We start from the raw sequence: 57,671 nt of genomic DNA on the forward strand, positions 1-57,671 counted from the left end.
CGTGAAAAAGTGCGGGCCCTGTCACAGGTCAGCAACTACTTTCCTCCCGATCTGCTTCGCACGATCGAGGAAAACCACGAGTACAACCGGATTGTCGACCTGATCTGCAGTTCGATCAAGATCAAAAAGGAAAATGCGTATAAACTCTTTATCGAGCGTGATCCGGAGAAGCGCTTTTTGATGCTGATCGACGAATTGATCGAAGAGACCGAAGCCAACAAGCTTCAAAAAGAGATCCGTTCCAAAGTTCATACCCGTATCGAAAAGGTGAACAAAGAGTATTTTCTCAAAGAACAGCTCAAGCAGATCCAAAAAGAACTCGGCACCGACAGTCACCGGGATGAAGAGATCGAAGAGTTCCGTAAAAAACTCGAAGCGAAAAAAGAAAAAATGCACGCGGACGCTTACAAAGAGATCAACAAACAGCTCGAACGTTTTGCCCGCATGCACCCGGACAGCGCGGATGCGGGAATTTTGCAGACCTATTTGGAATGGGTGCTGGAAATTCCGTTCGGGGAAGCGGCGAAAAAGTCTCTCAATATCCACGATGTCGAAAACCAGCTCAACAAAGACCACTTTTCGCTCAAAAAGCCGAAAGAACGTATTCTGGAGTATTTTTCGGTCAAAGAACTTCTTGAACTGCGCGGTATGAGCGAGAAAGAGGGGCGAGGAGCTATATTGTGTTTTGCAGGTCCTCCGGGTGTCGGTAAAACATCGTTGGCCAACTCTATCGCTGAAGCGCTAAAACGTCCATTGGTCCGTATCGCGCTGGGAGGGCTGGAAGACGTCAACGAGCTGCGGGGACACCGCCGTACGTACATCGGGGCAATGCCGGGCCGGATTGTACAGGGGGTTATCGAAGCCAAGAAGATGAATCCCGTCATCGTCCTCGATGAGATCGACAAGGTCGCCAAATCGCATCGGGGAGATCCGACGGCGGTGTTGCTGGAGATTCTCGATCCCGAACAGAATACCCATTTTCGGGATTATTACCTGAATTTCAATCTCGATCTTTCCAAAGCGATCTTTATCGCAACGGCGAATGACGTAGGACAGATTCCGGGACCTTTGCGTGATCGGATGGAATTTATCTCGGTCAGCTCGTATACTCCGCAGGAAAAATTTCAGATCGCCAAGCAGTACCTGATTCCTCAGGAGCTCAAAAAACACGGCCTCAAGCCTGCCGAGCTGTCGATTTCGAAAACCGCCTTGCAAGAAGTGATCGAAAAATATACCCGTGAGGCAGGGGTTCGTAATTTACGCCGCCGCGTCGCCGATATCGTTCGTAAAGCGGCCAAAAAGATCCTTGAGGAACCCTCGACGCTGAAAGTCAATGTCAGCCTCAAAAACATCAAGGATTTTCTCGATAAAACGGTGTTTGAGATCGACCGAACCGACCACGTAGACCGCGTCGGCGTAGTTAACGGTTTGGCATGGACGGCGGTCGGAGGGGATGTACTGAAAATCGAAGCGATCCGTATCAACGGCAAAGGTAATCTTCAGCTCACCGGAAGTCTGGGAGATGTCATGAAAGAATCGGCCCGTATCGCCCTTTCGGTTGTGAAAACGCTGATCGACGACGGAAAGCTGAGCGTCGACCACTCGATCATACCTTTGAATACGACCGAGCGCGAAAGCGACACCGCACCCGAAGCGAGCGAAAGTTATAAGCGCTTCGATCTGCACATCCACGTTCCCGACGGGGCAACCCCAAAAGACGGGCCGAGCGCGGGGATCGCGATGAGTACTGTTATCGCATCGATTCTGACCAATAAGAAAGTCCGCGCCGACATCGCGATGACGGGGGAAGTGTCTTTGACCGGCAACGTCTTGCCGATCGGAGGACTCAAAGAGAAGCTGATCGCCGCACACCGCGCGGGGATGAAGTTGGCCCTGATTCCTCAAAAAAATTACGAGCGTGATTTGGTTGACATTCCCGATGAGGTTAAAAATGCTTTGGAGATTGTCGGCGTCAACCGCATTGAAGAGGTGCTGGAGCGCCTTTTAATCGACGTATAGTCTCCCACGCCTCTTGTTCGCCGTAGAGGTAGCCGCGCAGCTTGGGCTCGATCTCAAGACGCCGGCACTCTTCCCGAAACCCTTTATCCATGACCACATTCGGACAATACGGAGCGATGAAGGTATGGTCTCTGTCCGTGCACACTACGTATTTTCTCCCCATCACGGCAATGTCCAGATTTTTCAGTTTTTCTTTTTCGGCACTTTTCATCACGTAACCCAGTGATTTAAGACAGAAATCGACGCCCGAAAAGAGGGAACGGGTATTCGCCGGAGCCGGAGCGTAGTAAAGTTCTGCCGAGCGTTCAAACACCATCGGTTCGATCAGGTCGTTCGTGTCCTCTTCGAGGTAGCGGAAACTGCGGCGGATCGCGTCGCGGTATTCGCGCATCAAAGGGGCGCTGAAGCGGTGACGGAAAACGTTGCGGGTGTAGCGCTCGTCCGTATTGCTTTGGTCGATATGGTAGGCAATGGCATTGTCGTGCAGATAGTGCTCAATGCTTTCTCTGTCCCATTCGAGTATCGGACGGATGATGCTGATCCCCTCGCGCCGATCATGCGATCGGATCCCCAGCAATTCCGGCAACCCTGCTCCGCGGCACAGCTGCATCATGAGCCACTCCAGCCGGTCGTTCAGCTGATGGGCGGTGAGAAGAGCGTTATAGTCGTGTTTGTCGATCAGATAGCTGAAAAAACGGTAGCGTTCCTCACGTGCGCGGTGCTCGAAATTATTTCCTCCAAGGCGGCAGGAATGGGTATAACAGTGTTTGTTATGGCGTTTGGCCAAAGCGATCGCATCGCGTTCTTCCTCATCGCTCTCGGGGCGGGTATGGTAGTTGACGTGGGCGATGTCGAAATCGATCCCCTGCTCAAGCAGGAGATGAAAGAGGGCTGTCGAGTCGGCGCCGCCTGAAAAGGCGAGGAGGGACTTTCCCTGTTTTAGAAGATCAACGTGGAGAAGTTCACGCATGACCCGTCACGGTGGCCAAAGGGCGTTTGCCGGCAATCTCGGTGACGCGGGCACGGTAGATGACACCGTATTCGAGTTCCCCCTCTATTTCACGGTCGTTGACGTAGATTTCGCCGTCCACATCCGGTGCCCACAGCAGCGCGCGGGCACTCAGCAGATATTCGTGTTCGTCGCTCATTCCGTCGATGACAAGGGAAATGTCGTTTCCAACCAATGCGGCAAGGCTTTTATCTTCGACGTCGGAAGCGATTTTGCCCAGTTTTTTGGCGCGGGCGTTGATCGTTTTGGACGGGATTTTCTCGTTCATCGTGTGGGCACTTGTCCCCTCTTCGTCGGAGTAGCTGAAGACGTTGATCCGGTCAAATCCGAATGACGCGGCAAATGCCGCCATCTCATCAAACATAGCATCCGTCTCGCCGGGATGACCGACGATAAAACTGGTGCGGACGAACGAATTCGGTAACGCTTTCATCGCATTGAGTAGTTCAAGCGTTTTTTCTTTTCCGAATCCACGCTTCATGATGCGAAGCATCTCATCGTTAATGTGCTGGATCGGCATGTCGAAATAGTTGTGGAATACTTTGGAATCGCCGATCGTTTTGATGAGTTTTAGCGTCGTCGTGGAAGGGTAAAGGTAGAGTATCCGTGCGCTTTTGACTCCGTCGATCAGCTCGATTCGTTTGATAAGGTGGATCAATCCGTCGCTGATGTTCTGGTCGCGCAGATAGGAACTCGAATCCTGGGATACGAAGCTGAAGTCGTAGTACCCTTTCGCAACGAGCCTCTCGACTTCTCTTGCGATACTCTCCAGATCGCGCGAGTGGAGTTTTCCTTTGAACGAGGGGATGGCGCAGAAACTGCACTGCTGGTTGCACCCCTCGGAGAGTTTTATGTAAGCATGATAGGTCGAACCCGTCACGACCCGTTCGGCCCCGTCGATTAGGTAGACTTCGGGAGTAAAGCGGCTTTGTTTTGCCGCGAGCAGTTCGTCGATTTTGTCGTAGTCGCCGACCCCGGTGAAAATGTCCACTTCGCTGAGTTCTTTGGAAAGTTCCTCTTTGTAGCGCTCGCTCAAACACCCCGCCATAACGAGAACCGAATCTTTTTTGCGTCCCGCATCGAGGTTGAAGATCGTGTTGAGCGATTCTTGTTTCGCCGCATCGATGAATCCGCAGGTATTAACGATAATGACATCGGCATTCGTGCTTTCATCGGTCATTTCGTAGTTTTTGAGACGTCCCAGCATCACCTCGGTATCGACGAGATTTTTGGTACACCCGAGTGAGACGATGTGAAGTTTTTTGGACATTTACCTACCCTTGGATATTATTAGTGTAATTATAGCCAAGGAGAGATTGTTCATGCTTATACGTCAAGATTATGCTTATCTTCCTTCCTCGGAAATAACGTCCGAATCGGTGTATCAAGAGCGCCGTGCGTTGATGAAGCTCGCCGCTTCGGCGGCCGTTTTGGCCGGATCGCCTTTGCTGGCGGCATTGGGCCCTTATCAAAAAAAGTCTTCTTCATTGGAACTGACGCCATATGAGCAGATTACGACGTACAACAACTTCTATGAGTTTTCGACCGACAAAGAGTCCCCCGCACGGCTGGCAAAAAAGTTTAAAACCCGCCCATGGACGCTCACTGTGGGCGGAGAAGTGCAAAAGCCGCAGACGCTGGACATCGATACGCTGATCAAACAGATTCCGCTGGAAGAGAGGATATACCGCTTTCGCTGTGTCGAGGGGTGGTCGATGGTGGTGCCATGGGTCGGGTTCAGCCTCGCATCCTTGCTGAAACTCTCCGGTTTAACGTCCAAATCCAAATACGTCGAATTTGAAACGCTGTTCGATCCGGCCCAATTTCCGCAACAAAACCGAACTTTTGGTACGATACCGTTTCCGTATCGCGAAGGTCTTAGGATCGACGAGGCGATGCATCCGCTGACCATACTGGCCGTCGGGCTGTACGGCAACGAACTGTTGCCCCAAAACGGTGCGCCGATCCGGTTGGTAGTACCGTGGAAATACGGGTTTAAAAGTATCAAAAGTATCGTGAAAATCACCCTCAAAGAGACGCAGGCCCGTTCGACCTGGCATGAAGCGGGACCGCGTGAATACGGTTTTTACGCCAACGTCAATCCCGCTGTCGATCATCCCCGGTGGTCGCAGGCACGAGAACGCGTACTGGGGAAATTTTTCAAACAGGATACTTTGGCGTTCAACGGTTACGCTAAAGAGGTCGCCCATCTGTACAAAGGGATGAACCTGCTCACATTTTTTTGAAAGAGGAATTATGAGAATTTTAATTTGGATCGGCGCGCTGTTGCCGATGGTATATGCCGCCATCCGTTTCAGCACCCCGTATCATCCGGTGTGGCTAAGGGAAATACTGCGTTTTATAGAGCACTACGGTTCGATCGTTCTGACCAAAGCCCCCGTTGATCCGCTCAAATTCATGAGCGATCTCTCCGGCAACAGTGCGTTGTGGTTGTTGGCGTTCACACTTTTCATCTCTCCTTTGCGGACATATCTGAAATTGAATTTACTCAAATACCGTCGTTTGATGGGATTGTTTTCGTTTTTCTATCTCTTCGTCCATGCATTGTTGTTTGTCGGTATCGATCAGCAGTTCAGCATGGCCGGAGTACTGCATGAAGTGTCAAGCAAGCCGTTTATCGCATTCGGGATGGGGGCCTTTGTCATCATGGCATTGATGGCGATCACGTCGACGAACGGACTGTATCCCAAATTCAAAGGGTGGCACAAGCTCGTCTATGTTGCCGTCGTTTTGATCGCGATCCACTATCTGATGAGCCATAAGACCGTCACGTTCACCCATGTGGCGGTGGTGGGGACCCTTTTTAGCCTGTTGGCGCTGCGGCTGCTGAAGCGATGAAGCATTACGACGTCATTATCCTAGGTGCTGGGGCGGGAGGTCTTATGTGCGCGGCGCAGCTAAGGGAAAATACGGGCCTCTCCGTCGCGATTATCGAGGGAAATATGCGCCCGGCCTTGAAGCTCAAAGCCAGCGGCGGCGGCAAGTGCAACCTGACCAATGTCGACGTCGATGAAAGCCATTTTTTGGGAGACGAAACCCTTGTGCGTCATGCCCTCGGTGTCTTCCCGCAAAAAAGATTGCTGGAGTATTTCAAGGAGAGGGGGCTTCGTCCCGTTATCCGCAAGGATCGGTACTATTTCTGCCCTAAAAGTTCGGATGAGGTGATATCGATCCTTACGGGATGTTCGCGCGGATGTGAATTGCTTTTGGGACACAAAATACTCTCGGTGGAGGGGGAAAATCCGTTTGTCGTCACCACCGATCGCGGGAGGTTTCATGCCCGCAGTGTTGTCGTCTCTACCGGAGGAGCCAGTTACAAAGAGATCGGAGCCAGCGACATCGGATTGAGAATCGCCCAAAGCTATCGCCTTGACACCGTTGCGTTTGCACCCGCGCTGGTAGGGTTGACGTTGCAGCCCAAAGAGTTCTGGATGAAAGAGCTCAGCGGCATCAGTTTCCCCGCCCGGATTCACGTCGCGGGTAAAACGCTGGACGAAGACCTCCTTTTCGCTCACAAAGGGATCAGCGGCCCGGTCGTCCTCTCCGCGTCGCTCTACTGGCATCGCAGCGAGATCGTGATCGATTTTCTCCCCGATTTCGATCTGGAAGGGATACGAAAAGAGAAAAAACTCCTCAGCACCGCGCTGCCGCTTCCCAAACGGTTTATCAAAGGATTTTTGGACGCGGTCGGTATCGAGGACAAGCCGTGCAGCCGCTTGAATCCGGAGGAGTGGAAAACGCTTTCGCGTATCCGATCGTACGCGATGGCTCCTTCGGGGACGTTCGGATTGAGCAAAGCCGAAGCGTGCCGGGGCGGGGTGGCGTGCAACGAGCTGAATCCCGAAACAATGGAGAGCCTGAAAGTCAAGGGACTCTATTTTATCGGAGAGACGGTCGACGTGACGGGAGAGCTGGGGGGATACAACTTCCAGTGGGCGTTCAGCAGCGCCGTCGTCTGCGCTAACGCCATCGGCTCAATGGGTTCTAAGGCAAAAACAGTACAATATGACCATTAACTTACAGGAGCGTTTATGATCCTTCTTGCCGGACCGTGCGTTATCGAGAGCGAAGAGTCGATTTTTAAAATCGCCCAATCGCTCGAACGCTACCACAACGACCCGCGTTTTGATTTTTATTTCAAATCGAGCTTCGACAAAGCCAACCGCACCTCGCTGGAGAGCTACCGCGGTCCGGGGCTTGAAGAGGGGCTTCGGATTTTGCAAAAAGTCAAAGACGATTTCGGGTACAAAATCGTCACCGATGTTCACGAGAGCTATCAGGTTCCCATCGCGGCCGAAGTGATCGACATGATTCAGATTCCGGCCTTTTTGTGTCGCCAGACCGATCTGCTCGTCGCGGCGGGGAAAACCGACAAGATCGTCAACATCAAAAAAGGGCAGTTTATGACCCCGGGTGATATGCAGTTTTCGGTCAAAAAAGTCCTCAAAACGCGCGGGTGCGATGAAGTAAGCTTTGAAGCGTCCCAAAAACACGGCGTGTTGCTCTGCGAGCGGGGATCGAGCTTCGGGTACGGCAATCTTGTTGTCGACATGCGCTCCCTTGTCATCATGCGCCAGTTCGCTCCCGTCATTTTCGATGCGACCCATTCGGTGCAGATGCCCGGAACGGGAACAGGGAAAACGGGAGGAGACAGTTCGATGGTTCCTCACCTCGCACGCGCGGCAGCGGCCGTCGGCGTGGACGGATTTTTCTTCGAGACCCATTTCGATCCGATTTGCGCTTTGAGCGACGGGCCGAATATGCTAAAATTAGAACAACTTGAAGCGTTAAGCGAAACGCTGTTAAAAATTGACTCAGTTAAAGGAAACTAAAAATGAAACTTATCGAAGGAAAATTGCACGTAATTCCGGGCAAAAAAGTGGCTATCGTAAGTACACGCTGGAACCACTTTATCGTTGATCGTCTTGTGGAAGGGGCGAAAGATGCCTATTCGCGCCACGGCGGGAACAGTGAGGATTTGACTCATGTTTTGGCGCCGGGTGCGTTTGAACTTCCGATGGTGATCGAGCAGCTTTTGAGCAGCGGTAAATTTGATGCAGTCTGTGCGTTGGGTGCGGTTATTCGCGGTTCGACCCCTCATTTTGACTACGTGTCTGCCGAAGCGACCAAAGGGATCGCTACGGTGAGCCTGAAACACAAAAAACCGGTCTCTTTCGGACTGTTGACCACCGATACCATTGAGCAGGCGATTGAACGTGCGGGAACCAAAGCGGGTAACAAAGGATTCGAGGCGATGACGGTGGTCATCGAAATGCTGGATCTGTACCAAGCGATCGGCGAATAATGGCAACACGACATCAAGCCCGCATGGCGGTAGTCAGCCTATTGTACGCATACGATCTGGGGAACCAGAGCATTGCCGATTTCAGCGACGAGATTCTTGAAGAGAAAAAAATTCGGAACAAGCAGCGCGATTTCGCTCTTGATCTGTTCAAAGGGGTGACCGAGCATTTGGGTGCAGTTGACGAAGCGATCGTCAAACACCTCAAAGACTGGGATTTCGAACGCCTCGGTTCGATTGAACGGGCGACGCTTCGGTTGGGCGCGTACGAGATCATGTTCGGAGAACTCGATTCGGCTGTCGTTATCAACGAAGCGATCGAAATCACCAAAGCATTCGGCACCGAGCAGTCTCCGAAATTCATCAACGGCGTCCTTGACGCGATTGCCAAAGACAAGTAACCTTTCATGCGCCTATCCAAAGAACAAGCCCTTGAACTGATCCGGCACGGCGATCTCAAAGAATTGGGGAAAATGGCCACAGCCCGGAAAAAAGAACTTCATCCGGACGGGATTACGACGTTTGTCGTCGACCGCAACATCAACTACACGAATGTTTGCTGGGTCGATTGCAAATTCTGCGCCTTTTACCGCCACGGAAAAGACGAGGACGCCTACGTTCTCAGCTTCGAAGAGATCGATCAGAAGATCGAGGAGCTGCTCGAAATCGGCGGAACGCAGATTCTGTTTCAAGGCGGTGTCCATCCCAAGCTGAAAATCGAGTGGTACGAAGACCTGGTTGAGCACATCCATACCAAATACCCTCAGATCACTATTCACGGCTTTTCGGCAATCGAGCTGGACTTCATCGCGAAAGTATCGCATGTCTCGATTCAGGAGTGTCTGGCGCGTTTGCACGCCAAAGGGCTCTCCTCGATCCCCGGAGCGGGTGCCGAGATTCTTAGCGATCGCGTCCGTGACATTATCGCCCCGAAAAAAATCGACAGCGAAGTATGGATAAGCGTCCACCGCGAAGCGCATAAACTGGGAATCAAATCGACGGCTACGATGATGTACGGAACCGTCGAGACCGATGAAGAGATTATCGAGCATTGGGATATGATCCGTCGGTTGCAGGATGAGACGGGAGGATTTCGCGCGTTCATCATGTGGTCGTTTCAGGGGCAGAACACCCAGCTGATGGAAGAACACCCTGAAATCGAGAAGCAATCCTCCAACCGGTATCTGCGTCTTCTGGCCGTTTCACGGCTCTACCTGGACAATTTCCCCAACATCCAGAGTTCTTGGGTGACGCAGGGGCCGTACATCGGACAGATGGCTTTGCTGTTCGGGGCCAACGATCTGGGATCGACAATGATGGAAGAAAATGTCGTCCGTAGCGCGGGAGCGGGATTTCGGATGGCCAAAGACGAAATGATCCGGCTGATTCGTGATATCGGCGAAACGCCGGCTATCCGAAATACCGCCTATGACGTTTTGGAAACGTTTGAGTGAAACGATTTTTCGTAGCGATTTTATTTTTAGGGCAAGCACTCATGGCAAGTACATTGGATTTTATTGAAGTCAAAGGGATCAAAATCCCGTTTATATACGAAGAAGATAAACGTTTGCCGATTGTTTCGATGCAGCTCGTGTTCACCGGTAGCGGGAGCGTCGATGAGGGAAAACATGCCGGACTGGCACGCCTCAGCGCCAAAATGATGAATGAAGGCAGCCTGAAACGCGGTTCCGTCGGATTTGCAGATGCTCTGGACGCTCGCGCCATCGGACTCAGTGCTACTGCCGGAAACGAGACGTTTGTAATCGAAACGGGAAGCCTGAAAGAGGAATTCGATACCGGTTTGTCGCTGCTGAGTGAACTTTTGAGCGAGCCGAATCTCACTTCCAAAACACTGGAAAAAGTCAAAACGATCACTCTTAGCGAGATCGCCCGGAAAGAAGCCGATTTTGACACGGTTGCCTCGAACGAGCTTAAAGCCGTTCTTTTCGAGGGGACGCCTATGGCAACCCCGAATATCGGTACCAAAGAAAGTATCGGATCGATCGGGCTTGACGACGTCAAAAAATTTACCGCAACCCATCTGGTTCTTTCCAATGCGCTGATCGTTATCGGCGGAGATATTGGGAAGGAAACGGCCAAAGAGAAAGTCATAGGGCTTTTGGGGTCGCTTCAGGCAGGAAAAGCGGGGTCGCAGCGCCATTACGAACCGCGCAAGAAACCGAAAGAATCAATTCTGAAACGTCCCCAGACGGAGCAGGCGTATTTGTATTTCGGCTCCCCTTTTGCGATGAAGGAAGGCGATCCCGAGTTTTTCAAAGCCCGCGTTGCGATGTTCATCCTCGGTTCCAGCGGATTCGGAAGCCGTCTTATGGAAGAGGTTCGGGTCAAGCGGGGATTAGCCTACTCGGCGTATTCACGTCTTTCCGTTGCCAAGACCAACACCTACTTCAGCGGCTATCTTCAGACGAAAATCGAATCTCAAAACGAGGCCAAAGCAACCGTCGAGAGCGTGATCGACACGTTCGTCCGTGAAGGAGCGAGCCAAAGCGAGCTGGATCAGGCACGCAAATTTCTGCTCGGCTCCGAGCCGCTTCGGGTCGAGACTTTGTCGCAGCGGTTGGGACGGACGTTTGGCGAATACTACGCCGGAAAACCGCTTGGCTCAAGTCTTCAGGAACTCGAATCGATCCGAACCCTGACGCTTGCGGAATTGAACGATTTTATCAAACGCCACGGTGAAATTCGCGATTTAAGCTATGCGATTGTTACCAAATAATGAGGATGCCGATAAATTCCGCCGTATAAGTGCCGGAAGCGTTATCGAACTCTCCCTCATTATCCCCGCATCGTTCGAAGACCGCCGCCTGAGTGCTGCATTGGTTCATAATGCCCCCTGCGTCATCGATGCGACGGTGGAACGTTTCGTCCGTACACCGAAAACATTTAAAATCACTTTTTTCGCTCATAACCTCGACGAGGTAATCGAAGGGATTGTTTTTCACCCTAAGCCCTACATGATGCACGCGTTCATCCAAGGTTCGCGCGCCTTTTTCAGCGGCAAGGCGATGTGGGAACAGGGAAGATGGGAGATCGTTCATCCGGTCAAAGTGTCTCAAATCGGTGCGCTCATTCCTGTCTACAAAACGCAGCTTCGCGCAGATGTGATGCGCCGTCTGATCGAAAAATACGTCACAATCGCGAATCTTGTTGATGAGGGCCTTCCCGAAACGGTTGCACAGGAAATATACGCGCTTCATTTCCCGGACACGCCTAAACCTATGGACGAGAAGCAGCTGTACGCCCTTAAATTTGCCGAATTGTACGACTACATGCGCCGACTGAGGCTTAAACGCCGCTTTCATCCGACCCGCTATCGGGGGAGAGGGGATGTTGACAAGTGGATAAAAACGCTCCCTTTCGAGCTGACCGACGATCAACAAAAGACGATCCGCGAGATTCGACACGATCTCGGAGGCCCCAATGCGGCGCGCAGAATGATCGTCGGTGATGTCGGCTGCGGTAAAACGATGGTGATTCTCGCTTCTGCGGTACTGATGCGTCCGCATAGAACGATCCTGATGGCTCCGACGACGATTCTTGCCGCGCAGCTCTATGAGGAAGCATGCAAGTTCCTTCCTGACCTGAAAATTGCGCTGGTGACGAATGCAACCAAAAAAGGGCCGCTGGAGGGATACGATTTCATCATAGGAACCCACGCGCTGCTGCATCGCGACCTTCCCGAATCGGGCTTGGTGATGGTGGACGAACAGCACCGTTTCGGAACGGCACAGCGCCATGCCCTGACAAAGCTCACCGACAACGAAACATCGCCGCATACACTGCAGTTTTCAGCCACTCCGATTCCGCGGACACAGGCAATGATCGATTCGGCGCACATTGACGTCAGCCTCATACAGCAGACCCCGTTTACGAAAAACATTGCGACCTCCCTTATCGGCAAAAGCGATTTCCCCGCATTGCTTGAGCACATCCGTTCCGAAATCGCATCGGACCATCAAGTACTGATCGTCTATCCCCTTGTCGAGCAGAGCGAAACGATCGACTACCAAAGCATTGATGAAGCGCGCGGATATTGGGAAAAAAATTTTAAAAACGTTTACGTCACGCACGGGAAAGACAGGGAAAAAGAGGCGGTACTGCTTGAATTCAGGGAAAAAGGATCGATACTGCTGGCAACGACCGTTGTGGAGGTCGGCATCTCTTTGCCGCGTTTATCGACGGTAGTCATCGTCGGTGCCGAACGGCTTGGGCTTTCGACGCTCCATCAGCTGCGCGGAAGGGTGAGTCGGACGGGATTGGAGGGCTATTGCTATCTATATTCAAATCGAACGGACAAAAATGAACGCCTAGAAGCCTTCCGCGCCTGTACAAGCGGATTTGACATTGCGGCACTTGATCTTAAATTTCGCTCATCGGGCGATTTGCTGGAAGGGAGCATCCAGAGCGGGAAAAAGTTTCGATGGGCAGATATGGGGAACGATGAAAAAATCGTGCGGGACGTAAAAAAGCGGCTGGCGTAGAGGAGAGGGCGGGAAGGGTGCCCTCTTTTGACATCAATATAATCCGTACCGCCCGTCGTTGCGTTTGAAGAGGACGCGCATTTTTCCTTCGATATCGTAAAAAACATCGAATTGTTTTCCGCTGTCTTTGAGTTTTTCCAATACTTCCCCAACTTCTTGAGGTTTGTATAGATCAAGTTCCATCGGAATGATCTCATCTTCCATCGCTTCGCCGACGGCGTGAAGATCGACACTGTGGGCAGCGGCATTTTTAGCTTCGTTCATCCCTTCGTTACGATGATCACTGAGGCGGTCATGGAGCCGACGGAGCGCTTTTTGGGCACGGTCGATAGCGATATCGATAGCGGCGTAAAGATCGTCGTCGCGCTGGGTAATAACGATCGTATTCTTCCCGGCGACGTTGATGGTAAATTCAATCGTCACCCCTTTTTTACGTTCATTAGAACTTGCGACCGCATTAACGCTGATAAGGTCTAGATGATATTTGCTGAGAGTGTCGATAGAGTGCATCAGATGATCTTTGATCGAGTCGCTAAGATCGATGTGGCGTCCGACGAGAGAGATGTTCATTGTGTCCACCTTGTATTGGGTTGAAAATTGATTATAACACTAAAAAGTAACGGGTTTGAAAAAAAATCCAAGTTTCTGACAGGAACGCAATAACCAATAAATATTAACATATATTAATTGGTTTTTAATATGCTTGTGACTAGAATGAATGGCAGCATCTTCTTTTCATTCAAGGAGAAGAGAAATCAGCCGATACTATCGGATTGCGGGCAATAAAAACCGATAGATTTTGAATCAATTTATGTATATTTGAGGGTGGGATGATGAAAGCCGAGAGTGTTATGCGTTTGATGATCCGATTGATTTTTATGACGATGATAGCCGGACTTGGGTCTTTGCAAGCGGCTATTGTTCTGGAAACCGACAACTTTAACAGCAATACCGAAGGATGGGCGGGCGGAACGCGCGTCAGCGACATGTACAAGATCGAAAACGGCACTTCGGCGTCGAAACTGTACAATTTTAACGGAACTGATTATGCCCTGAAAAACGTCATTATCAGTTTTGACGTCTCTATCGCAAACGGATGGGAACTTACCGACAGTCTGAGAGTAACTGCCAACGGCGCCACTACTACGTTTACGCAAACCGACGGAGTATATCATTACACCCTCAATGCCGTACTTGATACGGGCGGTGACCTGGACCTGAGAATTCATGCGAATTCCAGTTACAGCAGCGAAGATGCGTGGATCGATAACGTCGTGATAACGTTTGTGACGGCGGATGCCGCAAACGATACGTTTACGATGGTCAAAAATACGACGCTCAGCGGCAATCTCCTCTCCAACGATATCGGCCCCTCGTTAAGCGTAACTGCCAATACTTCCCCTTCCCACGGGACGGTAAGCGTTGCCGCAAACGGGACGTTTACCTATACTCCGTATGCCGAATACATGGGAGCGGATACCTTCAGCTATACGGTGACGGATACCAACGGCTATACCGATACGGCAACGGTCAGCATTACCGTTACCGACGTTATTACGAGCGGCTATCGGGATTTTTCCCTGCGTAAACAGCTGTACACCAAAGGGGACATGAAAACGATCGGCAACACCGTACTGGTTCCGCCGACAACCCAGAACTCGTCCATCTGCAGTACCTATACCAACGGGGCGTATATCACCGATGCTTCACAGGCCAACAACAATTACTATTTGTGCGGTTATCATGCCGATACGACGACGCCGGGGCTGACCAACTCGACGACATCCGAACTGCGATTGCCTAACGGCGCGGAAGTCATATGGGCCGGATTGTACTGGCAGGCCATCGTTCCAAACGGCAGTCTCAATACGAATATGACCATCAAACTGCGTCAGGACGAGGGATCGAACGTTTTTACCGATGTTACGCCGGACCGGATCGATTACGGCATTAATGAAGGATATGCGGGATACACAAGCTATTCTGCGTTTGCGGATGTGAGTGAGCATTTTGGTGCAGGAAAATGGAACGAGGGGAACTATACGGTCGCCGATATCCCCGTTTATGAAGGGAAAATCGATTCGCTCGGGTCCTACGGTGCATGGACATTGGTGGTCGTGTACACCAATCTGAACGATCAAAACGAGAAATTTCGAAGTTTCAGTATTTTTGACGGATGGAAAGTCGTCAGTCAAAATGACCCGAGTGTCAATGTTGACGTGACGGGCTTTTACACGCCGGATAAAACGGGTATCACCGCCGAAGTGTCGGTATTCGCTGCCGAAGGGGATAAGCACATCAGCGGCGACGTATTGCGGACGACCAATTACAATACGGGTACCGCGGTGACATTGGCCACAACGTTTAATAATACGTTTAACTCAAGTATCAGCGGCGGGGATGACAGAGTGCCGGAACTTGTCAACAACAACGGTATCGATATCCAGACGTTCGACATCGGCGATTATCTCAAGCCGAAACAATCGACGATGAGGTTTACCTTTACCTCGAGTCAGGACAAATACTGGCCGTCGATGATCGCGTTTGCGACCGAACTGTACGTTCCGCAGTTTTGTTACGACTACGGGTATGAACAAAACGGGCTGCCTTTTACCGAAGAGAATAACGGGACGGCCATGCCGTATATCACCGGCTACCTGCCCAATACGGAAGACATCAATGTCAGCCTCTATATCCGCAATCAGGAAACGTCCGATGTCAGCGCCAATAACGTCCAGCTGAACATTTTGGACATCGACGATACGGAGGCAACGTACAAACGCGATTCCGTGTCCGTAACGTATCCCGGCGAATATACGCCGACGTATAAGAGCGATGCGGCATGGCCGCTCAGCGTGAGCGACACGTATATCAAAAATATTCCCTTGGGGAATATGGGGGGCAAAGAGTACGCATATGCCTATTACGAACTGACCCCTAAAAATATCGGGGACATCCATATACCGATCGTGGGTACGTTCACGTACGATCTTGCGATTCCGTTACCGGACGGAACGACGCTGACATTGCCGTATTCATCGACAGTCGGGGGCGAGAGATTGCCGATGTGCAGCGCGGACAATTTCAGCTATACGCCGGAGTGGGGGATTTTCAGCGTCGTGGATGCGGGATTGTACGACGCGACGACGGCAACGCGTTATTATGATTTGACGACCCAGGTGACAAAACGGCCCGGAAATTTGAGAGTGGCTTCTTTTCATCCGGCCGCGCTGGATACGCCCCAGCCGGTCAGCACGATCGTCGCGGTGGAACTGATCGATGCAAGTCAGTTTCATGACGTCGACGCCGCGTGCCGCGAACCTTCCAGCGCAATCAGCCCGCGCGTATGGATAGCGTTTGAGAATAACGTTTCTCAAGTCAATTTCAATGCGGGAACGATACAAAACGCTATCGCAAGCGGGATGGTATCCGATGCCATAACGGGAGAGCCTTCGGTGATAACACAGGCAGCAGAATTTTTTAAAACGGCAACTCCCAATGCCGCATTTCGTGTCACGTACAATACGCTCAACGATGCGAACGGTTCCTTGATCACGATCGTTCCGACAGGGAGCGGGATACGGATCGACAATTTCTCCGATATCCACAAGATTTATCCGCATTGCCGGCAGTTTGTTAAAATGTCCAATGATCAGATGACCGATCAAACGTCTGTAGCGTGTGCAAATAACGGGAACAGCAGTACGTATAAAGATGTGGCGATCTGCATGGAGTGCTTGTATGGAGCACGGACGGAAGTACTCTGCTCGCGCGATAATTTTGCCATTCGTCCCGAAAGCTATACCGTTACGCTGAAAGACATGAACCAGACCACCCGTACCGACCTGCAGGTGTTCGCTCCGGGTTATACGGGAGTTGCGGCTCCTCTGAGCGGACGGATCAAGGTTGCCAGCGGATACGATTACCGTTACGACATCAACGCGACAAATCACATCGATAACGGCGCGTCTCCCGGTTATACCCGCTATTTCGGAACCGGAGGGACCGATTTCAATATTACGTTGGTGTGGGACCCTGCAACCCCGAAAGCCGGATGCAACGATACGGACGACAAACCGCAGAGCTTCAATCTTCTCGACGGTACGGTTTCTGCCGACGGGAATCTGTCTCAGGTGGGAGAATACCGTCTGAACATCATCGATAAGACATGGACCGGAGTGGATTGGGATCCCTCGAAACAGACTCACCAGAGCGGAGCGCATTTTCTTGGCGGGATCGAATGCATTCAGGACAGTACCTACGTACCTGCGCAGCCTACGACCGTGAGCTTGAGCGGAACAACCCTGAACAATCTGGTCGGCTGTCAGATAAACAGCACGCATGACAACATCGAAAACGGGCTCAAATACCGTGATTATCAGTTGACGTTTCTTCCGTATCGATTCGATATGAACATCTCTTTCGGGGTAGGTACCACGCCTGTTCCTGTCGCCGCCGCTAATTTTGTGTACATGTCGGATATGAGCCGCAATGACGGAATGAATATGTCGTTGCGGGGCACGGGCAGAATTAGCGCAGTAGGGTACAACAAACAAGTGACTACCAATTACGTCACCGATTGTTATGCCAAAGATCTGGATCTATCCTTGGAAAGCGACAATAATCTGACGCTGGCGGGGACGAATTATCAGGTTCGTTTTCAGGATTTCAACAGTACGGGGGGATTGATTTATGACAGTAATGCCACTAACGTCAATACGTCCAAATTGACCATGGCATTGGTACGGATTGAGGATGGGAACTTCACGAAAGATACGACCGGAGCATTATCGGCGGTTAGCCGTTTGAACTATGACCGAAACGTTACGCGGCCGACCAATCCCTGGACAGCCGATTTTTCGGCAATGAAGATTCGGTGTGCGGTACCGGCGGATTGTCTGATGCAAGCCGATCTTACGGCAGCCCATGAAGCAAACGGAAGCCGGGCAATGGATTTTAACGTTACTCACGCATACGGGCGGCTGATTCCTCGTGACGTACGGGTATTTGGGGATGTTGCGTTTACGGCCAGTGCATGGTACGAAGTGTATAATACGCCAAGACTGTCCGGCATTGCGCTCACACCGAGTCGTAACGGGCCGCAGTGGTATGCGAATCATCTGCACGATGATGCCAATTACGGAGACGCCAATGTTACGCGGCTGCAAAATAACGCAGCGTCTGCGGGAGTCAATATAAACGGCAACGCCGTCAATGGTATCGAAACGTATAACTTTAACAATGTCGGGATTGCCAATATCCCCTACAGCCGCAAAGCGCATATCGATACGGTTCCGTGGCTCTGGTTCGGCGTGAATGCATCGGATTATGCGGACCCTTCGGCAGCCAATTTGGACTGTCTGACCCATCCGTGCTTTAACGTCAATGTCGCGCCTGCCGTCGGAAGAGCCGGAAGTGCGAGCGATGCGGATCTGCGCGGAGACAAAGCGAACAAGGCAACAACAAGCGGAAACGGGGTAACGTACGATTATACTCCGGCAACACGATGATGAAAGAGGTACGAATGCGCAATGCGATAGCGATGATTGAGCTGATATTTGCGATAGTCATCATCGCCATCAGCGTTTTATCGATCCCCTCAATGATGGCGGTAGCCGATAATGCGTCAAAAGGGATAATGGTCGATGAGGACATTTTGAAGCGGATGATGGGGGAGATGACTAAAGTCTCACAGGCACGCTGGGACCAAAATTCGATACCGCCCGATTTTCAGCCGTTGCGTATCGCCGGGGATCTTGAGTGTAACCGGCCCGATCCGCTCGGAGGGGCCGGATGGTATCGGGCCAATCCCGATTCAAGCATGATGTGCGGGGCCGGCGGACCGATGATGGCGGCAGCCCCTGTGGCGGGGAATCTGAATCTGAGTCAGGGGATCGAACAGCTGCACGGGAGCAATTACAATATACAGGTGCAACAAACGGGAGGGGCGGCGGTATTCACGGTGCCGATCGCTTACAGCGTCAGTTACGTCGATGCGAACATTTCAGCGATCAATGCCGTCGGCATTGCAACGGCGACGTGGAGGCTCGGATCGTCTGCATCGATGAATCCGTCTTCTGCAGGAGCGGCAACCCAACTAAAACGGGTCGTGGCGCGGGTTCAGAAAGCCAACAATCCCGATGTCGATATGACTCTGACGTTTTTCAAATCCAATGTTGGGAAGTTTTCCGAATGAGACAGTTCAAGAATCGTAAAGCATTTACTTTGATCGAATTGCTGTTCGTTATCGTCATTATGGGGATTGTCGGGGGGCTGGCACTTGAAGCGCTACGCCAGTACTATGAGGGTATTTACCGCACGGGAGAATATACGAAGCGGGTAGCACAGGCGGATCAAATCCTCGAACAGCTGGCGAAATACTTTGAAAACGGTATCTCGGCTTCCATTATCCGCTTGGATCAAAACGATGCCGCATTCGGTTCTGTGTGCAACGGTGTACCGGTTGCGGGAGATGATGGGAATGATTATACGATCGCCTTTGTCGCGGTGGACGACGAGGGGGTCAGAGGTTTTTGGGATGGGATAAGATGGCGTCCTGGATGGACGAGTGATGTCTTAAGTATAGGCACGAATCTTGTTTCGGCTGATGCAAATTACACCGCTTTGGACAATATCAGCGATTTGGACACTAACCCTGACAGAGCCGCAATATTTCGCGTCGACGGGCTGGGAGAAGGGGCGGATGAGTGCCATCGTTTCGGTTGGGATCTTACGGGTCTCCCTGATACTGAAAATCATACCTATGCAACGATACAGTCGGTGGATTCCGATACAAACCTCACGCTTGATAAAGTGTTAAGCATCAGCGGACAAGCAAATCGTGCGTATCTACTGCGTACGGCATACGCGTTCAGAGCCAGAAACGGTGTATTTAGTATGTATTCCGGGTTTCAGCCATGGAACGGGGAACTTTACAGTAGCGTAGCTCAACGCATATTGGGAGACAACGTAGCCCATTTTACGATCATGTATGACGCAAGTAATACCACAGTCAATTCTAGTGTCGGCAATGTTTATACCCTCAAAATCTGCATGAACGGCATCGACGCTAATCTAAACGATTCAACATTGCCGCAGAATCAGATATGTCGTGAAAGGATGGTCCATGTCCGTTACTAAACGAAGGGGATTCGCCATGATCATGGCGATTTTTATTATTGTTATTATCGCTGCGGGGGGCGCATTGCTGATGCGCAATGCGGCCATAGGGAGTCAATCGGTCACCGACAATTATCTCAGGGCGCAGGCGGAACTGCTTGCCCAGAGTGCGACGGAGTTTGCCCTGATGCAGGCACAAGGGGTCAATACGGCAGGAGGGACGTGTCTGAACCGCCTCAATATCATCGTCAACGACGCAGTGGGAACCCCGATGTTCGACATTAACGCTTCGCTGGCCTATTCGTTCAGAGGGGCCGCTCCTGCGGCGTGCGATGCGCTGGTGCAAAACACCGGCAAGGAAACAATGGTGCTTATCGACGTGCGGGTGGACGATCGGAATCTGACGACGGAAGATATCCGCGTCCATAAACGTTCTTGGCAAAAACTGTAAAGAATAAAGGAAAGAGTTTAGAACGGGGAAGCTTTTAGAGGGCGAGCTGGGAGATTTTGGCGACGACGTCCTTTTCACGCACAGGCTTCATCAAAAAGCCGTTAGCGCCGCATTCGAGGGCTTCCCCTTTTTTGGTTTCATCGGTTGTGAGGACGATAACGGGAAGCTGACGGAGAGATTCATCGGCACGAATGACTTTGAGCATTTCGATCCCTCCCATTACCGGCATAATAATATCGAGTAAAATAATGTCGATGTCGAATTGGGATTTCAGGATGCCGATGGCATCGGCGCCGTTTTTGGCTTCGATAACCTGAGAGACGTTCGGGGTTTTCAGCAGCATGGTTTTCAGCAGCTTGAGGTTGATCATGTCATCATCGACCGCAAGAACTTTCAGTTTTTTATCACCCATTTGGATCTTCCCCGTTTCTTAGATAAATTTTTCAAACACAAGACGTAGAAGGTCTTTGTTGATGATATTTCGGATAATCTCATGGACATACATGGCATCCTCAGCTTCTTCGGAAGTATTCGGATCGATCAGCATAACCAGCGAGATATCGCTGTTGTTGGAGCGGATTATATCATACAGATTCTTGAGATTGAGACCGGACAAGGTCTTGTCAAACAGGGCAAGTTTGTAATGGCGTTGCGCTATTTCGTCTTTCAGCTCGTCAACGGTATTGACGCTTTTATAGGTATAACCCAAATCATCCAGAATGCGGGCAAACAGTTTCATTTCCAGAAGATTTTGTTTGGCGATGACGATATCGGCGTCATAGACGGAACGGCGAGGCGGTTCAGCGGGAAGTTCCGGTTCGGTTTGGATGTTTTGCGTGAGGGTATCGGCTTCGGGAACATCGGCTAGTACCGACACAGTTGTCTCGGTACTTATCTCGTCCAATGCTTCATTCGTGTCGGGAAATTCCTGTATCGTTTCCGGCTCTGTCGTTTCGATGGCTGTGGAAACCGTTTCTTCGGAAGCCGCCGCGATCTCCGTAGCCGATTTCGGGACAGATTTGATGTCGATGATTTTGTGGGAGAGGAAATTGTTCAGCAATGAGATGATCTCGGAACGTACAAGCGGTTTCGTCGTATATTCGTCCATACCTGCGGCAAGGAAACGTTCACGGTCTCCTTTAAGCGCATTGGCGGTCAACGCGATGATCGGAATGTGGTGCTGGCCGTAATCTTCTTCGAAATCGAGGATCTCTTGTGTTGCTTCGATACCGTCGAGTACCGGCATTTGGATATCCATAAAAATAACGTCATAGTCGCCGTTTTTGCGTTTTTCGAATGCTTCCAGACCGTTGCCGGCTATCGTGATTTCCAATCCGAGGTCTTCAAGGGTTCTGCGGATCAGCTTTTGATTAATGACGTTGTCTTCCGCAACGAGGGCCGTTGCGGCAAAACGGGAGCTTTTCTCATCGAATTTTTTGCGTCGGGCCGCTTTTTGTTTTCGGTTGCTGAACGCCTCAACATCGTAAGAATCAAGGGTAGACCGGATTTTAGTGCTGTTGAGCGGTTCGTAAAGAACTTTGAAAATATCGATTCCCATCGAATCGATTTTTTTCATGTAGTACGATTTGGTAATGAGTACGAGCTGTTCTTGCGACGAAGCGTACGCGATCAAATCCTCATCGCTCACGTAATCGTTATCGACCAGAAGGAGATCGTAGTTTACTTGCCGTTCAAGCATTCTAAGCTCGTCGACTTCATGGAAGGTCGTATAGCTGACACCGAAATAATCCAGATACTCTTTAAGATAGGTATTGTGGAGTTTTTTCTTTGTCGAGCTTTCGAGTATCACGGCATTGATATTCGAGAAAGCACCTTTGAGCGGCTCATTGAGCGTTTCGATCTCTTCAAATTCAAGTGTAAAGAAGAAAGAGGTCCCGTTACCCGGTTCACTCTCAAGGTCAAGTTTTGCCCCCATCAGCTCGACAAAACGGCTTGAAATCGTCAGACCAAGACCTGTACCGCCGTATTTACGCGTAATTGACGTATCGGCTTGGGAGAACGCTTCGAAAATGCGTGATTTTTGCTCACTCGTTACTCCGATTCCGTTGTCTTTGACCTGGAAGCGTACACGGGCTCGGTTAAGAATGTCGCACTCTATGCGGCGGATATCGACGCTGATAGCACCTCCGCTGTTGGTAAATTTGACGGCGTTGGACAGAAGGTTGATGATAACCTCTTTGATTTTGGTCGGATCCCCTTTGAGAGGGCGCTCCAAGCTTGGATCGACATAGCATGCGAGGTCGATGTGTTTTTCGGATGCCCGTACGGCATATACTTCGACGGCGCTTTCAAACTCGTCGATCGGATTAAAGACGATCTCTTCGATTTCGAGTTTGTTGCTTTCAATTTTAGACAGATCGAGAATATTGTTGATAATCTCGAGGAGGTTTTCAGAGCTTTTCTCGATGATGTCGATAAATTCGCGTTGTTCGTCGTGCAGTTCGGTATCTTTGAGCAGTTCGGTAAACCCGACGATACCGTTGAGCGGCGTACGGATCTCATGCGACATATTGGCCAGGAACATCGATTTGGCTTCACTCGCTTCAAGAGCGTATTGTTTGTCGTGAAGCGTTTGTTCAATGATACGCTCCAGAAGCGCATATGCCTGTGCGGTTCCTGCGGCAGTATCGAGATTGATAGACTGGCTGAGCGTTTCGGCTTCGCTGTCGTTGGTATCTTCGGCGACCCGTTTAAGTACCGATTCCAGATTTTTGATGTTTTTGGTAATTTCGCTTGAAAGCAACACTCCCAAAATTCCGACCAAAACCGCAACAATCCATACCGCTACGGCGATAATCAACAGCTGAACGGCCTGATTCTGTACGGCCCCGGAGCGTTTGTCCATCGCATCGATCAGAATTTTTTGGGCATCGTCTATCGCACTGATCTTCTCGGAAATCATCGCAAACCAGATACCCGATTGCGTTTCATAAACACCTGTCGCGCTGGCTTGTAAGATGACCGATCGTTCCGCAGTGATGTCCTGGAACAGCTCGGTGTTGTCTTCGCTGAAAAGAGTGGATTGAAGCTGTGCCTGGATGGCTTTGTCTTTCATCCCCTCAATAGTGAGTGAATCGGCTTTACTCAGGAGCGTGATCCACTTGTCCAGCTCTTCTTCGTTCATCGGCGTCGCGCGCGAAAGAAGATAGGTGATGTAGTCGCGTTCGATGCTGCTGTATTCGTTCGCGCGGACCAGCGAAAGATAGGTAGTAGAAAGGGCATTGATCTCGTCATCAAAATGCAGACCCGCCAATTCCGCGAGTTCATTGATCAGTGCTTCCTGCGATTTTCCGTATACCTCGGAAAAGATGCGTTCAAATCCGGCATTTCCGATATCAACGAGGGGGCGTGATTGTTTGATCAGATTTTGAACTTTACCGATCAAGCGGCTCATCTGAGCCGCTTTGGCGCTTTCCGAGGTCTGATTTTGCTGTACCGAAGTCAGATACTTTTGGTAATCGGCAATTTTATGGTCGACGATCGTGCGTTGAGCGTGCAGCGATTTAAGGGTTGTCGGAGAGTTGTTCCCCATATACATGACGGTCATTCCGCGTTCACGGGATAAGTTGTTGATCAGATCGGTGAGCTGTTTGTTTCCTTCAAGCCGAACCTGAAGGTGTTGTGCTGCCTGATAGCTGATATAGGCATTTCCTACGTAATAGCTTGCAAGGGCAAAAAGAATCAGAATCGGTAGGAGACTGATCAGGCGGAGTCGGTTTCTAAGTCCTAATTGCATGGAATTCCCTCTGTATTCTTAATTCTATAGCTGATCAAGATAGCCGTTAAGGCGTTTGGAAGCTTTATTGGCCTCTTGGGCATCATTGGTGGTCGATAAGATACTCAGCTCATCCGAAATTTCGCTCAGTCGGAGGTTGTCGCTGATCCCTTTGAGTTCCCGTGCCGCTATTTGCCATAAGTGGGTATCGAAAGCGGCGATGGCAGATGAAATACGCTCGCCTGACGCCAGCGCATCGTGTTTGTAATCATCGATGAGCTCGTTCAGGAATGCGGGTTCGATTCCCAGCGCTCCGGCTATGGCTGATTTATCGTAGTGGAGGGTCTGTACGGTTCCCGTCTCCGCAGGGAAATTGTCGGCAAACGGTTCGGACGGGAAACTCTCTTCGGTATTGTCGGCAAACGCCTCAGGCAGAAAACTCTCTTCCGCATTGTCAACAAACGGTTCGGACGGGAAATCGTATTCCGCATTGTCGACAAACGGTTCAGACAGGACATCGTCTTCTAATGGTTCAGGTGACGCGGCCGGTACAAATAGTTCTTCTTCAGAAACGATAAGCGGCGAGCCGTTTTCGTCTTTGAATGCAAAAGAGTAATCGGGCATATCTGTCTGGATGGGCGCGGAAGGTTCATCGGCCGGAGTTTCTTTCGGGACGAAAGCGTAAATGTCGTCTTCGCCGCCGAAAGATGGCTCCGGTTCACTGTGATAGGGATGATCTACCGTTTCTTTGAAAGGGTTTTGGGAGACTTCATCGCTGATTGACGAGGACTCTTCTTTCCCTTCCAGTTTGTTGATAATTTGGTAGAAGTATTTGAGATTCGCTTCAATCTCGATGATGTCTTCAGAGGTATTGATAATGCTAAGGCATTCAAAAGCATCTTCGATTCGCAGATTCGCCGCTACCCCTTTGAGTTTGTGAGACAGGATTTTCAGATTGTTCATGTCACCTCTCATGGTGGCGTCGAACAAGTCGCCTTGAAAATCGTGTGATTGTTGGATGAAATCGCCGATAAATTCCTGAATCAGATCGACGGGCAAGCCGAGTTCATTGGCCGCGACATTGGGATCAAAGCGGTATGATTTGTCTACTTTGAGCGCATCAATGAATTTTTGTTCTGCCGGTGTGAATCGCAGCGTGCCGGATGTATCTATTGCGGCTTTTGACTGTTCGGGAGTGGAAACTGCGGGACGTTCTTCGGGAATGGAGGCTTCGTATTCGGGAAGGGTCAGTTTTTCGTATTTCTCTTCGATCGGTTCGGAAAACGGTTCGAATTCATTTTCTTCGTACGCCGGGACATCCAAAATATCCGGTTCGCTGAGCGGAGTAGGGGTCAGATGAGCATAATCGGGTAGAATTGAAGGGGTCGGTTCTGCCCGCAGAAATGTTTCTTCCGCGGCGAGGAAGGCTTCGGGCTCCGCGGGTGACGCAACGACGCTCGGTGTTTCTTCAACCGACGGTTTAGACGCAGCGACCGCTGCTTTTGGGGTAATCGTATGGGGTTTGATATCTTCACCGCTCATGGATTGGACGTGAAGCATTTCGATCATATAACCGTTTTGCGTCGGCGCTTCGCATAAAAAAAGTTTTTGAACCTGAAGCGTGCAGGAGAATGTCCGGCCGTTGGCGTGTACGATGGCGGATGTCGCTTCCGAATCGGCATGAAGCAAAAAATCAATCCATCCGAAGTTTTTAAAGTTGTGAATGTAGCCGGGCTCTTTGGCAAAAAGATCGGCCACATCGGAACAGACGGCGAGCAGCTCTGCGAGCGAATTGTAATTTAAAAGTTTGAGCCCGTCTTCGTCAATACCGATAAATTCTTGTTTATGATTGTAAAATAGCACGTATTCCCCTTATCGCTCTTGTTCCAGCATTTTTTCATACAAAGCGGCAGTTTCGTCGATGTTTTTGCGTGATGCCGGTTTTCGTGCGGCTATATAGCCTTTGAGTTTACCGTTTTCATCATAGCTGGGGGTCACTTCGGTATCGACCCAGTAGTATCGGCCGTCTTTACGGAGGTTTTTGACGAGACCGTGCCACATCGTACCGGATTGAATCGTTTTCCACATCTGGGCAAATGCCGCTTTAGGCATATCGGGATGGCGGATGATGTTGTGCGGTTGACCGATCAGTTCATCGACGCTGTATCCTGAAATCTCGCAAAATTTGCGATTGGCGAATGTGATAACACCCTTGAGATCGGTTTCGCTGACGATGGCCCGTCCTTCAAAATGATACTCTTCATCGATGGGAATAGGTTTTTCCATCATTTAACCCCCGTTACTAAAAAACTGCTGACAACATAATCTGTGGAATATGGCATAAACTCTATAAAAGATTACTTAGGCGCGCTTTTCCCGTACAGGTTTTGTATGTTTTTGGCATCGTTCGCTCCGACAAGGTCACACAGTGTCTCGAAGTCGCTTTGGGCAATGGCTTCGAACGTGCCGAAGTATTCGATAAGCTTATGAATTTTTGCCTGACCGATCCCATGGATTGAAAGAAGCTTGGATGCCTGATCGTGTTTTACTTTGGTTTTTTTATGGAATGTGATAGCGCTTCTGTGGGCTTCGTCGCGGAGCATCTGCACAAACTGGAGCCGTTTGTCGGTACTCTCAAGGCGAAATAAGCCGCTTTGGCTGTGGAGAATATCGCGCGCCGCCCCTTTGGCCCTATGTGCTTTGGCATCGATTTTCTCCTTGCTGATCGCGATGACGTCCAGATGGACGCCGCCGGAGGAGAGAAGATCGACGGCGAGCGAACGGAGGGTTTCTCCCCCGTCAATGACCCATAAATCGGGGGGAGGATTGGTGGCGAACCCTTCGATCCGGCGGGTCAGCATTTCGCGCATCTGGGCGTACTCGTCGCGCGCTTCGAGATGGAAAGTGCGGTAACCGCTTTTATCGAAGGTGCCGTTGTCATAGACGATCATGGCACCGACTGTCGCAGTTCCCCCGTGATGGGAGTTGTCGAAGACTTCGATTCGCAGCGGCAGAGATTCAAGGCCGAACAGTTCTGTAAGCTGACCAAGCAGTTGCTCTTTGGAGGGTTTCGGCGTTCGCAGCAGTTCGCGGGCATTGGTTAGCGCCAATTCGACAAGTTCCTGTTTTATCCCCCGTTTCGGGATTTCAATGAGCGCTTTTTTGCCGAAAAGTTCGCAGAGGTGTTCGGCGACCCATTCGCGCGATTCAAAAGGATACGCGCACAGAATGGGGGCGATAATCGGCGGTTTTTCGTTGCCGTAGAATCCCATAAGTGTACGTTCGTAAGCTTCATCGAGCGAGAAATACGGAGTGACCGGGAAAAAATCGTGCGTGCCGGAAACGACGCGCCCTTCCCGAATAAACAATCGGACGATGCAGCCGCGTGTTTCATCGGTTTCGATGGCAAAAACATCGTAATTGTCTCGGGATGCCAGATCGATCTGGGAGGTAAATTCGCTCCGTCTGATCCGTTCGCACCGGTCACGCAGTACGAGTGCTTCTTCAAAACGGAGCGATTCGGCGTAGAATTCCATCTTTTGTTCCAGGCGCTCGATCAGCTTTTGTTTGTTTTGAATCCATTCGATTCCCTGTTCAACCATCGGGGCGTAAGACGCTCTGGGAACGGGGAACTCGCAGGGACCGAGACATTGTTCCATCTGGTAGAAAAGGCAGGCTTTTTTCCCTTTTAGGCAGCTTTTTTTCTGTACCAGTCTGAGGAGTTCGTAGAGCGAATCGAGAATATCGCGGGCTCCGACGGAAAAAGGTCCGAAATAGCGGATCGATTTTCCTTTAATGATTTTGCGGGTCAGTTCAAACCGCGGATAAGGCTCGTCCAGATCGACGTAAAGATAGGGATAGGTTTTGTCGTCGCGCAGAAGGATGTTGTATTTTGGTTTGAGCTGCTTGATCAGCGAATTTTCCAGAATCAACGCGTCGTGTTCGTTCTCTACGATGATGTAGTGCAACCCCGCGGTCTCGGAGAGCATTTTTTGTATCCGAAGCGACAATGTGGATTTTGGTGACAGTACGGGGGTAAGGTTAAAATAGCTTTTGACCCGTTTGGAGAGGTTTTTGGCTTTACCGATATAGAGAATACGCCCCGATGCGTCGAGATATTGATAGATTCCCGCCTGATGAGGCAGGGAACGAATTTGATCAATCATCGAAAACTCTTAATCAGTTATTTATAGAAGCTATTATACCATCCTCGAATAAAAACGTGCTGTGAAAAAGCCGCTGCTGAATGTGCAGGTTGCAGGGTGTCCGGAGGGGTTGCCCCGAGGTAAAAAAAGGGGATGTATGGCAAAAGGATTGATTGCTTTTTTAAGTATGGCCGCGATGATGGCAATACTCGGCGGATGCGGATATAAAGCTCCTCCGTATTATGAAAAACCGTCCCCGAAAGAGGGTTCTTCCGTTGCGCTATGATGTTGTGATCATCGGCTCGGGCGTGGCGGGATTGTACACTGCGCTTGCATTGCCGACGACACTGAAAGTATTGATCATTAATAAATCGTACCCTTGGGAATGCAACACGTATTATGCGCAAGGAGGAGTGACGACGGCGTATGACGATGCCGATATCCCTTGCCATGTCCAAGACACTCTGGATGCGGGTGCGGGGATGTGCAACACTCAGGCGGTTCAGCTGATGAGCGAGCATTCGCAGGGAGTAATTCGCGATTTGATCGAACGGGGTTTTTCGTTTGACAAAGACGACGAAGGGCATTTGCTGTATACGAAAGAAGCCGCCCACTCACGCAGCCGGATACTCCATGCCGGAGGCGATGCGACGGGTAGGTACCTTCATTTTTTCCTGCTACGGCAAAATCCTCATCCGATGCTCAGCGATACGACGGTCGTAGATCTTTTGATTGACAATGGCCAATGCTGCGGTGTTGAGGTCATCAGCGAAGGGAAGCGGCGGCTGATCTATGCCGATAACGTCGTAATTGCCAGCGGCGGTGTCGGATCGCTGTACGAATTTCATACGAATGCTTCCACAATCAGCGGGGATTTGCAGGGAATCTGCCTCGAAAAAGGGATTGAACTCGAATCGATGGAAATGACGCAGTTTCATCCGACGGTATTTGTTGCCAATACCTGGGCGCGCAAGCTGCTATTGACCGAAGCGCTCCGCGGAGAAGGGGCGCATGTGGTGGATGAAAACGGGTACCGCTTTTTGTTCGAATACGATCCAAGAGGGGAATTGGCGCCTCGCGATATCGTCAGCCGCGCCATTTTCGATTACCGTCAGCGCAGCGGCAAACAGGTATACCTCTCCTGCGAACATTTCGAGAGCGAATACTTCAAAGAGCGTTTTCCCAATATCTACAAATCGCTTAACGATCTCGGGTTCCATCTTCCCAAAGAACGGGTTCCGATTTCTCCTGCGTTTCATTATGCGGTAGGAGGAATTAAAACTGATCTCAGCGGCTCGGTTCCGGGTGTCAAGGGACTGTACGCCGTTGGCGAAGCGGCATCGACCGGAGTCCACGGAGCCAATCGTCTGGCCAGCAATTCACTGCTTGAAGGGCTTGTGTTCGCCAAAGAAGCGGCCGAAGCGATCCTCAAAAAATCGCTAATAAGCTGCCAAAGGGAATTTATTCCCGGGGATGAACCGTTAGAAATAGCAGGGGATAAAGAGAAAAAAGACGCTCTGCGCAAGATCATGTGGGATTACGTCTCCATTGTGCGCACGCCGAGCGGATTGCAAGCAGCGTTTGATGCGATTGAGCGGATGCTTCAAAGCGGTGTCGGAAAGCTTCTGCGGTTGCGCTTATTAACGGCGCGGTGCATCGTCGAATCGGCCATCAAACGGACCGAATCGATCGGGGTACATTTTATTACACAAGGAGACAAAGAATGACAACTGCGGTTGCAGAACAGGCTGCGATAAATTTTGTCGGCCATCCGTTCGGATGGCTGCTGCTCGCTATTTTTGTAGTGGGTTACTATTTTATCGCAGCCGAAGAGAATTATCATATCGACAAAGCCAAACCGGCCCTGTTTACGGGGACGCTGATGTTTGTCCTGATCGGCATCTATTATGCCGCAGTCGGGGCAGATTTCACCCCTTTTGAACATGAGGTCGATCACCTGATTCTCGAAATCGCGGAAATTTTCTTTTTCCTTTTTGTCGCGATGACCTATATCGAGGCGTTGATTGAGCGCGGAGTATTCAGTGCGCTGCGTGCCAAGCTGATTGCCAAAGGGTACAGCTACCGCGAGCTTTTCTGGATTACCGGATTGCTCGCGTTTTTTATCTCCCCTGTAGCGGACAACCTGACGACGGCGTTGATCCTCTCTACTGTTTTGCTGACGATTGACAACAAAACCAAAGAGTTTCTCGTCCCCGGTGCGATCAACGTCGTCGTCGCAGCAAATGCCGGCGGTGCGTGGAGCCCGTTTGGGGACATTACGACGTTGATGGCTTGGGCTGCGGAAAAAGGGGCTTTTATTGACTTCCTGTACCTTTTCCCGGCGGCATTTCTGGGCTGGTTCGTCACAGCGTATCTGTTGAGCCGCTATGTCCCCGATATCGATCCCCTAGGAGACGGTAATCCTGACGAAGCGGCAAAAATCGAGGTCCTCAAAGGGGGAAAGGTCATTATTGCTTTCGGAGCGTTGACCATCGCACTGGCCGTTATCGGCAAACAGGTGATGCATTTGCCTCCGATGTGGGGAATGTTGTTCGGACTGGCTCTTTTGCAGCTGTACTTTTATTTTCTCAAAACGAAACACAATATCGATGTCGATATTTTTCAGGCAATGAGCAAAATCGAAAACAATACGCTGCTGTTCTTTTTCGGTATTCTGGCAGCCGTCGGGGCGCTTCATTTCATCGGTTTCCTGGCGTATGCGGCAAAATTGTACGACGCTTTTGACCCGACCCTTGTCAATATCGGGATCGGGTTTCTCTCGGCGATTGTCGACAACGTTCCGGTCATGTCGGCCGTCCTCAAAGCCAATCCCGCAATCGATCATGCCCAGTGGATGCTTGTGACGATGACGGCAGGAATCGGCGGATCGCTAATCAGCTTCGGAAGCGCGGCCGGCGTCGGCGTGATGGGGAAAATGCAGGGAATCTACACGTTTTCCTCCCACATTAAACTGGCATGGACGGTTTTGATCGGGTATTTTGTCTCGCTTGCGGTGTGGTATTTCCAATTCATCGTATTAGGTATTTATTAAGCTAAATCGAAAATTAAACTACAATAGGGTACCCTTTCATTAGCATTAGGGTACCACTTCCCTTCCTCATATTTCTAAATAAAAGGCTTTCCCGTGAAAGACGTCAGTATTATCGTCCTCGATTTCGGTTCCCAGTATACTCAGCTGATTGCCCGTCGTCTGCGTGAAGACAAAATCTATTGTGAAGTGCTTCCATACCACACTAAAATCGATGTGATCAAAGCAAAAAATCCCAAAGGGGTGATCCTCAGCGGCGGCCCGTCTTCGGTCTATAACAAAGACGCGTATGAAGTCGATCAGGGTGTTTATGCTCTGGGAATCCCGGTTCTCGGGATTTGTTACGGGATGCAGCGTATTGCCGTCGATTTTGGCGGTTCAGTCATTCGCAGTGACCATCATGAGTACGGGAAAGCGGAACTGTTCATCGATCAAAGCAAAAATTCTCCGTTGTTTGAAAACTGCGAAAATGAGCGGACCGTATGGATGAGCCATTCGGATAAAGTGGATGTTCTTCCCGAAGGATTCACTCCGATCGCCTATTCGGCCAATTCTCCTTACGCTGCGGTAGCCGATGAAAAACGCCGCATTTATGCGATGCAGTATCATCCGGAGNGGACATGGGCCATTTTCTCAAAGAGCAGATTGTCAAAATCCGCGAACAGGTCGGTGAGGGAAAAGTGCTTTGTGCATTGAGCGGCGGGGTCGATTCTTCGGTCGTAGCAGCACTCCTTTATGAAGCGATCGGCGATCAACTGATCCCTGTATTCGTTGATAATGGCGTTCTGCGCAAAGGGGAGCGCGAATCGGTCGAGAACATTTTCAAAGTACATCTTAAAGTTCCTCTCGTCGTCGCCGATGCCTCCGAGATTTTCCTCGGGAAACTTGCCGGAGTTACCGATCCCGAGACGAAACGCAAAATTATCGGGCACACCTTTATTGAAGTATTTGAAGCGGAAGCCAAAAAACACGACGGAATCAAATTCCTCGCGCAAGGGACGCTTTATCCCGACGTTATCGAATCGGTATCGGTCAACGGTCCGTCCGTCACGATCAAAAGCCATCACAACGTCGGCGGATTGCCGGATTGGATGGATTTTGAGTTGATCGAGCCGTTACGCGATTTGTTCAAAGACGAAGTACGCAAACTCGGGATCGAACTGGGTTTGCCCGAATCGCTTGTCAACCGCCATCCGTTCCCGGGACCGGGCCTTGCGATCCGTATCATGGGAGAAGTGAACAAACCTGATCTCAACCTTCTTCGCGAAGCTGACGTAATTTTGCTTGACGAACTTAAAGCCAGCGGTTATTACACTCGTACCTGGCAGGCGTTTGTCGTATTGCTCAATGTCAAAAGCGTCGGAGTCATGGGAGACAACCGTACCTATGACAACACCGTATGTGTCCGTGTCGTCGAAGCGGTTGACGGTATGACGGCGACGTTCGCTCATCTGCCGCACGAGCTACTCGAGCGTATCAGCCGCCGTATTATCAACGAAGTCGACGGGATCAACCGCGTCGTGTATGACATCAGCTCCAAGCCTCCTGCAACGATCGAGTGGGAATAAGGCACTTCCTTTCCATCCGATTTTTGACTCCTTCTATCGATTTCTCGAAATACGACGGTATCATATTTACCTCGAAGCAGGGGATTGAAGCGGCCAAACGCTACGATATCGACTGGTCCGCGTTACTATGTGTAAGTGTTTCCGAACCGACGGCGAAGTTTGCCAAAAAAGCCGGAGCCGTCCATGTTATTGCAGGTGACGGATACGGCGAGACTATCCCATCGCTTTTGCAGACGGCAGGTTCTTCAACACGATGGCTCTATCTTCGTCCCGAAACGGTTGCTTCTGCGTGGGCGGATACTGCACGCGCTTCGGGGCTTAATGTCGATGAGGCGGTTGTTTACGAGACGGTGTGCAACCCCGATGCGGCAAATGTTTCGATTGAAACGGATGCGGTACTGATCTTTACTTCCCCTTCATCGATCCGCTGTTTCCTCCAAAACTATTCACTTCTGAAAAGCCATACGGTCGTAGCCATCGGCATGACAACATTAAATGCGCTTCCGTGTGACATAGAAGGGAAAACCAGTGCATATACCAGTGTGGAATCTGCTGTTGAGCTGGCCCGCAAACTGGCACAATCGGATGAAAAATAATCATCCTTTTAAGGCTTGCGGAGTATAATTATGTTCTCTGGGCGCAGCGACTAATCGCATTTTGAGGGTTCTACATTTCTATACAGTGGAATCGGTAGACGTCTTGGTGTGTTGGTGGTCTCGTTTGAGCCTGCGGGCGAGAGATTGCCGCCGGATAGACGCTCGGTCCGCTTTTTTTTCAGCTTTGAGAACCAAGGCTACTGCGAAACGCCCGCCTGGGCTTTAAACTTCTTTTTTATTCTCTTGCATCTTCATTATCGCCTGAAACAAATTTAAACCGCACATTGGGATTAAGAGGTTATAATCTGCTGCTTGTTTGATTTGAGAATCCGGTGCGAATTTCAGATAAAACCAGCAAATATTTTTTCAAGGTGTATCATGCGCGTAATGGTAATCGGCAGCGGCGGACGGGAGTTTGCCATCGGAAGAGTTTTAAAACAAGATCCTGCGGTGACGAAGCTCTATTTCGCTCCGGGCAACGGTGCGACGACAATGTTGGGCGAAAATGTCTCCATTAAAGATTACGGGGAACTGGCGCAATTCGCTCTTGATAATGCGATCGATTTGACGATCGTCGGACCGGAAGGGCCTTTGAGTGAAGGGGTCGTCGACGTGTTCAAAGCTAAAAATCTGGTGATTTTCGGTCCGTCCAAAGCGGCGGCGCAGCTTGAAGGCTCCAAAGTTTACATGAAAAACTTTTTGGCCAAAAACGGCATTCCTACAGCACGCTATCTTGAAACGGACCATATCGGGGATGCGTTCAAGTTTATTGAATCCCTAACCCCTCCGGTTGTCGTGAAAGCCGACGGTTTGTGTGCGGGCAAAGGGGTTATAATCGCGATGAGCCATGAGGAAGCTAAAGTAGCCGTTTCCGAGATGCTCAGCGGCAAAGCGTTCGGCGATGCGGGCAAGCGTGTCGTCATCGAAGAATTCCTTGACGGATACGAACTTTCCATGTTTGCGTTGTGTGACGGAAAAGACTTCATTCTGCTTCCCGCCGCGCAAGACCACAAACGCCTTCTCGACAACGACGAAGGTCCCAATACCGGAGGGATGGGTGCTTATGCACCGACGCCGCTCGTTGACGACGTGATCTATGAAAAAGTCAAAGATCGGATTGTCCGTCCGACCCTAAAAGGGATGCAAGAAGAGGGGGCTCCGTTTGAAGGTGTTCTTTTTATCGGCTTGATGATCGTGAACGGTGAACCTATCACCCTAGAATTCAACGTCCGCTTCGGTGACCCCGAATGTGAGATTCTGATGCCTTTGCTGAAAACGCCCGCAAGCGAACTTTTCTATAAAGCGGCTACCAAACAGCTCGATACGCTGAACGTCGAATTTCACGATAAATTTGCGGTAGGTGTCGTTATGGCGAGCCGTGATTATCCCTACAGTAATTCTGAACCCGCAGAGATTGTTGTCGATGAAATTCATCACAGCGAGATCGCTGAAAATGCCCACATCGCCTACGCAGGCGTTAGTGCCGAAGACGGCAAACTTTACGCTACCGGCGGACGGGTTCTTGTGTGTGTGGGTGTCGGCGAGAGTATCAAAGAAGCGCGTGACCGGGCTTATATGCTTTGCGGTCAAGTTCATTATGCGGGCAAAAAGCTCCGCACCGATATTGCGTATCAAGCCCTCCGGTAATGGACGAACAACTCGATACGCTTCTGGAGCGTGAACGGCTTGAACTCGCTTCTCTGCGTCAACGGGCGGCCGCATTCGGAATCGATGAACTTTTGCTATCGGTCTTGATGTTTATCATTTTGTGGGATACGATTACCGGTGCCGAAACGATCGAAGAAACGATTGCCGTGACCAACAGCTTTTTGCTTGAGTTTATGGCGATCAAAATCGTGTATCACACCTTTTTTACGATGCAATACGGGGCCAGTTTAGGAAAAATTGTTATGAAGATTCGCGTCGTTGAACTTGCCACGCTTTCCAATCCCGGGTTTTTGAGTGCTTTTAACCGAAGTGTTTTTCGGGTTGTGAGCGAACTGGTCTTTTATCTTGGATTTGTGTGGGCGATGCTTGATCCTTACCGCCGGGGCTGGCATGACCGTACCGCGCGCACTTTGGTGATCAATGCGTAAGTTCGGCTGGATCAGTTTAATCGCATCGACGATTCTGTTGGGAGCCGATCGGGTTGAGCTGGTCGGTACGCATGCCGATATGAACGGTTCAACGGCCTATGCGGGCGGAAATCCCGTTATGCTGTATCAAGATCAGATCATGAGTGCTGAGGAGATGTTTTACGATAAAAACACGACGATCGTCGAAGCCAAAGGCTCCGTGAATGTTTTCAAAGCAAACCAGTATCACGTTATCAGCGATTATGCCCGGTACGATCTGACAAACGATAAGCGCTATTCGAAGCCGTATTACATGTACGATCAGGTTGGGGATACATGGCTCAGCACCGAAGAAGCCGAAGCGTGCGGTAACGAGATCGATCTCTCCAGCGGTGCCGTATCGGGATGCGACTCGACCGATCCTTTATGGAAGATCCGTTTCAGCAGCGCGAATTACGACACTGAAGCTATGTGGCTTAATCTCTTTAATGCGCGGCTGGTAATCAATGATTTCCCCGTTTTTTATCTTCCCTATTTTGGGTATCCCACCGATAAAACCCGCCGAAGCGGGCTGTTGATTCCGAGTTTCGGATGGTCCAATGCTGAAGGATTTTATTACCAGCAGCCGATCTATTTCGCCCCGCATAACTGGTGGGATCTGGAATTACGGCCTCAGATACGTACTTCGAGAGGAGAGGGGATTTATGCCGATTTTCGTTTCATCGACACCCCTTCTTCACAGGGATCGATCCGTGTAGGCTATTTTAAAGAGCAGGGTGCGTACGCGGAAAAAAATGATTTGGCTAACATCAAGCATTATGGGTATGATATCGATTATCGTCACAGCGCTCCGTTGCGGGAATGGTTCGGACTTGATCTAGCGGGAGAATCGGGGCTTTATATCGACGGGGCCTGGATGAATGACGTTGATTACCTGAACCTTCAGCAAAGTAATCAAATGCAAAACGTGACTTCCACCCAGGTTATGTCGCGCATCAATACCTATTACAGCAGTGAAGATAACTACATCGGTGCTTATTTCAAACATTATCAGTATTTAAATCTGCAGAGCAACGATCGGACGATCCAGACGCTTCCATCTTTGCATTACCATCGTTATTTAGAAAATTTGCTCGACGATGTTCTTCTTGTCAATGTTGATGCTATGGCAACCCATTATTATCGACCTGACGGAAAGAGAGCTGTTCAAGGGGACTTTACAGTTCCGCTGGTTATGCAAACATCTTTATTTAATGAGTATGTTGATGCAAGTTATACGATGAACGCATCTTCTAAAGTCATCAGTTTCTACGGCAACCCATACAGTGAAGATACCGGCCGCTATGAGCAGGGGATGTATGCAAAGCTTGACCATACGTTTGCACTATCTTCGACACTTGTGCGCCCATATGAGTCGTATACGCATGCCATCAGTCCGAGTGTCAGTTATACTGCTGCAGGGACTCGTCGCTACAGCGGTTATTACGAAACATTTCATTCCAATAAAGAGTGTGTTGCGGGCAATACGAAACCCGAATGCGAATTCTATACGTTGAATGAGCCCAGTGATACCCTTTCCCTCGGGTTAAACAATTATCTATTTGAAGACGGAAAGCAGGTTCTTGCAGACCGGCTTTCACAGACTTTCCGTTTCGACGATGCAGGAAGCTATTATGGAGAATTGCAAAACGAACTGGAATGGCAGATTGCAAAAGCCGTTTCATTCTATAATCAAACCTCATATCATCACGATCGCAACCGTATCACCAAAGAGCAAAACAGCCTGCGCTATAATGACGGAACCGTAATAACAGGTATTAGTCATTATTACACGGATCAGTTAGTAAACAACCAAACAGCGTATGTGAGTTATTGGACAGCTGATGCAGCGTATCAATATAACCGTAATTATCGTTTTTTCGGTTCGGTAGCGTATGATTACCGCGCAGATTTGATGAAAACGAGCGAGATAGGATTTATATACAGCCGCCGGTGTCTCGATGTCGGACTGCGCTTGGTGCAAAACCGGCGGCCGATCCTGACCAATGCGAATGCGAATGATTCGGTCGATGATACGTATATATTTATTACGATCATTCTCAAACCCGTCGGCGGGTCCGAGTTTAATTACAAACTGAGCAGCAATTAAAGAGAGGCGGCGTTATGAAACTGGAAGCAAAAATCGGTCTTTTTGTTGTGATGGCCTTGGGCGCTTTGTTATTTCTGTCGACTCAGGTGACGTCATTCGGTACCTGGGGCGGCGAAACCTATCCCGTTCATGCGTATGTGGACGATGCATCCGGCATCGAGAAACATACGCATGTTTTGATGAACGGCGTCAAGATCGGTGAAGTACAGGAGATAGCAATCGAAGGCAAGCGGGTTCGGCTGGAGTTGGGTATTGACGATGGTGTGAAAATACCGGAAGATTCGTCCGTGATTGTCGCACAGGAGTCGTTGCTGGGATCCAAAGTTATGAATATTGTTGTCGGCGACTCGGCTCAGATGCTACGGGCGGGGGGTACCTTGTCGCAAGCAAAACGGTATGCGTCGTTTGACCAGACAAGCGATTCGGTCAATGCCGCAGCCAAAGAACTCGAACTCTTGATGCACGATTTCCGCACAACGCTCGATGACGAACACCGAGCGGCGATTCAGGATGCGATTATCGCATTTCGCAACGTCGGGGTCAATCTGGACGGTGTGATTGTCGAGAACCGCGAAGACCTGCATGCGGCGATTGCCAATTTCAGAGCCATGAGTGCGGGATTTGCGCAGAGTGCCGATACCGTGAACAAAGATCTTCCCGAGATTATGGCCCGAATCAATTCGTTGACAACGCGGATGGACAATATCAGCGGATCGCTTGAACACAAACTTCCCGAAGCGGTCGATAAATTTGTCAAAATCGAAGATAACGTGACCGATATTCTTGCGGAAAACCGTGCATCGCTGAAAACGGCCCTGACCTCTGCGGGTGATTTTTTCAAAAGCGGGGAAGAAGCGTTCTCCAAAGTCGATTCGATGCTGAGCAGTTTTACGACCAGCGAAATTCAGGTAGCGATGCACACCGATTATATGATGCGTGACGGTTATGGCAAGGTCTATCTGGGGGTCAATTATCTCCCCAACCCCGAAACCTATTATATGTTCGATTTGATCAGCACGGATGATTATTCCCAGCCGGCCCTTCCTGCCAAACACGATAAAAGCGACCGTTTGTATTCGCTTCAGTACGGTAAACGGTTTGATGATTTGCTGCTTCGCTTCGGGGCGATCGAATCGACCGGGGGAATCGGGTTTGATTATTTTATGAACCACGACCGCCTCAAATTTTCGGCCGAAGTGTTTGACTTTAACGCTGTGAATGACATTCGCTCCGAGCGCGCCCATCTTAAAGCCCAGCTTCGGTATCAAATGCTTAAACATCTTGAGCTGTACGGCGGATGGGACAATTTTCTTAATCCGCAGTCTCAAAACCTCTTTTTGGGACTTGGGCTCCGGTTCATCGATAATGACATCAAATATACCTTCGGCGCTGCGTCGATGGCGCGTTGAGTTTAATAATGCAGCAAGTAAAGTTTAAAAACCGTTCCGATGCGGCGATACAACTCAAAGAACTGCTGCCGCTGGATCGGATGAAGAGTGAATCGTGGAGCCTGATTGCCGTCTCATCAGGCGGGCTGATGGTTGCCGACGCCATTAATGCCCGGCTTAAACTGCCCATCGATTTTCTTTTTTCGGCGTCGATTACGGCTCCCCAAAATCCCGAGTGCGAATTGGCACGAGTGAGTGAAACGGAAGAGATTGTGATCCATCAGGCGCTGCTTGACGTATTTGACATTCAGGTTGATTACATCTACGGCGAAGCAACGCGTAAGCATGAAGAGAAAATCCTTAGCGCCATCTACCAGTATCGGAAGGGAGAGCATTTCCAATCGATGAAAGGGAAAAATATTCTCCTTATCGATGAAGGAAGCGAAACGGGGCTGAAGCTTATGTGCGCGATTAAAACCGCATTTTCGCAAAAAGCCAAAGCAGTTTATGTAGCTGTACCGGTGATGCCATCAAGCGTTGTGGAAGCGTTAGACCCGATTGTAGATGCCGTATTTTGTGTGCATGAACTTGATGATTATGTGGATACAAAATATTATTATCAAGAATTTGGTGCGGTAGAAGAAGAGATGATAGAGACTATTTTGGAGAAAAGAAATGAAGTATAACGTAGAATTGACATTAACGAACAAGAGTGAATCCTATGCATTCGATCAGGTAGCCAAGCAGGCAAACGGTGCGGCATGGCTTAAATGCGGCAACACGGTCATTCTGGCGACGGTTGTCGTAGACGAGACCGATTTCGTCGACGAAGATTTTTTGCCTTTGACGGTACAGTATATCGAGAAGAGCTATGCGGCCGGAAAATTTCCGGGAGGTTTTATTAAACGGGAAACCAAACCGAGCGACTTCGAGACACTGACGTCGCGGATCGTAGACCGTTCATTGCGTCCGCTGTTTCCAAAAGGATTTGCAAATCCCATCCAGATTACCGTGATGGTTCTCAGTGCCGATCAGGATGCCGATTTGCAAGCGTTGGCGCTTAACGCCGCTTCCGCCGCACTGTATGTCTCGGATATCGATATCTTCACCTCTGTCACGGCGGTTCGGGCAGCCAAAGTAGACGGCGATATCGTCTTTAATCCGACACGCGCGCAACGTGAAAACAGCACACTCGATCTGTATCTCGCGGGAAGCAAAGAGGATATGCTGATGATCGAGATGCAAAGCATCGGCTCCGATGAGATCGAAGTACTCGACGCCATGATGATCGATCCGATCATCGATTCTGCGGGCATTGCCCAAACGCTGCCGATCCGCTGTTCGAACGCGATGAGCGAAGATGAACTGATTGATGTCCTCGCGCGTGCGCAGGAGGAACTCAGATCAGCCAATACGGCCTATGAAGAAGCATTCAAGCCGTATGCCGCCGAACCGTTTGAACTGCAATGCGTCATCAGCGAAATTAATGGCGAAATGGCCGAATATGTCCGTGCCAACCATACCGACGACCTGAAAAAAGGGATCAACCAGATGGCGAAAACAGAGCGCAGCACGGCGCTCCGGACCATCCGTAAAACGATTATGAAAGAGAAGCCCGAATGGGACGAGCATGAGTTGAAAAAAGCGATCGAATCGGTTAAACGTTCGATGGTACGTGCTCAGATTCTGGAAGAAAAAGTACGTGCGGACGGCCGCGGACTGAGCGAAGTCCGTCCTATCAGCATCGAGACGAACATACTCCCGGGCGCCCATGCTTCGGCTCTTTTCACGCGGGGCCAAACGCAGGCGCTTGTCATACTGACGCTGGGCGGAGGCAAAGATGCCCAAATGTATGAGAACCTCACCGATAAAGGGACACAAAATGAGTCCTTCATGGTTCATTACAACTTTCCCAGTTTCAGCGTAGGAGAGCCTTCGCCTATCGGCGCACCGCGCCGCCGCGAGCTCGGGCACGGCAATCTGGCCAAGCGGGCATTGGAAAGCTCGTGCGTTCAAAACGGCCAGACGGTCCGCCTCGTCTCGGAAATTCTCGAATCCAACGGCTCTTCGTCGATGGCAACCGTGTGCGGCGGCTACATGGCATTGCGTGCGGGAGATTTGGAGATGGCCGATCCGATTGCCGGCGTAGCGATGGGAATGGTTTCCGAAGGGGACCGATATGCGATTTTGACTGACATTATGGGGCTGGAAGACCATGACGGCGATCTGGATTTTAAAGTGGCCGGTTCCAAAGAAGGGATTACCGCGATGCAGATGGACATCAAGCTCGGCGGAATCCGTCTGGATGTCCTGCGCGAAGCGCTGTATCAGGCTAAAGAAGCAAGAGCGCATATCATCGATATCATGCTGGCTTCCGAAGAGAAAATCGAGCTGAACGAAGGGACGCTGCCGAGCACCGATTTGTTTCATGTCGATCCGGGCTCAATTGCCGACATTATCGGACAGGCGGGAAAAACGATCCGCGAAATCATCGAACGTTTCGATGTCACCATCGATATCGACAAGAAAAAAGGTGCCGTTAAACTGACCGGGAAAAACCGCGAAGGGCTGCGCGGAGCACGCGATCACATCGAAGGAATCGCCAGCGGTTCGACTCCGGTTGAAAAGGTAGAATACAACGTTGGAGACGTCGTTAAAGGAAAAGTAAAAAAAATCGTCGATTTCGGCGCCTTTATCGAACTTCCCGGCGGTGTTGACGGATTGATCCATATTTCCAAACTTTCAGACTCTCATGTCAGCCGTGTTAGCGATGTCCTTTCCGAAGGGGATGAGATTATGGTGGAGATCGTCGAATTCAAAGGGAACAAAATCGGGCTTGGACGGGCTAAGTAATTTTTTAGCTCTGTCCGATTATAATTCCAGCCACAAAGTGATAAGTAGGGACACATATCCGAACGGACTTTGATTAAAATATGGAGATCACACATGAAAAAAGTTCTTTTTCTTATGATCGCTCTTGCAGCTGCAGCATTCGGTGCTGAAGAAGCAGTAGTGAACGAAACACTTAAAGCATACTCAATGATCGCTGCGGGTGTAGGCCTTGGTTTGGCTGCACTTGGTGGTGCTATCGGTATGGGTAGCACAGCTGCCGCAACTATCGCCGGTACAGCTCGCAACCCGGGTCTTGGCGGTAAATTGATGACAACTATGTTCATCGCTCTTGCAATGATCGAAGCTCAAGTTATCTATACCTTGGTTATCGCGCTTATCGCGCTTTACGCTAACCCATACCTCGCAGCGTAAGCTTCGAGTTTTTCCTCTCTCAAGCTTCGGCTTGAGGTTTTTCTTTTTTATGCGATCGTGGTGGAATTGGTAGACACGCTATCTTGAGGGGGTAGTGCCAACAGGTGTGCGAGTTCAAATCTCGCCGATCGCACCATTTTTCTTTCCTTCTTTTAAATCAATTATTCTTCTTCATACGCTATTTAGGGCTTTATCTATTTAATTCACTCTTTGTGCGCAGCATGCCGAAACGCTACAAAATCGTGCCATTTTTCGCTTTGAATTCTGTACTCCCGATAATTTTTAGACTATAATGAGATATCCAAACCGTAAGGATACAAAATGGCCTATATTACACAATTGAAACATTTGATACAAAATGAGTTGATCCCCGATGTAGAAGAGCACATCGACGATATTTTCGAATCGATCGCTTCCCAAAAAGATGCATCGCCCCAAGAACGCGCACAGCTTGAAGACATGCAAGCGCTTCGTGATGAGTACAAAGAGCTGCTGAGCGAGATCAACGGCGGCCAAATCGACGAAGAGGAAGCCGAACAGCTGTACACGGAATTAACCTCTATGCGCGAAGGTGACGAAGAGGAAGATGATCTTTACTACGACGAAGACGAGGATGAAGACGAAGACGACTACGATGAGTTCGATCTTGACGAAGACGACGAACAGTATTGATGGCCAAATACGTCATACTTGATACGGAGACAACCGGAGCGGCGGAACACGATCGAATCATCCAGCTCGGTTTTATGGTGCTGGACGGCAAAAATGTCAGCGTCTATAACGAGCTATGCTGGAGTGAGGTTCCGATTGCGATTCCGGCCATGGAAACGCACGGCATTACCCCTGAAATGATCGAGGGACTGTGCCCGTGCGTTGAAACCGAAGCCTTTAAAGCTCTTAATGATATCAATACTCCCGATAATGTTTTGATCATTCATAATGCCCCGTTTGATTTAGGGATGCTCTCCAAAGAGAACTTTACCTCACAAATGCGTCTGATCGATACGCTGCGGTGTGCGAAACATCTTTTTGACGACGAAGAGGCCCATCGGCTGCAATATTTTCGCTACAAGCTGGGATTGTACAAAATCGAAGAAGCCGAAGCCGCGTCACTCGGAATCGAAGTCAAAGCCCACGACGCGATCGGTGACGTGCTGGTGCTGAAACTCTTTTTAAGCGAGCTTCGCAAACGGTTGGCCGAGCGGTTCGGCAACGTCAATCCGATCGACAAAATGGTCGAACTGACGCAGACCCCCGTATTTTATTCGCGACCGGTGAAATTCGGAAAATACAAGGGGAAAACACTCACCGAAATTGCTGATGCCGACAAAGGGTATCTTTCATGGATGCTGGGCAACATGGAGAGCCTTGATGAGGATATGCGCTATTCGATCAATGTTGTCCTTGGCAACTCCTAAAACGTCGTTTTGGTCGACGTTTTGAGTTCGCTCAGCCGGTAGGCGGCATCCTGGTTCCCCGATTTCATCGCTTTTTTCCACCATTCCATTGCTTTGTCGACATCTTTTTCGACCCCTTCGCCGTAGAAATAGAGCATTCCCAGATAGAGCTGCGCTTCATCGTTGCGTTGATACATCGCCAGCGGATAGAGAATCTCGTGCGCTTTGGCAAAATCCCCGCCGTTATAGGCATTGATCCCTTCGATTAATTCGTCCACGGTAAATCCTTTAAAAAGTTAGTGTTATTATAGCGCTGGGGCCTATTTTTAGGCTGATGGATTATAATGCCCGTATGAATTATGGGGAATTGGCCGGAAAATCGGTTTTATTGTTGGGAAAGACCCGCTCGTTACGGGAAGCGGAATTTGAGAAGCTCTTAAAGCTGCACGGCATCGGATTGGCTAAAACGTTTACGGACGGTGTGGCCCTCGTCGTAGAAGGACGGATGATGAATCCGATCGAGCAAAACGAGAGCGAACGGCTGTATGAAGAGAAAGCGGCGCCGATCATCGCCGTCGAGGGGCTGGAAGAGTGGCTATGCCGCTCTATCGAACCGAATCGGTTGATGATGAGTCTGAAACTTTCCCGCGATCAGGAACGGCTTGTCGATTTTCTCAAAAACCCCTACATCGCCGACGAGCTTTTTTACAAACTGCTCAGGCTCTACGACTGGCAAAGCGAGGGGCTGTTCGACAATGATCGCAACCGCGATGTTACGGCTGCGATTATCGGACGCTTTTATGTTGATCTGGATCGAAATCATAACGTCCAGTACGCCATGAGCGGACTGGCGCATCTGATAGAGCAATACGGCACCGGCGAACTTATCGAAGCCATTGCGGAGCTTTCGCCGATTGCGCGCGAGCTGAAAACACCTTACGACGCTTCGCTTAAGGGAGTTCTGGATGCAATGGCGCTTCATCCCGAAACACCTGAAAAAATAGTTCGGGCTTTGATAAACGAACGGGCCGAGTTGCTGGCGTGCCGCGAACCTTTGGCCCTCGAAACGGAGCTTTTGGAGCTTGATAATGCGAGAGTAAATGCCCTGTTGGCACAAAATCCGAGCCTGTCATCGCCGGGTGCCGATCGGTTGGAGGCAGGGTATCCGGCTCAAATCGCGGCGCATGCCCCTCTCTGTGCTGAGCGGTTTGAGAGGCTTGTGCGCGAATATGCCGCTGCGCTGGGGGCTAACCGCTCGCTTACGGTGCCGATGCAGGAGCGGTTGTCGGCTCTTTCCAATGAAGCGGTATTGGAATCGCTTGCGTCAAATCCTGCGGCAACCGCTGCGGTATTGGACAAACTCTACGCCGATTCGCGTTACCATCAATACCTCGCCGCCAATCCCTCAATGGAAAAGAAAAGGCTCGAAGAGCTGTCATTGAGCAGCAATGCCGAGGTACTGTCGGCACTCGCCGCCAATCCCTCAACCCCTATTGAGGTACTGTATCAGCTTTCGCTTGACCGCCGATTTGAACGGAGCGTCAAAACAAACAGTGCTTTCGGCAAACACATTCAAACCCACAACATAGGATGGCATTGATGCGAACCTCCGATACCGTCACGACGATGCGCTCTTTGATCGCGGCAAAAATTCCCGCTTTTTTGTGGGGTGCGCCGGGCATCGGCAAATCGTCGATCATCAAACAGATTGCCCGTGAAGCGGGGGTGGAATGCATTGATCTGCGTCTTTCTTTGCTGGATCCGACCGATCTGAAAGGGATTCCGTTTTATGAGCGGGAATCGCATAGCGCGCTGTGGGCGCCGCCGTCGTTTCTGCCGCGTGAGGGAGAGGGAATACTGTTTCTGGATGAGCTCAATTCCGCCGCTCCCGCCGTGCAGGCATCGGCGTATCAGCTGATCCTCGACCGCAAGGTGGGAGAATACACCCTTCCCGATGGATGGGCAATTGTGGCGGCCGGAAACCGCGAGGGGGATCGCGGCGTCGTGTACCGCCTTCCTTCGCCGCTGGCGAACCGGTTTGTCCACGTCGAGATGGAAGTGAACGTCTCGGACTGGCGGGACTGGGCACTCGGTGCCGGAATCGATATGCGGGTGCTAGCCTATATCGCCTTCAAAAACGAGGCATTGTTCGCGTTCGATCCGCTTAAAAACGAGCGCAGTTTTGCCACTCCACGAAGCTGGGAAGCGGTTCACCGGATTTTATCGACCGATCTGCCGCGTTCGTTGTGGCTCGATGCCATCGGCGGGGCGATCGGGCATGATGCGGCCGTCGATTTTTTGGGATTTGTTCAGGTAATGGACCGGCTTCCCGATGTCCAGGCGATTATGCGGGGTGAAGATGCCGGAGTGCCTGAGGACCTTTCAGCCCTTTATGCTTTATCGGCGGCTTTGGTGTCGCGTGTCCTAGCGTCTGCATCGGATGAAGCGGTTTCCAACGTCCTGCGGTATACGTTGAAACTCAAAAACGAGTTCGCCGTTCTTGTCGTACAGGACCTGCAGCGTCAGGGTGTAGCCATGGAACATCTTGACGCGTTCGGCGAATGGGTCGACGCATACGCCTATTTGCTATGATCGACTTTTCGCCTATCAAAGCCAGACTACTGCTCGACTACCCGTTTTTCGGCACCATTTCGAGTGCGATGGAGATGAGGGTAAACGATAATATCGAAAGCTTTGCGACACGTGAGAACCGTTTTGAGTATCGCGAAGCGTACATGGAAAGCCTCAATGAATCGCAGATGACGTTCGCTTTGTGCAATGCGGCATTGCACGAAGCGCTCTCACATACTCTCAGACGGGGGAATCGCAGCCCGTGGCTATGGGAAATGGCCTGTGATTATGCCATCAACGCCCTTTTGATCGATAACGGGTTTGCTCCCCCTCCAAGCATCACCTACGATTCGCGTTTCGGCAATCTCAGCGCCGAAGAGATTTATGCCGAGATTTCTCAGGAATTTTTGGATCAGGAACAAAATGACCGTGACAGCGACGATGGGCGCGAGAATGAGGGAGCCGACGAGAAGCTCTCTAGGGCGCAGCGTGAAAAACGGACGCGCGAAGCGCTTGAGAAAGACGACCCTCTAAGCGAGGGAATAGGGCGGCTGCTTGGGAAACCATCAGCCGGGACAATCGATTGGCGACGCGAAGTGCGTGAGTCGATCGGGGGGCATTACATCAGCGATTATACCCTGATCCCTCCGAGTAAAAAGCTGTTATACGAGGGTATTTATCTGCCGGGAGCCCATTCGCGCCGTCTGGAACTGACGATTGCTATCGACAGTTCCGGTTCGGTCGATGAGGTGCTTTTGGGGCAGTTTATCGCCGAAATAGAATCGATCACGGAACTGTTCGGCTCCTATGCGATCGAACTGTTGGTATGTGATGATCGTATCCGAAGCCACCGTAGTTTTACCAACGGCGAAGCGATAGAGTATGAGCTCGTCGGCGGGGGAGGGACCGATTTTTCCCCCGTTTTTGCGTACGTCGATACATTAATGTATCGGCCAGCTTTACTGCTCTATTTTACCGATTTGGAAGGGAAGTTTCCGCTGTTAGAGCCTGCATACGAGACGCTGTGGATCGCGCCTAAGGCTGTGGAGGTTCCATTTGGACGCGTTATTGTAATGGGAGGCGAGAATGCTTGAGAAGGCGTTGGCTATATTGGGATATTCCAATCTTTTTATTACCGGGGGTGCGGGTGCCGGGAAGACGACGCTGACGCGCTCGCTTATCGACCATTATGCCGCACAGGGAAAACAGGTTGCCCGTCTCGCCTCGACGGGGATGGCGGCGACGCTGATCGGGGGACAGACGCTTCACAGTTTTTTTGATCTCGGGATCGCCAATTCCCAAGAAGAACTGGAGCGCAACGGCAAACTCGAACCCTCCAAAAAGGTCGTCAAACTGATCCGGTCGATGCAGATCATTGTGATCGACGAGATCTCGATGGTGAGCGCGCCGCTGCTCGATATGATCCGTCTGCGCCTGTTACAGGCGGAGTTTTCGGGACGGCTGATCGCAGTGGGGGATTTTTTGCAGCTCCCCCCCGTTACGCGCGGGAACGAGCCGATTTATTTTGCGTTCGAATCCCCAAGCTGGCAGCGTATGGGATTTGAGACGCTTCATCTGGAAGGTTCGTTCCGCACCCACGAAGCGGAGTTTTTAACTCTGTTGGAAAAAGTACGCCATGCCAAGCTCGACGAAGATGCACATGACGCGCTCGAAGCGCTGGTAAAGCCGCTGAGTGAGGATATGAGTACGATGACGTTGCTGTTCGGCAAAAATATCAGCGCTCAGAATCATAACCGCTCTCAGCTTGAGCATTTGAACGGCGAAGTCATCGAAGTCGAAACGTATGTGAGCATCCACGATAAAAAGATGCAGGAACGGGACGTGGAGCGTTTCATGAACGAGAGCCGAATTGAGCCGATTTTAGCGTTGAAAGTGGGTGCTCCGATCCTCTTTACCCGTAACGCATGGAACTACTACAACGGCGAGAGAGGAATGATAACCTCCATCGAGACCGATCTGATTTGGGTGAAAAAAGCCGACGGTGTCAGCGTCAAAGTGGAACGGGTCGATACGGTGAAAACGCGGTGGATCGAAAAAGGAAATACGGCATCGGAAGAGAAACTGATCACCCTGAGCCAGTTTCCGATCACGCTGGCGTTTGCGATCACGATTCACAAATCGCAGGGGATGAGCTTGGCCGATTACGTCATCGAGACCAACGAGATTTTCGCCCCGTCGCAGTTTTACGTCGCGCTCTCTCGCTCGGTATCGGCTCATCGCGTAACCCTGACGAAGCCGAATCGAGGGTGGGAAAAACTGTGTTTCGTCCACCCGAAGGCGATTGGGTTTTTGGATACGCTGACGGAGTAAAACCCCGATTTAGTTTTTTTCTCTGCTAAACGCCGCACCGATGATGACGCGGTACGAAAAGAGGGTGCTAAACAGGGCGGATAGAAGCGCGACGGCGACCATCATGTACATCACGGCGAGCTGATACGAGACCGCCTCAAGCGGGTCGGCTCCGGCAAGGAGCATCCCCGTCGTAATTCCGGGGATGTGAATGATCCCGACCGTCTGGAGCATATTGATCGTCGGGATCATCGAGGCTTTGACGGACGTTTTTGATGCGTGGGAGAGGGCATCTTTGAGCGGAGCGCCGAGCGCAACCATCCCTTCGATCGTCTCAATCGTGTTTTTCACCTCGCCCCGAAACCGCTCGGTGCTTTGGGTGTAGACGTTGAGGGCGTTGCCGATGATCATCCCGCCGATGGGGATCATCTCGTGCGGCACCATGTGGATCACCCCGAACGCCATCATCGACAAAAAGACGATTCCCGACGATGCGCCGAGGGTAAACAATGCGATTTTAAAGCTCTCATCTCCCAAAGGAGAGCGCTTTTTAGCGGTATAGGCTCCAAACGCGACCATTCCCAGCAGAATGAAAAAGAGGAGCGAGGGGTGTTCGATCTGAAACAGATAGACGAGGGCGTATCCGAGCAGCCCCAGCTGCACCATTGCCAGAATCGAGTTGGTGAGGATCGTTTTTTCCAGACCGAAACGTTCGCGGCGCGAATACCACAAAGCAAAAATAATGAGAAGATACGAGGCTAAAAAAGAGTATTGCATAAAGAAAGGATAAACGATTTTTGATTAAGGAAAAGAGTGGGAAGAAATCTGCCTCGAAGAGGCAAGCTTCAGTGCCATAGCGGCAAGCGTAGCTACAGGGGCTTAGCTCCTGTAGCGTTCAAATCAAAGTGACTCAGCGTGTGAAGCAAGGTATTCCGCAACACCTTCGGTGCTGGCTTTCATACCTGTGTCGCCTTTGTTCCAACCTGCTGGGCACACTTCGCCGTGCTCGTTGGTGAACAACATCGCGTCGATCATACGAAGCATTTCGTCGATGTTGCGTCCGAGAGGAAGGTCGTTGATGACGGCGTGGCGGATGGTTCCGTCTTTGTCGATCAGGAACGATCCACGAAGAGCGACCGATTCGCCGAACAATACGTCGTAATCGCGTGAAATCTGTTTGTTAAGGTCTGCAACAAGCGGATAGCGAACCTGACCGATACCGCCTTGGTTTACCGGCGTGTTTTTCCACGCGAAGTGGCTGAACTGCGAGTCGACCGATACGCCGATCACGTTGATGCCGCGTGCGGTGAACTCATCCAAACGGTGGTCGAACGCGATGATCTCAGAGGGACATACGAACGTAAAGTCGAGCGGATAGAAGAACAAAACCGCACCTTTTGGTCCGAGGTTTTCATAAAGATTGAAATTATCAACGATTTGGTTGTTGCCGAGAACGGTCGTCGCGGTAAAATCGGGAGCTTTTTTAGTAACGAGCATGGGATTTCCTTTGTGGTTTTTTTAAACGTGCAGAAATTGTAACACACGAACTTTAATGCAACTGAATCACATAGAAGTAACTCATCTTTCTAAAGGAAAATTTTTATTATCTGGAATGGCTTTTGCAGCCATACCTTTTTTGAACTGCTATAATCGCACTATTCACTTATGCGGAAAGACAATGGTCACGTTTAAATCCCTTTTTTCGATGATGCTGCGGCACAAACGCTCTCTTGTATGGGGGAATGCGATCGCTTTGGCCGCAACGCTCGTGTCGATTCCGATCCCGCTGCTGATCCCTTTGTTGGTCGATGAGGTCCTGCTTAAAAAAGGGGGATGGGTAACCGATACGATCAACCGTTTCAGCGGATGGAACGAACCGCTTCTTTACATCGGCATCGTACTGGCCGTCACGATCGCTTTGAGGTTTTTGTTTTTCATCCTCAGTGTCGCCTCGCAGCGTTTTTTTATCACCCTTTCGCAAGAACTCAGCTTCGGAATCCGCCGCCGTGCCCTCGAACACCTCAAAAAGGTTTCGATGAGCGCGTACGAGCGGCTGGGGAGCGGGCAGGTGGTGACGAACCTTGTCACCGATATCGAGACGATCGAGCAGTTTTTGGGGAATGCTTTGGCCAAATTCGTCGTTTCGGTCACAACGCTGATCGGAGTGGCGGTCGTGCTGATCTGGATCAATCCCCTGTTCGGGATTCTCATTTTGATTTTTCAGCCGCTGATTATGGTGGTTACCCGTAAGATTTCGGGACGAGTCGGAAAGCTGAAAAAAGAGCAGAACCGTATGATAGGCGAGCTTTCCGATACCCTGACCCAAATGTGCGATTTGTTTGGTCAGATACGCTCCAGTAATAAAGAGGAGCGTTTTATAGCGCGTTCGATCATGCAGGCCCATGCGCTCAAAGAGAGCGCGACGGCATACGGAACCAAGGCGCTTGCCGGGGAACGCTATTCATACACCCTGTTTTTGAGCGGGTTTGAGGTATTCCGGGCGTTGGGACTGGTGATGGTGCTGCATTCGGATCTTTCGATCGGGATGATGTTCGGGGTATTCGGGTATCTATGGTTTATGATGACGCCCGTGCAGGAACTTTTGTCGCTGCAATACGGCTATGCCAATGCCAAAAATGCCCTCGCACGGGTGAACGAACTCCTCTCGCTCCCCAAAGAACCCGAATATCCGACGCATTCCGATCCGTTTACGACATCTGCGCAGGGGGTGGCAATCCGCACCGAATCGCTGGTGTTCGGATACGATCCAGACCAGCCGATTCTAAGAGGGATCGATCTGAATATCCCCCAAGGGGGAAAGGTCGCGATCATCGGTGCAAGCGGAAGCGGAAAAAGCACGTTAGCGCAGCTGCTGGTCGGGTTTTATCCTCCGACGTCGGGGGATATAGTGTATAATGGGATGAGTGTCCGCCAAATCGGATTCTCCCGGATACGGGAGAATGTATTTGTCGTACTGCAGCAGCCGCTGATGTTCAATGATACGCTGAGGTTCAATTTGACGATGGGCGATGAGGTGGACGATGAAACGGTATGGAAGGCCTTGGAGATTGCTCAGCTGGCTTCTTTCGTCCGAACGCTTCCGCAGGCTCTTGAAACGCAGGTCGGAAAATTCGGTATCCGTTTGTCGGGGGGACAGCGTCAGCGCCTCTCGATCGCACGGATGGTTCTGGCCAATCCAAAAGCGGTGATTTTTGACGAATCAACGTCGGCACTTGATGTTCACACCGAAAGTGCCCTTTTTGCCGCATTGGAAGAGTTTTTGAAAGAACGCACCGTCATCATCATCGCCCACCGTCTGAGCACGATCACGCAGGCCGATTATATCTATGTGCTCGAAAACGGTTCGATCCTCGAAGAGGGGACGGCTCGTGAACTCGAACGTTTGGACGGGAATTTCAAGCGTTTCGTAGACCGTCAGCACTAAAGAGGAAGATATGGAAAATCGATTATTCGTCCGTTTTATGCTTTTTACCGCATTGGGGCTTACTTTTTGGCTTTTTTTCCCGTTTTTAAAAAGCTTTTTTCTCGCATTGTTGTTGGCTATGGTCGTTTTTCCGCTCCACCGGATCGTTGAAACGGCGATTCTCCGCATACCCCGGATGGAGAGGCTATCATCGGTGGCTTCGGCAGGGATAGTGACGCTGGGGCTTTCGCTGATTCTGTTTATTCCGATTATGATTTTTCTTTATTACCTTTTTGACCGTCCCGAGCGCACGATTTCGCTTATCCGTACACTGGGAGACCGGATCGATGCCTTGCCATGGCTTTTGCCGTCATTTCTGGCATGGCTGCAAGAACCTTTGTATACGTTGATTATGTTTGGCAAGGTGCATAAAGACGAGATCATGAGTACTTTGGCTTCGTGGCTCGGCAGCGGGTTGGGAACGTTTGCAGCGATGCTCGGCGAGATGGTGATGATCGTCGTATTTTTCTTTTTTTTGACATGGTACGGACGCAGCATTGCCCTTTTCTTTTTGCCGATCATTCCGCTCTCCCGCACGGTCAAACGTGAATTTGTTACCGAGATGATGACGACGACGGCCGTTGTTTTTTATACGTTCGGCGGGGTAATGATGGCTCAGGGGCTTGCATTCGGGGTCTTTATTACTTTTTTCGAGGGATATAATCCGTTTCTGCTTGGGTTCATGACGGCGATTTCCGCCATAATCCCGATTGTAGGGACCGCACTCGTATGGATTCCGGTGGCGTTGAACGAATTTTTCAAAGGCAACATCGTCAATGCCGTGATTATCACCGTATATTCGTGGGCAATGATGGCTTTTTTTATCGACAACATCGTCAAACTGGTCATTTTGAATTTTGTCAACCGCTCCCTGAACCGTGAGAATCACAAAATGAACGATTTTGTCATTTTCTTCGCGATCGTCGGCGGATTGGCGACATTCGGGTTTTGGGGATTTGTGTTCGGTCCGGCTATCGTCGCGTTTACGTTGACGACCCTGCGTATGCTTCGTAAAACGAACCGCAGAGTATGCCGATAGTCTTTTAGCTTTTTGCGCTGAGGGCTCTGACCTCTTCTTTAAGGCGGCCAAGCTCTTCCATCATCGCTGCGATATCTTCGCCTGATGGTTTTTCATCGCTGTGCGTATAGCGTTGGATCGTCGATTGGACACTTTCAGCCACCGCGTCGAATTTGCTTTTGGCCTGATCGATCAGAGCGTTATGGTCGAGATTCAACGTCCCTTCAAGCTCATGAATTTTGTCGATGATGTCGTCTTGATGTTTGAACAGGTAATAGGCGGCGGCTCCTCCGAGCGCCGCACCGAGGACGAAGCTGAGCAGGCCGTGGCCGTTATTGTCGTTCATGATGTACTCCTTATTCTTTGGTTTTTTTCTTGAAAATCTGGGACATCGCCCCGATTGCCAGTGTTCCGATCGTGACTTTGGCGATGCCGTTGGAAGCTTTGAGCGCCAGAGATTGAGTTTCGGTGTGGATGTAACTGATCAAATCATGCACTTCGTGCAATGCCATGCGCGATTTTTCGCTGACGGAGCTTGTTTCGTCTTTGAGGTGGACGAGCAGTTCGCTGATGTCGTGCAATGTTACGACCGCTTTGGTCGAGATGATGCTGAGCTCGTTTTGGGCGTGGCCGATAAACTCCTGCAGCCGCTGAGCCGTTTTGAACATCTGAACTCCGATCAGGATGATAACGGTTGATATGAATACCATACATGCGGCGATAACGCCGACAAAGACGGTTAGAAGTTCCTGTTCACTCATTGGGTACCCTTTTGTACTTATCGATTTATTATAGCGCGCTTTTGAAAAATTTTGCTACTATCGTGTTATTCAGAGGGATCATAAAGGTTCAGGATGCAGTACACGTACGACGAATTACTCATTGCGTTTTCCCTGACGCTGTTGGCCGGTCTCTCCACCGGGATCGGTGCGGCTTTGGCTTTTTTCTCCCGCAAGGATAACACCGCATTGCTGTCGGTCGGAATGGGATTTTCAGCGGGAGTAATGATCTATATTTCCTTTGCTGAGATACTGGTCAAATCCAAAACGGCTTTTCTCCCCCGTTTCGGCGAAATCGGAGCCGAGGCATGGATGCTTGTGTGTTTTTTCGGCGGTTTTGCGATGGCGTTCGCCATTGACCGTCTTATCCCTGAGGATATTAACCCTCATGAGTTAAAAACGGATGCCGAACTCTCGGATTTAAAAAGCGGCAAACATGACAAACACCGATCCCATGCGCTCCACCGAACCGGCATATTTACCGCCGTTGCCATTGCGATCCACAATTTTCCCGAAGGTTTTGCGACGTTCGTTTCGGCACTCGATTCTCTGACGTTGGGTATCGGGATCGCATTGGCCGTAGCGATCCATAATATTCCCGAAGGTATGGCGGTATCGCTTCCCATTTATCATGCGACGGGCAATCGCAAAAAAGCGTTCGGGTATGCTTTTTTCTCAGGATTGGCCGAACCCTTGGGGGCGGCTTTGGGATTTTTCCTGCTGATGCCGTTGATGGGAGAGCTGACAATGGGGATTACGTTCGGGCTGGTTGCCGGGATCATGATCTACATCTGCTTTGATGAGCTGCTGCCTTCGGCACGGATATACGGTAATTCTCATACGACGATGGGCGGAATCGCAGCAGGGATGGGAGTTATGGGGATCAGCTTGATCCTCTTTAAAATTGTCTGAGATATTTCAGCGTGTCGAAAATCGCAACGCCGTCTTTTCCAAGATAGGGACGAAGCGGCTTCAAGAGCGAATGCGTCACATGATAGCGCTGCGCTTCGGAGGTGAGCGCATCCCATAGATCGGGGCGTACTGCACGGCGGTAGGCATCCAGCACCGTTTCAACGAGTTCGGGATCAGTGATCTTACGGTAGAGGGTATGCGCGTATAAAAAACCGTCGCGTACGATGGCCTCTTCCGTGGAGAGAGAATTTTCCAGATTCTCTTCAAAATCCATAAAATAGATTTTCCCCTCTTTGTACGCGATATCCCGCAACGCGGGGCGAGAATGGTAAAAGCCCCGGTTGTGCATGTCGGCCAAAGAACGGGAAAGCTGTATCAGCAGGTTCTTTTTTTCTTCGTGCCGCATCCCCGAATTTAAAAGCAGTACATTCAGCGGGGTTCCGGCATCTTCGAGTACCAGATACGCCGGTGTGCGGAGCATTACTGCAGGGACGTTGATGCCGTTTTTTTTCAGCTCCTGAAGCCGTCTGGCCTCGTACGCCAGCGAGCTTTTGGGATCGGTGACAACGGTAGGGCGGAAAAAATTGTTTTTCAGGAGTTTCGAGAGAATCAGCATAATCTTGTGCCAGATGTTTGCTTCTCCGGCATCAGGCTGTTTAACCCAGTATTTTTGATCATTGTGCACGAAGCTGAAGGTACGCCGGTGAGCATTCTGTGACAAAAGGCCGACAGCCGCGTGTTGAAGAGAAGCTAAATCCATTTTGTCCTCAGTAATGATAATCGCAATTATGACATTCGCTTCGTTCAACATTTCTTTTATTTTGTTTCTAATATTCTTTTAAGGATCAAAAACATATACTTTTTATATTCTATTCATATTGAAGGTATATTAATGATCCTTACCCTTTCGCATCAAAAAGGCGGCGTCGGGAAATCGACCGTTGCCTGGAATCTCACCGTCAATTTTTCCAAAATGATCCCGACGCGGATCGTCGATCTTGATACCCAGCGCTCGTTGACCGTGACCAACGCACTTCGACGCGAGCAGGGGCTTGAAGCGATCGAGATGCTTCATTTCACTACGGCCGAAGAATTGGCCGAATACGCCGCGGCCGATTCGGACGGCGTATTGACGATCATCGATTCGGGCGGATTTGACAGTGCGTTTAACCGTGTCGCGATCATCGCATCGGATTTGCTTATAACCCCTGTCAGCGACAAACCGTTTGATCTGATGGGGTTGCAAAAATATGAAGAAATCCTCAAAAGCCTCTCGGAAATCCAAGGAGAGACGATCAAAACGCGCGTGCTGTTCAACAACATTAACCCGTCCATGAAACGGTTCGGCGAACTGGTCGACTTTATCTGTACCTCCGAGCACTTCGATCTGCTGGTCAGCGTACTGCGTCAGAGAGTCGATATGGCCCATTCGGTCGGTGAGGGAAAAAGCATCAAGGAGTACCGGGTATTCAGCCGCGCCGATCAGGAGATGGACGAATTGGTCGAGGAAATAAAAACGCTTTTAGATATTAAATAAATATCTATAGTATATATAAAGGATATAAAATGGCCAAGAAAAGTTTTTTGCAAAACATCGAAAGAGTGAAAAGCTCCGCTGCCATGAGCGAACGGGAAGAGGGACAAAAAGGGGAGAAAGGAAAGAAGAAAAAACTGATCACGATTCCGGTCGATTGGGAGAACAAAATACGCGATTTTCACGGCGGTACCGTGAGCGCCTATATTCTGATCGCCTTGCAGGAGAGAATGCAGCGTGACGGCCTTCTGTAAAAGCCGGCACGCTGCCGGGCTTATTTGATTTTGATCTCTTTGGCGGCTTTGTTCTTGCCCTCTTTTTTCGGCAGGGTTATCTCAAGAACGCCGTCTTTATTTTCGGCGTGAATGTTTTCGCTGTCGATATTTTCAGGGAGTGTGAAACTACGGGTAAAACTGCCGAAACTGCTTTCCATTTTGTAATAATCCTCTTTTTTGACCTCTTCTTTGGTCTTTCGCTCCCCTTTGAGGGTGAGGACGTTATTTTCGACTTTGACGCTGATGTCTTCTTTTTTGACACCCGGCAGATCGACATCGATGTGATACGCGAATTTCCCTTCACGGGTGTTGATCGAGGGGGTGAAGGTGGTGAAGATGTCTTTTTTCAGATCGGTTGAAAGCGCATCGCCCATGCGTTCTTCTAACGAACGCAACTCTTTCCACGGGTCAAATCGTGTTAGCAACATGATAAAGCCTTTTCAAGAATTCACAGAAGCACACTTCCTTTTTACTCGATACACTCAGAATTCAGCTTCTGCGTCAGAAAAATTTAGCACCGACCGGATTAAAAGTCTATAAGATTTTATAATTACGATGAAGACAAGGGCGCATTATGCGCGGTATAGGGAAAGCGGAGATCGCAAGGGGCAAACGTTCTCTTCTCCCATGAGGAGAAAAGAGGCAGAAGAGAATCAGTTATTCGGTTTTTCGAAACAAACGCTTCCGCTAGTACCGAATTTGTTTTCTGTGGTGTACTCGGAGATGTAAATCATTCTCCAGCCGTCGTATTTTTTGAAGATTCCGAGCATTTCCGAATTGCTGCGCATATCGACTTCTTCGCAGCGCGTCATCATATTCGAATTCGCATCCGATGCTCTGAGCTGGGATTGGATATTGGCAGGGGAACACGCGGTGAAAAGAGTTGCCGCAGCGGCTCCCGAGATTGCAAGGATCAACGATTTGCTTGTAGTCATGATACTCCGATATTATAAATGAGGCGGCATTGTTTCACAGAGGGACTTTAGAGGGCCTGAAAA

Annotated in this window: 53 protein-coding genes, 1 tRNA gene and 1 pseudogene; 39 read left to right on the forward strand and 16 right to left on the reverse strand. The window is 50.3% G+C overall.

Annotated features, from left to right (window positions below):
• Positions 1-2,019 (forward strand): endopeptidase La (gene lon / locus JU82_RS03590; protein WP_037946576.1); only part of this gene is annotated, 2,019 nt, incomplete at its 5' end.
• On the opposite strand, the gene tilS is transcribed toward lon, so the two are convergent.
• Positions 1,973-2,989, reverse strand: coding sequence for a tRNA lysidine(34) synthetase TilS (gene tilS, locus JU82_RS03595; protein ID WP_037946579.1), 1,017 nt, complete (start codon positions 2,987-2,989; stop codon positions 1,973-1,975). The two genes, lon and tilS, sit on opposite strands and share 47 nt — an antisense overlap.
• On the reverse strand, positions 2,982-4,298 hold the full coding sequence (gene rimO / locus JU82_RS03600; RefSeq protein WP_037946582.1) for a 30S ribosomal protein S12 methylthiotransferase RimO: 1,317 nt from the start codon (positions 4,296-4,298) through the stop codon (positions 2,982-2,984). Before rimO ends, tilS begins: the two co-directional genes overlap by 8 nt.
• A 52-nt stretch (positions 4,299-4,350) precedes the next feature.
• On the opposite strand from rimO, the gene msrP reads away from it, so the two are divergent.
• Genes msrP through recG form a run of 9 tightly spaced genes read left to right on the forward strand, consistent with a single transcriptional unit; the run spans position 4,351 to position 12,853 of the window.
• Positions 4,351-5,274: a protein-methionine-sulfoxide reductase catalytic subunit MsrP gene (gene msrP, locus JU82_RS03605; RefSeq protein WP_037946586.1), complete on the forward strand. Its 924-nt coding sequence runs from the start codon at positions 4,351-4,353 to the stop codon at positions 5,272-5,274.
• Between the two features lie 10 nt (positions 5,275-5,284).
• Complete coding sequence (locus tag JU82_RS03610) at positions 5,285-5,887, forward strand: ferric reductase-like transmembrane domain-containing protein (RefSeq protein ID WP_294892094.1); 603 nt, start codon at positions 5,285-5,287, stop codon at positions 5,885-5,887.
• A complete protein-coding gene (locus tag JU82_RS03615) occupies positions 5,884-7,065 on the forward strand; it encodes an aminoacetone oxidase family FAD-binding enzyme (RefSeq protein WP_037946591.1) in 1,182 nt (393 codons plus the stop codon). The genes JU82_RS03610 and JU82_RS03615 overlap by 4 nt, the downstream gene beginning before the upstream one ends.
• Before the next feature lie 15 nt (positions 7,066-7,080).
• The gene (gene kdsA, locus JU82_RS03620; RefSeq protein WP_037946593.1) at positions 7,081-7,881 is read left to right on the forward strand and encodes a 3-deoxy-8-phosphooctulonate synthase; all 801 of its coding nucleotides are present in this window, start codon (positions 7,081-7,083) and stop codon (positions 7,879-7,881) included.
• 2 nt (positions 7,882-7,883) lie between these two features.
• Positions 7,884-8,354 (forward strand): 6,7-dimethyl-8-ribityllumazine synthase, encoded by a 471-nt coding sequence (gene ribH / locus JU82_RS03625; protein WP_037946596.1) that lies wholly within the window; start codon positions 7,884-7,886, stop codon positions 8,352-8,354.
• Complete coding sequence (nusB, locus tag JU82_RS03630) at positions 8,354-8,752, forward strand: transcription antitermination factor NusB (RefSeq protein WP_037946599.1); 399 nt, start codon at positions 8,354-8,356, stop codon at positions 8,750-8,752. Before ribH ends, nusB begins: the two co-directional genes overlap by 1 nt.
• A 6-nt stretch (positions 8,753-8,758) precedes the next feature.
• Entirely contained in the window at positions 8,759-9,805 is a 1,047-nt protein-coding gene (locus JU82_RS03635; protein WP_037946601.1) for a dehypoxanthine futalosine cyclase, read from the forward strand.
• 41 nt (positions 9,806-9,846) lie between these two features.
• Positions 9,847-11,088: a pitrilysin family protein gene (locus JU82_RS03640; RefSeq protein ID WP_037946745.1), complete on the forward strand. Its 1,242-nt coding sequence runs from the start codon at positions 9,847-9,849 to the stop codon at positions 11,086-11,088.
• The gene (gene recG / locus JU82_RS03645) at positions 11,069-12,853 is read left to right on the forward strand and encodes an ATP-dependent DNA helicase RecG (RefSeq protein WP_037946604.1); all 1,785 of its coding nucleotides are present in this window, start codon (positions 11,069-11,071) and stop codon (positions 12,851-12,853) included. The genes JU82_RS03640 and recG overlap by 20 nt, the downstream gene beginning before the upstream one ends.
• Before the next feature lie 33 nt (positions 12,854-12,886).
• Here recG and raiA read toward each other — a convergent pair whose 3' ends face one another.
• Positions 12,887-13,423, reverse strand: coding sequence for a ribosome-associated translation inhibitor RaiA (gene raiA / locus JU82_RS03650; protein ID WP_037946605.1), 537 nt, complete (start codon positions 13,421-13,423; stop codon positions 12,887-12,889).
• A 263-nt stretch (positions 13,424-13,686) separates the two neighbouring features.
• On the opposite strand from raiA, the gene JU82_RS03655 reads away from it, so the two are divergent.
• Genes JU82_RS03655 through JU82_RS03670 form a run of 4 tightly spaced genes read left to right on the forward strand, consistent with a single transcriptional unit; the run spans position 13,687 to position 20,423 of the window.
• Complete coding sequence (locus tag JU82_RS03655) at positions 13,687-18,363, forward strand: Ig-like domain-containing protein (protein WP_037946607.1); 4,677 nt, start codon at positions 13,687-13,689, stop codon at positions 18,361-18,363.
• Between the two features lie 14 nt (positions 18,364-18,377).
• The gene (locus tag JU82_RS03660) at positions 18,378-19,049 is read left to right on the forward strand and encodes a hypothetical protein (protein ID WP_037946610.1); all 672 of its coding nucleotides are present in this window, start codon (positions 18,378-18,380) and stop codon (positions 19,047-19,049) included.
• Positions 19,046-19,993, forward strand: a complete 948-nt coding sequence (locus JU82_RS03665) for a type II secretion system protein (protein ID WP_037946613.1) — start codon at positions 19,046-19,048, stop codon at positions 19,991-19,993. The genes JU82_RS03660 and JU82_RS03665 overlap by 4 nt, the downstream gene beginning before the upstream one ends.
• Positions 19,980-20,423, forward strand: coding sequence for a hypothetical protein (locus tag JU82_RS03670; RefSeq protein ID WP_037946616.1), 444 nt, complete (start codon positions 19,980-19,982; stop codon positions 20,421-20,423). The genes JU82_RS03665 and JU82_RS03670 overlap by 14 nt, the downstream gene beginning before the upstream one ends.
• 34 nt (positions 20,424-20,457) lie before the next feature.
• On the opposite strand, the gene JU82_RS03675 is transcribed toward JU82_RS03670, so the two are convergent.
• The 5 genes from JU82_RS03675 to uvrC all read right to left on the reverse strand — a co-directional run bounded on the left by JU82_RS03675 (position 20,458) and on the right by uvrC (position 28,325).
• A complete protein-coding gene (locus tag JU82_RS03675) occupies positions 20,458-20,835 on the reverse strand; it encodes a response regulator (protein ID WP_037946618.1) in 378 nt (125 codons plus the stop codon).
• A gap of 18 nt (positions 20,836-20,853) precedes the next feature.
• The gene (locus tag JU82_RS03680) at positions 20,854-24,180 is read right to left on the reverse strand and encodes an ATP-binding protein (protein ID WP_037946620.1); all 3,327 of its coding nucleotides are present in this window, start codon (positions 24,178-24,180) and stop codon (positions 20,854-20,856) included.
• Positions 24,181-24,204: 24 nt separating this feature from the next.
• Positions 24,205-26,022 carry an Hpt domain-containing protein gene (locus JU82_RS03685; RefSeq protein WP_037946623.1) on the reverse strand — a complete coding sequence of 606 codons (1,818 nt, stop codon included), beginning with the start codon at positions 26,020-26,022 and terminating at the stop codon, positions 24,205-24,207.
• A 9-nt stretch (positions 26,023-26,031) separates the two neighbouring features.
• Entirely contained in the window at positions 26,032-26,445 is a 414-nt protein-coding gene (locus JU82_RS03690) for a PAS sensor domain-containing protein (protein WP_037946747.1), read from the reverse strand.
• Between the two features lie 71 nt (positions 26,446-26,516).
• Positions 26,517-28,325, reverse strand: coding sequence for an excinuclease ABC subunit UvrC (gene uvrC, locus JU82_RS03695; RefSeq protein WP_037946625.1), 1,809 nt, complete (start codon positions 28,323-28,325; stop codon positions 26,517-26,519).
• Positions 28,326-28,461: 136 nt separating this feature from the next.
• Here uvrC and JU82_RS11695 point away from each other — a divergent pair, with 136 nt between their 5' ends.
• The 16 genes and pseudogenes from JU82_RS11695 (at position 28,462) to JU82_RS03765 (ending at position 43,811) form a co-directional block, all read left to right on the forward strand.
• Positions 28,462-28,590: a hypothetical protein gene (locus tag JU82_RS11695; protein WP_294892095.1), complete on the forward strand. Its 129-nt coding sequence runs from the start codon at positions 28,462-28,464 to the stop codon at positions 28,588-28,590.
• A complete protein-coding gene (gene nadB, locus JU82_RS03700; RefSeq protein ID WP_037946627.1) occupies positions 28,580-30,031 on the forward strand; it encodes an L-aspartate oxidase in 1,452 nt (483 codons plus the stop codon). The genes JU82_RS11695 and nadB overlap by 11 nt, the downstream gene beginning before the upstream one ends.
• Entirely contained in the window at positions 30,028-31,356 is a 1,329-nt protein-coding gene (gene nhaD, locus JU82_RS03705) for a sodium:proton antiporter NhaD (RefSeq protein ID WP_037946629.1), read from the forward strand. The genes nadB and nhaD overlap by 4 nt, the downstream gene beginning before the upstream one ends.
• Positions 31,357-31,449: 93 nt before the next feature.
• The coding region (gene guaA / locus JU82_RS11700; protein WP_294892096.1) for a glutamine-hydrolyzing GMP synthase at positions 31,450-31,968 on the forward strand (519 nt) is incomplete at its 3' end.
• Between the two features lies 1 nt (position 31,969).
• A pseudogene (gene guaA, locus JU82_RS11705) lies at positions 31,970-32,921 on the forward strand (glutamine-hydrolyzing GMP synthase); the annotation flags it as partial.
• Complete coding sequence (locus JU82_RS03715; RefSeq protein ID WP_294892097.1) at positions 32,912-33,517, forward strand: uroporphyrinogen-III synthase; 606 nt, start codon at positions 32,912-32,914, stop codon at positions 33,515-33,517. The pseudogene guaA (JU82_RS11705) and the gene JU82_RS03715, both read left to right, overlap by 10 nt.
• Positions 33,518-33,895: 378 nt before the next feature.
• Positions 33,896-35,164, forward strand: coding sequence for a phosphoribosylamine--glycine ligase (purD, locus tag JU82_RS03720; protein ID WP_037946632.1), 1,269 nt, complete (start codon positions 33,896-33,898; stop codon positions 35,162-35,164).
• Positions 35,164-35,613 (forward strand): RDD family protein, encoded by a 450-nt coding sequence (locus tag JU82_RS03725; protein WP_037946636.1) that lies wholly within the window; start codon positions 35,164-35,166, stop codon positions 35,611-35,613. Before purD ends, JU82_RS03725 begins: the two co-directional genes overlap by 1 nt.
• A complete protein-coding gene (locus tag JU82_RS03730) occupies positions 35,606-37,741 on the forward strand; it encodes an LPS-assembly protein LptD (RefSeq protein ID WP_037946639.1) in 2,136 nt (711 codons plus the stop codon). Before JU82_RS03725 ends, JU82_RS03730 begins: the two co-directional genes overlap by 8 nt.
• Before the next feature lie 14 nt (positions 37,742-37,755).
• Positions 37,756-39,150, forward strand: coding sequence for an MlaD family protein (locus tag JU82_RS03735; protein WP_037946641.1), 1,395 nt, complete (start codon positions 37,756-37,758; stop codon positions 39,148-39,150).
• Positions 39,151-39,158: 8 nt separating this feature from the next.
• The gene (locus JU82_RS03740) at positions 39,159-39,815 is read left to right on the forward strand and encodes a phosphoribosyltransferase family protein (protein ID WP_294892098.1); all 657 of its coding nucleotides are present in this window, start codon (positions 39,159-39,161) and stop codon (positions 39,813-39,815) included.
• Positions 39,805-41,982 carry a polyribonucleotide nucleotidyltransferase gene (locus JU82_RS03745; RefSeq protein ID WP_037946644.1) on the forward strand — a complete coding sequence of 726 codons (2,178 nt, stop codon included), beginning with the start codon at positions 39,805-39,807 and terminating at the stop codon, positions 41,980-41,982. The genes JU82_RS03740 and JU82_RS03745 overlap by 11 nt, the downstream gene beginning before the upstream one ends.
• 93 nt (positions 41,983-42,075) lie before the next feature.
• Complete coding sequence (locus JU82_RS03750) at positions 42,076-42,393, forward strand: F0F1 ATP synthase subunit C (RefSeq protein ID WP_037946647.1); 318 nt, start codon at positions 42,076-42,078, stop codon at positions 42,391-42,393.
• Between the two features lie 51 nt (positions 42,394-42,444).
• A tRNA-Leu gene (locus tag JU82_RS03755) sits at positions 42,445-42,529 on the forward strand.
• A 185-nt stretch (positions 42,530-42,714) separates the two neighbouring features.
• The gene (locus tag JU82_RS03760) at positions 42,715-43,065 is read left to right on the forward strand and encodes a hypothetical protein (protein WP_037946649.1); all 351 of its coding nucleotides are present in this window, start codon (positions 42,715-42,717) and stop codon (positions 43,063-43,065) included.
• On the forward strand, positions 43,065-43,811 hold the full coding sequence (locus tag JU82_RS03765; RefSeq protein WP_037946656.1) for a 3'-5' exonuclease: 747 nt from the start codon (positions 43,065-43,067) through the stop codon (positions 43,809-43,811). The genes JU82_RS03760 and JU82_RS03765 overlap by 1 nt, the downstream gene beginning before the upstream one ends.
• On the opposite strand, the gene JU82_RS03770 is transcribed toward JU82_RS03765, so the two are convergent.
• Complete coding sequence (locus JU82_RS03770; RefSeq protein ID WP_037946657.1) at positions 43,808-44,068, reverse strand: tetratricopeptide repeat protein; 261 nt, start codon at positions 44,066-44,068, stop codon at positions 43,808-43,810. The two genes, JU82_RS03765 and JU82_RS03770, sit on opposite strands and share 4 nt — an antisense overlap.
• Before the next feature lie 74 nt (positions 44,069-44,142).
• On the opposite strand from JU82_RS03770, the gene JU82_RS03775 reads away from it, so the two are divergent.
• From JU82_RS03775 to JU82_RS03790, 4 genes are read left to right on the forward strand one after another with little or no spacing between them, the layout of a single operon-like run.
• Positions 44,143-45,390 (forward strand): hypothetical protein, encoded by a 1,248-nt coding sequence (locus JU82_RS03775; protein WP_037946659.1) that lies wholly within the window; start codon positions 44,143-44,145, stop codon positions 45,388-45,390.
• Positions 45,390-46,382: a MoxR family ATPase gene (locus JU82_RS03780; RefSeq protein ID WP_037946660.1), complete on the forward strand. Its 993-nt coding sequence runs from the start codon at positions 45,390-45,392 to the stop codon at positions 46,380-46,382. Before JU82_RS03775 ends, JU82_RS03780 begins: the two co-directional genes overlap by 1 nt.
• On the forward strand, positions 46,352-47,455 hold the full coding sequence (locus JU82_RS03785; RefSeq protein ID WP_294892099.1) for a VWA-like domain-containing protein: 1,104 nt from the start codon (positions 46,352-46,354) through the stop codon (positions 47,453-47,455). Before JU82_RS03780 ends, JU82_RS03785 begins: the two co-directional genes overlap by 31 nt.
• Positions 47,448-48,692 (forward strand): AAA family ATPase, encoded by a 1,245-nt coding sequence (locus JU82_RS03790; protein WP_037946664.1) that lies wholly within the window; start codon positions 47,448-47,450, stop codon positions 48,690-48,692. Before JU82_RS03785 ends, JU82_RS03790 begins: the two co-directional genes overlap by 8 nt.
• A gap of 9 nt (positions 48,693-48,701) precedes the next feature.
• On the opposite strand, the gene fetB is transcribed toward JU82_RS03790, so the two are convergent.
• Both fetB and JU82_RS03800 read right to left on the reverse strand, forming a co-directional pair.
• The gene (fetB, locus tag JU82_RS03795; RefSeq protein WP_037946667.1) at positions 48,702-49,448 is read right to left on the reverse strand and encodes an iron export ABC transporter permease subunit FetB; all 747 of its coding nucleotides are present in this window, start codon (positions 49,446-49,448) and stop codon (positions 48,702-48,704) included.
• A gap of 123 nt (positions 49,449-49,571) precedes the next feature.
• The gene (locus JU82_RS03800; protein WP_037946669.1) at positions 49,572-50,168 is read right to left on the reverse strand and encodes a peroxiredoxin; all 597 of its coding nucleotides are present in this window, start codon (positions 50,166-50,168) and stop codon (positions 49,572-49,574) included.
• Positions 50,169-50,349: 181 nt separating this feature from the next.
• On the opposite strand from JU82_RS03800, the gene JU82_RS03805 reads away from it, so the two are divergent.
• Together JU82_RS03805 and JU82_RS03810 are read left to right on the forward strand one after the other, a co-directional pair.
• A complete protein-coding gene (locus tag JU82_RS03805) occupies positions 50,350-52,116 on the forward strand; it encodes an ABC transporter ATP-binding protein (protein ID WP_037946670.1) in 1,767 nt (588 codons plus the stop codon).
• 10 nt (positions 52,117-52,126) lie between these two features.
• Positions 52,127-53,194: an AI-2E family transporter gene (locus tag JU82_RS03810; protein ID WP_037946672.1), complete on the forward strand. Its 1,068-nt coding sequence runs from the start codon at positions 52,127-52,129 to the stop codon at positions 53,192-53,194.
• A gap of 4 nt (positions 53,195-53,198) precedes the next feature.
• On the opposite strand, the gene JU82_RS03815 is transcribed toward JU82_RS03810, so the two are convergent.
• Both JU82_RS03815 and JU82_RS03820 read right to left on the reverse strand, forming a co-directional pair.
• Positions 53,199-53,519, reverse strand: a complete 321-nt coding sequence (locus JU82_RS03815; RefSeq protein WP_037946674.1) for a hypothetical protein — start codon at positions 53,517-53,519, stop codon at positions 53,199-53,201.
• A gap of 10 nt (positions 53,520-53,529) precedes the next feature.
• Positions 53,530-53,934 carry a hypothetical protein gene (locus tag JU82_RS03820; protein WP_037946677.1) on the reverse strand — a complete coding sequence of 135 codons (405 nt, stop codon included), beginning with the start codon at positions 53,932-53,934 and terminating at the stop codon, positions 53,530-53,532.
• A gap of 93 nt (positions 53,935-54,027) precedes the next feature.
• Here JU82_RS03820 and zupT point away from each other — a divergent pair, with 93 nt between their 5' ends.
• Entirely contained in the window at positions 54,028-54,864 is an 837-nt protein-coding gene (gene zupT, locus JU82_RS03825; RefSeq protein WP_037946679.1) for a zinc transporter ZupT, read from the forward strand.
• On the opposite strand, the gene JU82_RS03830 is transcribed toward zupT, so the two are convergent.
• Positions 54,851-55,624: a hypothetical protein gene (locus tag JU82_RS03830; protein ID WP_294892100.1), complete on the reverse strand. Its 774-nt coding sequence runs from the start codon at positions 55,622-55,624 to the stop codon at positions 54,851-54,853. The two genes, zupT and JU82_RS03830, sit on opposite strands and share 14 nt — an antisense overlap.
• Before the next feature lie 132 nt (positions 55,625-55,756).
• Between JU82_RS03830 and JU82_RS03835 the strand changes: the two genes are divergently transcribed.
• The gene (locus tag JU82_RS03835; protein WP_037946683.1) at positions 55,757-56,401 is read left to right on the forward strand and encodes a ParA family protein; all 645 of its coding nucleotides are present in this window, start codon (positions 55,757-55,759) and stop codon (positions 56,399-56,401) included.
• Positions 56,402-56,430: 29 nt separating this feature from the next.
• Entirely contained in the window at positions 56,431-56,652 is a 222-nt protein-coding gene (locus JU82_RS03840) for a hypothetical protein (protein WP_037946685.1), read from the forward strand.
• A gap of 20 nt (positions 56,653-56,672) precedes the next feature.
• On the opposite strand, the gene JU82_RS03845 is transcribed toward JU82_RS03840, so the two are convergent.
• Both JU82_RS03845 and JU82_RS03850 read right to left on the reverse strand, forming a co-directional pair.
• Positions 56,673-57,101 carry an Hsp20/alpha crystallin family protein gene (locus JU82_RS03845; protein WP_037946687.1) on the reverse strand — a complete coding sequence of 143 codons (429 nt, stop codon included), beginning with the start codon at positions 57,099-57,101 and terminating at the stop codon, positions 56,673-56,675.
• Between the two features lie 225 nt (positions 57,102-57,326).
• Positions 57,327-57,608, reverse strand: coding sequence for a hypothetical protein (locus JU82_RS03850; RefSeq protein ID WP_294892101.1), 282 nt, complete (start codon positions 57,606-57,608; stop codon positions 57,327-57,329).
• Positions 57,609-57,671 lie beyond the last annotated feature (63 nt).

It is taken from the genome of Sulfuricurvum sp. MLSB (assembly GCF_000747095.1).
GTDB lineage: Bacteria > Campylobacterota > Campylobacteria > Campylobacterales > Sulfurimonadaceae > Sulfuricurvum.

Bases quoted from the DNA above. Each gene is read 5' to 3' on its own strand.
- tilS (WP_037946579.1), bottom strand. From the start codon at position 2,989: ATGCGTGAACTTCTCCACGTTGATCTTCTAAAACAGGGAAAGTCCCTC.
- rimO (WP_037946582.1), bottom strand. From the start codon at position 4,298: ATGTCCAAAAAACTTCACATCGTCTCACTCGGGTGTACCAAAAATCTC.
- msrP (WP_037946586.1), top strand. From the start codon at position 4,351: ATGCTTATACGTCAAGATTATGCTTATCTTCCTTCCTCGGAAATAACG.
- JU82_RS03610 (WP_294892094.1), top strand. From the start codon at position 5,285: ATGAGAATTTTAATTTGGATCGGCGCGCTGTTGCCGATGGTATATGCC.
- JU82_RS03615 (WP_037946591.1), top strand. From the start codon at position 5,884: ATGAAGCATTACGACGTCATTATCCTAGGTGCTGGGGCGGGAGGTCTT.
- kdsA (WP_037946593.1), top strand. From the start codon at position 7,081: ATGATCCTTCTTGCCGGACCGTGCGTTATCGAGAGCGAAGAGTCGATT.
- ribH (WP_037946596.1), top strand. From the start codon at position 7,884: ATGAAACTTATCGAAGGAAAATTGCACGTAATTCCGGGCAAAAAAGTG.
- nusB (WP_037946599.1), top strand. From the start codon at position 8,354: ATGGCAACACGACATCAAGCCCGCATGGCGGTAGTCAGCCTATTGTAC.
- JU82_RS03635 (WP_037946601.1), top strand. From the start codon at position 8,759: ATGCGCCTATCCAAAGAACAAGCCCTTGAACTGATCCGGCACGGCGAT.
- JU82_RS03640 (WP_037946745.1), top strand. From the start codon at position 9,847: ATGGCAAGTACATTGGATTTTATTGAAGTCAAAGGGATCAAAATCCCG.
- recG (WP_037946604.1), top strand. From the start codon at position 11,069: ATGCGATTGTTACCAAATAATGAGGATGCCGATAAATTCCGCCGTATA.
- raiA (WP_037946605.1), bottom strand. From the start codon at position 13,423: ATGAACATCTCTCTCGTCGGACGCCACATCGATCTTAGCGACTCGATC.
- JU82_RS03655 (WP_037946607.1), top strand. From the start codon at position 13,687: ATGAAAGCCGAGAGTGTTATGCGTTTGATGATCCGATTGATTTTTATG.
- JU82_RS03660 (WP_037946610.1), top strand. From the start codon at position 18,378: ATGCGCAATGCGATAGCGATGATTGAGCTGATATTTGCGATAGTCATC.
- JU82_RS03665 (WP_037946613.1), top strand. From the start codon at position 19,046: ATGAGACAGTTCAAGAATCGTAAAGCATTTACTTTGATCGAATTGCTG.
- JU82_RS03670 (WP_037946616.1), top strand. From the start codon at position 19,980: ATGTCCGTTACTAAACGAAGGGGATTCGCCATGATCATGGCGATTTTT.
- JU82_RS03675 (WP_037946618.1), bottom strand. From the start codon at position 20,835: ATGGGTGATAAAAAACTGAAAGTTCTTGCGGTCGATGATGACATGATC.
- JU82_RS03680 (WP_037946620.1), bottom strand. From the start codon at position 24,180: ATGCAATTAGGACTTAGAAACCGACTCCGCCTGATCAGTCTCCTACCG.
- JU82_RS03690 (WP_037946747.1), bottom strand. From the start codon at position 26,445: ATGGAAAAACCTATTCCCATCGATGAAGAGTATCATTTTGAAGGACGG.
- uvrC (WP_037946625.1), bottom strand. From the start codon at position 28,325: ATGATTGATCAAATTCGTTCCCTGCCTCATCAGGCGGGAATCTATCAA.
- JU82_RS11695 (WP_294892095.1), top strand. From the start codon at position 28,462: ATGGCAAAAGGATTGATTGCTTTTTTAAGTATGGCCGCGATGATGGCA.
- nhaD (WP_037946629.1), top strand. From the start codon at position 30,028: ATGACAACTGCGGTTGCAGAACAGGCTGCGATAAATTTTGTCGGCCAT.
- purD (WP_037946632.1), top strand. From the start codon at position 33,896: ATGCGCGTAATGGTAATCGGCAGCGGCGGACGGGAGTTTGCCATCGGA.
- JU82_RS03725 (WP_037946636.1), top strand. From the start codon at position 35,164: ATGGACGAACAACTCGATACGCTTCTGGAGCGTGAACGGCTTGAACTC.
- JU82_RS03730 (WP_037946639.1), top strand. From the start codon at position 35,606: ATGCGTAAGTTCGGCTGGATCAGTTTAATCGCATCGACGATTCTGTTG.
- JU82_RS03735 (WP_037946641.1), top strand. From the start codon at position 37,756: ATGAAACTGGAAGCAAAAATCGGTCTTTTTGTTGTGATGGCCTTGGGC.
- JU82_RS03740 (WP_294892098.1), top strand. From the start codon at position 39,159: ATGCAGCAAGTAAAGTTTAAAAACCGTTCCGATGCGGCGATACAACTC.
- JU82_RS03745 (WP_037946644.1), top strand. From the start codon at position 39,805: ATGAAGTATAACGTAGAATTGACATTAACGAACAAGAGTGAATCCTAT.
- JU82_RS03750 (WP_037946647.1), top strand. From the start codon at position 42,076: ATGAAAAAAGTTCTTTTTCTTATGATCGCTCTTGCAGCTGCAGCATTC.
- JU82_RS03760 (WP_037946649.1), top strand. From the start codon at position 42,715: ATGGCCTATATTACACAATTGAAACATTTGATACAAAATGAGTTGATC.
- JU82_RS03765 (WP_037946656.1), top strand. From the start codon at position 43,065: ATGGCCAAATACGTCATACTTGATACGGAGACAACCGGAGCGGCGGAA.
- JU82_RS03775 (WP_037946659.1), top strand. From the start codon at position 44,143: ATGAATTATGGGGAATTGGCCGGAAAATCGGTTTTATTGTTGGGAAAG.
- JU82_RS03780 (WP_037946660.1), top strand. From the start codon at position 45,390: ATGCGAACCTCCGATACCGTCACGACGATGCGCTCTTTGATCGCGGCA.
- JU82_RS03785 (WP_294892099.1), top strand. From the start codon at position 46,352: ATGGGTCGACGCATACGCCTATTTGCTATGATCGACTTTTCGCCTATC.
- JU82_RS03790 (WP_037946664.1), top strand. From the start codon at position 47,448: ATGCTTGAGAAGGCGTTGGCTATATTGGGATATTCCAATCTTTTTATT.
- fetB (WP_037946667.1), bottom strand. From the start codon at position 49,448: ATGCAATACTCTTTTTTAGCCTCGTATCTTCTCATTATTTTTGCTTTG.
- JU82_RS03800 (WP_037946669.1), bottom strand. From the start codon at position 50,168: ATGCTCGTTACTAAAAAAGCTCCCGATTTTACCGCGACGACCGTTCTC.
- JU82_RS03805 (WP_037946670.1), top strand. From the start codon at position 50,350: ATGGTCACGTTTAAATCCCTTTTTTCGATGATGCTGCGGCACAAACGC.
- JU82_RS03810 (WP_037946672.1), top strand. From the start codon at position 52,127: ATGGAAAATCGATTATTCGTCCGTTTTATGCTTTTTACCGCATTGGGG.
- JU82_RS03815 (WP_037946674.1), bottom strand. From the start codon at position 53,519: ATGAACGACAATAACGGCCACGGCCTGCTCAGCTTCGTCCTCGGTGCG.
- JU82_RS03820 (WP_037946677.1), bottom strand. From the start codon at position 53,934: ATGAGTGAACAGGAACTTCTAACCGTCTTTGTCGGCGTTATCGCCGCA.
- zupT (WP_037946679.1), top strand. From the start codon at position 54,028: ATGCAGTACACGTACGACGAATTACTCATTGCGTTTTCCCTGACGCTG.
- JU82_RS03830 (WP_294892100.1), bottom strand. From the start codon at position 55,624: ATGGATTTAGCTTCTCTTCAACACGCGGCTGTCGGCCTTTTGTCACAG.
- JU82_RS03835 (WP_037946683.1), top strand. From the start codon at position 55,757: ATGATCCTTACCCTTTCGCATCAAAAAGGCGGCGTCGGGAAATCGACC.
- JU82_RS03840 (WP_037946685.1), top strand. From the start codon at position 56,431: ATGGCCAAGAAAAGTTTTTTGCAAAACATCGAAAGAGTGAAAAGCTCC.
- JU82_RS03845 (WP_037946687.1), bottom strand. From the start codon at position 57,101: ATGTTGCTAACACGATTTGACCCGTGGAAAGAGTTGCGTTCGTTAGAA.
- JU82_RS03850 (WP_294892101.1), bottom strand. From the start codon at position 57,608: ATGACTACAAGCAAATCGTTGATCCTTGCAATCTCGGGAGCCGCTGCG.